General features: G+C 44.0%; 49 protein-coding genes and 1 other RNA gene (2 of these 50 cut by a window edge). 30 read left to right on the top strand and 20 right to left on the bottom strand.

Annotation, left to right across the window (positions count from 1 at the left end; all coding sequences use genetic code 11):
- Positions 1-1,794, top strand: partial view of a signal peptide peptidase SppA gene (gene sppA, locus WA381_RS04360; RefSeq protein ID WP_156086372.1) — the 3' portion only. The gene continues 72 nt to the left of window position 1, outside the view; 1,794 of the gene's 1,866 nt are visible here — the last part of the coding sequence; the start codon falls outside the window, past its left edge; its stop codon occupies positions 1,792-1,794.
- A gap of 86 nt (positions 1,795-1,880) precedes the next feature.
- On the top strand, positions 1,881-2,357 hold the full coding sequence (locus WA381_RS04365; protein ID WP_156086371.1) for a SprT family zinc-dependent metalloprotease: 477 nt from the start codon (positions 1,881-1,883) through the stop codon (positions 2,355-2,357).
- A 44-nt stretch (positions 2,358-2,401) separates the two neighbouring features.
- On the opposite strand, the gene yfbV is transcribed toward WA381_RS04365, so the two are convergent.
- A complete protein-coding gene (yfbV, locus tag WA381_RS04370; protein WP_014979203.1) occupies positions 2,402-2,851 on the bottom strand; it encodes a terminus macrodomain insulation protein YfbV in 450 nt (149 codons plus the stop codon).
- A 538-nt stretch (positions 2,852-3,389) separates the two neighbouring features.
- Here yfbV and trxB point away from each other — a divergent pair.
- The 4 genes from trxB (at position 3,390) to infA (ending at position 6,165) form a co-directional block, all read left to right on the top strand.
- Positions 3,390-4,355 (top strand): thioredoxin-disulfide reductase, encoded by a 966-nt coding sequence (trxB, locus tag WA381_RS04375; protein WP_014949336.1) that lies wholly within the window; start codon positions 3,390-3,392, stop codon positions 4,353-4,355.
- 50 nt (positions 4,356-4,405) lie between these two features.
- A complete protein-coding gene (gene aat, locus WA381_RS04380) occupies positions 4,406-5,152 on the top strand; it encodes a leucyl/phenylalanyl-tRNA--protein transferase (protein WP_039229718.1) in 747 nt (248 codons plus the stop codon).
- Complete coding sequence (locus WA381_RS04385; protein ID WP_014949334.1) at positions 5,149-5,871, top strand: arginyltransferase; 723 nt, start codon at positions 5,149-5,151, stop codon at positions 5,869-5,871. Before aat ends, WA381_RS04385 begins: the two co-directional genes overlap by 4 nt.
- A 75-nt stretch (positions 5,872-5,946) precedes the next feature.
- Positions 5,947-6,165, top strand: coding sequence for a translation initiation factor IF-1 (gene infA, locus WA381_RS04390; protein ID WP_014949333.1), 219 nt, complete (start codon positions 5,947-5,949; stop codon positions 6,163-6,165).
- A gap of 177 nt (positions 6,166-6,342) precedes the next feature.
- Here infA and clpA read toward each other — a convergent pair whose 3' ends face one another.
- Both clpA and clpS read right to left on the bottom strand, forming a co-directional pair.
- Complete coding sequence (gene clpA / locus WA381_RS04395) at positions 6,343-8,619, bottom strand: ATP-dependent Clp protease ATP-binding subunit ClpA (RefSeq protein WP_014949332.1); 2,277 nt, start codon at positions 8,617-8,619, stop codon at positions 6,343-6,345.
- Positions 8,620-8,643: 24 nt separating this feature from the next.
- The gene (gene clpS / locus WA381_RS04400) at positions 8,644-8,964 is read right to left on the bottom strand and encodes an ATP-dependent Clp protease adapter ClpS (RefSeq protein WP_014949331.1); all 321 of its coding nucleotides are present in this window, start codon (positions 8,962-8,964) and stop codon (positions 8,644-8,646) included.
- A gap of 243 nt (positions 8,965-9,207) precedes the next feature.
- Here clpS and cspD point away from each other — a divergent pair, with 243 nt between their 5' ends.
- Complete coding sequence (gene cspD, locus WA381_RS04405; RefSeq protein WP_014949330.1) at positions 9,208-9,426, top strand: cold shock domain-containing protein CspD; 219 nt, start codon at positions 9,208-9,210, stop codon at positions 9,424-9,426.
- 479 nt (positions 9,427-9,905) lie between these two features.
- Here the strand turns inward: cspD and WA381_RS04410 are convergent, their stop codons facing one another.
- On the bottom strand, positions 9,906-12,125 hold the full coding sequence (locus WA381_RS04410) for an NADP-dependent isocitrate dehydrogenase (RefSeq protein ID WP_061485794.1): 2,220 nt from the start codon (positions 12,123-12,125) through the stop codon (positions 9,906-9,908).
- Positions 12,126-12,639: 514 nt separating this feature from the next.
- On the opposite strand from WA381_RS04410, the gene WA381_RS04415 reads away from it, so the two are divergent.
- From WA381_RS04415 to WA381_RS04445, 7 genes are all read left to right on the top strand, one after another.
- Positions 12,640-13,182 carry an rRNA large subunit pseudouridine synthase E gene (locus WA381_RS04415; protein WP_014976399.1) on the top strand — a complete coding sequence of 181 codons (543 nt, stop codon included), beginning with the start codon at positions 12,640-12,642 and terminating at the stop codon, positions 13,180-13,182.
- 353 nt (positions 13,183-13,535) lie between these two features.
- Positions 13,536-14,663 carry a tRNA 2-thiouridine(34) synthase MnmA gene (gene mnmA / locus WA381_RS04420; RefSeq protein WP_044556785.1) on the top strand — a complete coding sequence of 376 codons (1,128 nt, stop codon included), beginning with the start codon at positions 13,536-13,538 and terminating at the stop codon, positions 14,661-14,663.
- Complete coding sequence (gene hflD / locus WA381_RS04425) at positions 14,663-15,289, top strand: high frequency lysogenization protein HflD (protein WP_061485793.1); 627 nt, start codon at positions 14,663-14,665, stop codon at positions 15,287-15,289. The genes mnmA and hflD overlap by 1 nt, the downstream gene beginning before the upstream one ends.
- 13 nt (positions 15,290-15,302) lie before the next feature.
- Entirely contained in the window at positions 15,303-16,670 is a 1,368-nt protein-coding gene (gene purB, locus WA381_RS04430) for an adenylosuccinate lyase (protein ID WP_039229483.1), read from the top strand.
- 107 nt (positions 16,671-16,777) lie between these two features.
- Positions 16,778-17,611: an adenylate/guanylate cyclase domain-containing protein gene (locus tag WA381_RS04435; RefSeq protein ID WP_061485791.1), complete on the top strand. Its 834-nt coding sequence runs from the start codon at positions 16,778-16,780 to the stop codon at positions 17,609-17,611.
- Between the two features lie 355 nt (positions 17,612-17,966).
- Positions 17,967-19,133, top strand: coding sequence for a JmjC domain-containing protein (locus tag WA381_RS04440; RefSeq protein WP_039229486.1), 1,167 nt, complete (start codon positions 17,967-17,969; stop codon positions 19,131-19,133).
- 9 nt (positions 19,134-19,142) lie between these two features.
- Entirely contained in the window at positions 19,143-19,601 is a 459-nt protein-coding gene (locus tag WA381_RS04445) for a GNAT family N-acetyltransferase (protein ID WP_014949322.1), read from the top strand.
- Positions 19,602-19,648: 47 nt separating this feature from the next.
- Here the strand turns inward: WA381_RS04445 and WA381_RS04450 are convergent, their stop codons facing one another.
- The gene (locus WA381_RS04450) at positions 19,649-20,065 is read right to left on the bottom strand and encodes a DUF4826 family protein (RefSeq protein ID WP_014949321.1); all 417 of its coding nucleotides are present in this window, start codon (positions 20,063-20,065) and stop codon (positions 19,649-19,651) included.
- A gap of 327 nt (positions 20,066-20,392) precedes the next feature.
- Between WA381_RS04450 and WA381_RS04455 the strand changes: the two genes are divergently transcribed.
- From WA381_RS04455 to WA381_RS04465, 3 genes are all read left to right on the top strand, one after another.
- Positions 20,393-20,608, top strand: coding sequence for a PGPGW domain-containing protein (locus tag WA381_RS04455; protein WP_061485790.1), 216 nt, complete (start codon positions 20,393-20,395; stop codon positions 20,606-20,608).
- Between the two features lie 367 nt (positions 20,609-20,975).
- A complete protein-coding gene (locus WA381_RS04460) occupies positions 20,976-21,482 on the top strand; it encodes a (2Fe-2S)-binding protein (protein ID WP_014976393.1) in 507 nt (168 codons plus the stop codon).
- Positions 21,479-23,740 (top strand): molybdopterin cofactor-binding domain-containing protein, encoded by a 2,262-nt coding sequence (locus WA381_RS04465; protein WP_061485789.1) that lies wholly within the window; start codon positions 21,479-21,481, stop codon positions 23,738-23,740. Before WA381_RS04460 ends, WA381_RS04465 begins: the two co-directional genes overlap by 4 nt.
- A gap of 722 nt (positions 23,741-24,462) precedes the next feature.
- Here the strand turns inward: WA381_RS04465 and WA381_RS04470 are convergent.
- The gene (locus tag WA381_RS04470; protein ID WP_155279892.1) at positions 24,463-24,612 is read right to left on the bottom strand and encodes a hypothetical protein; all 150 of its coding nucleotides are present in this window, start codon (positions 24,610-24,612) and stop codon (positions 24,463-24,465) included.
- Positions 24,613-24,938: 326 nt separating this feature from the next.
- Positions 24,939-27,311, bottom strand: coding sequence for a phosphoenolpyruvate synthase (gene ppsA, locus WA381_RS04475; RefSeq protein WP_014949316.1), 2,373 nt, complete (start codon positions 27,309-27,311; stop codon positions 24,939-24,941).
- A gap of 272 nt (positions 27,312-27,583) precedes the next feature.
- Here ppsA and ppsR point away from each other — a divergent pair, with 272 nt between their 5' ends.
- Entirely contained in the window at positions 27,584-28,396 is an 813-nt protein-coding gene (gene ppsR / locus WA381_RS04480) for a posphoenolpyruvate synthetase regulatory kinase/phosphorylase PpsR (RefSeq protein ID WP_049586695.1), read from the top strand.
- A 214-nt stretch (positions 28,397-28,610) separates the two neighbouring features.
- Here ppsR and WA381_RS04485 read toward each other — a convergent pair whose 3' ends face one another.
- A complete protein-coding gene (locus WA381_RS04485) occupies positions 28,611-29,324 on the bottom strand; it encodes a hypothetical protein (protein WP_049586720.1) in 714 nt (237 codons plus the stop codon).
- 302 nt (positions 29,325-29,626) lie between these two features.
- Here WA381_RS04485 and WA381_RS04490 point away from each other — a divergent pair, with 302 nt between their 5' ends.
- The gene (locus tag WA381_RS04490) at positions 29,627-30,091 is read left to right on the top strand and encodes a hypothetical protein (protein WP_156086370.1); all 465 of its coding nucleotides are present in this window, start codon (positions 29,627-29,629) and stop codon (positions 30,089-30,091) included.
- Positions 30,092-30,171: 80 nt separating this feature from the next.
- On the opposite strand, the gene WA381_RS04495 is transcribed toward WA381_RS04490, so the two are convergent.
- Together WA381_RS04495 and WA381_RS04500 are read right to left on the bottom strand one after the other, a co-directional pair.
- On the bottom strand, positions 30,172-32,151 hold the full coding sequence (locus WA381_RS04495) for a tetratricopeptide repeat-containing sulfotransferase family protein (protein WP_049586691.1): 1,980 nt from the start codon (positions 32,149-32,151) through the stop codon (positions 30,172-30,174).
- Between the two features lie 224 nt (positions 32,152-32,375).
- On the bottom strand, positions 32,376-35,087 hold the full coding sequence (locus WA381_RS04500) for a TonB-dependent receptor (protein ID WP_156086369.1): 2,712 nt from the start codon (positions 35,085-35,087) through the stop codon (positions 32,376-32,378).
- Between the two features lie 320 nt (positions 35,088-35,407).
- On the opposite strand from WA381_RS04500, the gene WA381_RS04505 reads away from it, so the two are divergent.
- Both WA381_RS04505 and WA381_RS04510 read left to right on the top strand, forming a co-directional pair.
- Positions 35,408-37,378, top strand: a complete 1,971-nt coding sequence (locus WA381_RS04505; protein ID WP_156086368.1) for a BCCT family transporter — start codon at positions 35,408-35,410, stop codon at positions 37,376-37,378.
- A 30-nt stretch (positions 37,379-37,408) separates the two neighbouring features.
- Positions 37,409-37,885 carry a MarR family winged helix-turn-helix transcriptional regulator gene (locus WA381_RS04510; protein WP_012518305.1) on the top strand — a complete coding sequence of 159 codons (477 nt, stop codon included), beginning with the start codon at positions 37,409-37,411 and terminating at the stop codon, positions 37,883-37,885.
- An 89-nt stretch (positions 37,886-37,974) separates the two neighbouring features.
- On the opposite strand, the gene WA381_RS04515 is transcribed toward WA381_RS04510, so the two are convergent.
- Positions 37,975-38,322, bottom strand: coding sequence for an RnfH family protein (locus tag WA381_RS04515; RefSeq protein ID WP_156086367.1), 348 nt, complete (start codon positions 38,320-38,322; stop codon positions 37,975-37,977).
- A complete protein-coding gene (locus WA381_RS04520; protein WP_014949308.1) occupies positions 38,319-38,750 on the bottom strand; it encodes a type II toxin-antitoxin system RatA family toxin in 432 nt (143 codons plus the stop codon). Before WA381_RS04520 ends, WA381_RS04515 begins: the two co-directional genes overlap by 4 nt.
- Before the next feature lie 145 nt (positions 38,751-38,895).
- On the opposite strand from WA381_RS04520, the gene smpB reads away from it, so the two are divergent.
- Complete coding sequence (smpB, locus tag WA381_RS04525; RefSeq protein WP_014949307.1) at positions 38,896-39,375, top strand: SsrA-binding protein SmpB; 480 nt, start codon at positions 38,896-38,898, stop codon at positions 39,373-39,375.
- A gap of 44 nt (positions 39,376-39,419) precedes the next feature.
- Here smpB and WA381_RS04530 read toward each other — a convergent pair whose 3' ends face one another.
- Positions 39,420-40,643: an NADH:flavin oxidoreductase/NADH oxidase family protein gene (locus WA381_RS04530; RefSeq protein WP_014976383.1), complete on the bottom strand. Its 1,224-nt coding sequence runs from the start codon at positions 40,641-40,643 to the stop codon at positions 39,420-39,422.
- A 393-nt stretch (positions 40,644-41,036) separates the two neighbouring features.
- On the opposite strand from WA381_RS04530, the gene ssrA reads away from it, so the two are divergent.
- From ssrA to WA381_RS04555, 5 genes are all read left to right on the top strand, one after another.
- Positions 41,037-41,395, top strand: a transfer-messenger RNA (tmRNA) gene (gene ssrA / locus WA381_RS04535).
- A gap of 167 nt (positions 41,396-41,562) precedes the next feature.
- Positions 41,563-42,285, top strand: coding sequence for an ABC transporter ATP-binding protein (locus tag WA381_RS04540; protein WP_069944200.1), 723 nt, complete (start codon positions 41,563-41,565; stop codon positions 42,283-42,285).
- Entirely contained in the window at positions 42,282-43,724 is a 1,443-nt protein-coding gene (locus WA381_RS04545) for an ABC transporter permease (protein ID WP_156086366.1), read from the top strand. Before WA381_RS04540 ends, WA381_RS04545 begins: the two co-directional genes overlap by 4 nt.
- Positions 43,721-45,031: a DUF3526 domain-containing protein gene (locus WA381_RS04550; RefSeq protein WP_156086365.1), complete on the top strand. Its 1,311-nt coding sequence runs from the start codon at positions 43,721-43,723 to the stop codon at positions 45,029-45,031. The genes WA381_RS04545 and WA381_RS04550 overlap by 4 nt, the downstream gene beginning before the upstream one ends.
- On the top strand, positions 45,021-47,216 hold the full coding sequence (locus WA381_RS04555) for a TonB-dependent siderophore receptor (protein ID WP_156086364.1): 2,196 nt from the start codon (positions 45,021-45,023) through the stop codon (positions 47,214-47,216). The genes WA381_RS04550 and WA381_RS04555 overlap by 11 nt, the downstream gene beginning before the upstream one ends.
- Positions 47,217-47,298: 82 nt before the next feature.
- On the opposite strand, the gene WA381_RS04560 is transcribed toward WA381_RS04555, so the two are convergent.
- Together WA381_RS04560 and WA381_RS04565 are read right to left on the bottom strand one after the other, a co-directional pair.
- Entirely contained in the window at positions 47,299-48,525 is a 1,227-nt protein-coding gene (locus tag WA381_RS04560) for a hypothetical protein (RefSeq protein ID WP_156086363.1), read from the bottom strand.
- A gap of 244 nt (positions 48,526-48,769) precedes the next feature.
- Positions 48,770-49,729, bottom strand: coding sequence for a LysR family transcriptional regulator (locus WA381_RS04565; protein ID WP_156086362.1), 960 nt, complete (start codon positions 49,727-49,729; stop codon positions 48,770-48,772).
- 188 nt (positions 49,730-49,917) lie between these two features.
- Here WA381_RS04565 and WA381_RS04570 point away from each other — a divergent pair, with 188 nt between their 5' ends.
- Positions 49,918-50,748, top strand: a complete 831-nt coding sequence (locus WA381_RS04570; protein WP_156086361.1) for a DUF4437 domain-containing protein — start codon at positions 49,918-49,920, stop codon at positions 50,746-50,748.
- A 15-nt stretch (positions 50,749-50,763) separates the two neighbouring features.
- Here the strand turns inward: WA381_RS04570 and WA381_RS04575 are convergent, their stop codons facing one another.
- Both WA381_RS04575 and WA381_RS04580 read right to left on the bottom strand, forming a co-directional pair.
- Positions 50,764-51,900 carry an ankyrin repeat domain-containing protein gene (locus tag WA381_RS04575; RefSeq protein ID WP_156086360.1) on the bottom strand — a complete coding sequence of 379 codons (1,137 nt, stop codon included), beginning with the start codon at positions 51,898-51,900 and terminating at the stop codon, positions 50,764-50,766.
- 77 nt (positions 51,901-51,977) lie between these two features.
- Positions 51,978-52,949, bottom strand: coding sequence for an NAD(P)H-dependent oxidoreductase (locus WA381_RS04580; protein ID WP_156086359.1), 972 nt, complete (start codon positions 52,947-52,949; stop codon positions 51,978-51,980).
- A 198-nt stretch (positions 52,950-53,147) separates the two neighbouring features.
- On the opposite strand from WA381_RS04580, the gene WA381_RS04585 reads away from it, so the two are divergent.
- Complete coding sequence (locus WA381_RS04585; RefSeq protein WP_156086358.1) at positions 53,148-54,047, top strand: LysR family transcriptional regulator; 900 nt, start codon at positions 53,148-53,150, stop codon at positions 54,045-54,047.
- A 61-nt stretch (positions 54,048-54,108) separates the two neighbouring features.
- Here WA381_RS04585 and WA381_RS04590 read toward each other — a convergent pair whose 3' ends face one another.
- Together WA381_RS04590 and WA381_RS04595 are read right to left on the bottom strand one after the other, a co-directional pair.
- A complete protein-coding gene (locus WA381_RS04590; protein WP_156086357.1) occupies positions 54,109-54,678 on the bottom strand; it encodes a nuclear transport factor 2 family protein in 570 nt (189 codons plus the stop codon).
- A gap of 30 nt (positions 54,679-54,708) precedes the next feature.
- Positions 54,709-55,815: an alpha/beta hydrolase gene (locus WA381_RS04595; RefSeq protein WP_231506464.1), complete on the bottom strand. Its 1,107-nt coding sequence runs from the start codon at positions 55,813-55,815 to the stop codon at positions 54,709-54,711.
- A gap of 115 nt (positions 55,816-55,930) precedes the next feature.
- Between WA381_RS04595 and WA381_RS04600 the strand changes: the two genes are divergently transcribed.
- Complete coding sequence (locus WA381_RS04600) at positions 55,931-56,836, top strand: helix-turn-helix transcriptional regulator (RefSeq protein ID WP_156086355.1); 906 nt, start codon at positions 55,931-55,933, stop codon at positions 56,834-56,836.
- 41 nt (positions 56,837-56,877) lie between these two features.
- Here the strand turns inward: WA381_RS04600 and WA381_RS04605 are convergent, their stop codons facing one another.
- On the bottom strand, positions 56,878-57,671 hold the 3' portion of the coding sequence (locus tag WA381_RS04605; protein WP_156086354.1) for a DUF3307 domain-containing protein. Its footprint extends 13 nt past the window's final position; only the last 794 of its 807 coding nucleotides appear in the window; its start codon lies beyond the right edge, outside the window; the stop codon is at positions 56,878-56,880.

Raw genomic sequence — 57,671 nt, forward strand, 5'->3', positions numbered from 1 at the left:
CTTTTCTTTAATTTGATATTCATTGTTATTTTTGTTGGATTGATAATCGCAATAACTGGTCAGGACGATGAACAGTTTACCGTAAACAAAGACAGTGCTTTGTTTCTTACGCTTAACGGAAAGCTAGTTATAGAAAAAGAAAGCATTGATCCTTTCGAACAGTTCTTACAAGAATCGCTAGGCAGTGAACCTGAAAACCCAGAAGTACTGGTACGCGATGTAGTGAAAGTGCTTGAAAATGCGCAAAAGGATCGCCGTATTAAAGCTTTGGTTCTTGACCTTCAAGGTCTTACTGGCGGTGGTTTAGACAAGTTGCGCACCGTAGCTAATGCTATTGACGCATTTAAAGAATCTGAAAAGCCCGTTTATGCCATTGGCGATTACTTTTCCCAAGACCAATATTACTTGGCAGCACACGCTGATAGCATCTATCTGAACCCAATGGGCGGGTTAATGTTTGAAGGCTACGGCCGTTATGGCATGTACTTCAAAGACATGCTAGAAAAGTTAAAAGTAACCACGCATATCTTCCGGGTTGGTACTTATAAATCTGCTGTTGAGCCTATCATGCGAAATGATATGTCTGAAGAAGCAAAAGAAGCGGAGAAACAGTGGTTAGATGGTTACTGGGCGCAATACAAAGCGGATGTAGCAGCAGCTCGCGGTATCGATGAAGCAAACTTTGACGAGACCCTTGAAGGTTTATTAGCAAAGTTTGAAGCGGCAGGCGGCGATTTCGCACAGTATGCGCTAGAGAATAATTGGGTAGACGCATTGAAGACCCGCGAAGAAGTAAGATTGGAGCTTACTGAGTTAGTCGGTGAAGATGAAAACAATCACGGCGTTAACCTCACTTCGTTCAATACCTATCTTAAAGTTGTTAACCCGCCTATGCCGGTTATCGAGTCAGATATAGATAAAGTGGCGATTGTAGTTGCCAAGGGCACCATCTTAGACGGTAATCAAAAAGCCGGTACTATAGGTGGAGACAGCACCGCTCGTCTTTTAAGAAAGGCACGTCTAGACGACAACGTAAAAGCAGTGGTTCTTCAGATTGATTCTCCTGGAGGCAGCGCATTCGCCTCTGAAATTATCCGTCAGGAAGTGTTGCAGCTACAACAAGCAGGTAAGCCCGTTATTGCTTCTATGAGCACCTATGCAGCTTCAGGCGGTTATTGGATTGCAGCAAGTACCGATAGAATAATTGCAAGCCCTAGCACAATTACAGGCTCGATTGGCGTGTTTGGTATGTTTATGACCTACGAGAATTCACTGGATTATTTAGGTATTCACAGTGATGGTGTGGGCTCTACAGAGCTTGCAGGCTTCTCTACTGTGCGTCCACTAGCACCAGAATTCGGTCAAATTCTTCAGCGCAACGTTGAAAACACTTACGGAAACTTCTTGTCGTTGGTTTCAAATGCTCGTGGTATGTCGGTAGAAGAAGTGGATAGGGTTGCCCAAGGACGCGTGTGGATTGGCGAAGATGCAATTGAACTTGGCTTGGTAGACCAGCTTGGTACGGTTGACGATGCTGTAGTTGCTGCGGCCGAGCTCGCCGAGCTAGAAAATTATGATACGTTCTACGTACAACGCACGCTGAGTGCCCAGGAAATTTTCTGGAAGGAATTCTTTGGCCAGGCAATGACGTTTGTGGGCAAATGGCAATTTGCCCATGCCGACTCTGCACTGGTAAATGAATTTAAGCGCGTACTTAAAGAGTTCAGTTTAGTAAACCAACTAAACGACCCTAAGGGTACCTACGTGCTATGTTTACCTTGTGACGTTAAATAATACGCGCAGCAAATAAGTAGAAACAGTAAAAAGACAGAGGCAGCAACATCGCTTCAAATGACTTAACTCAAGAACAGCGTCGCGTTATTACCGACGCTGTTTTTTATTGCTATGAGCAAGCAGAGCAATACTTCAAGCAAACGTTCAAGCGCCCTACCATCACTTTTAGACGGTCGGGGAAAAATGCGGGCACTGCGTTTTTACAGCAAAACCGCGTGAATTTTCACCCACTTCTGTTTAAAGATAATATCGATGCCTTTTTAAGTGACGTGGTACCACACGAAGTCAGCCATTTGTTGGTATGGGTTCTGTTTGGCAGAGTTCAGCCCCACGGCAAAGAATGGCAGTCGATAATGCGCAGCGTATTTAACTGCACGCCTAATGCTACCCATCAATTTGACGTGAAACGGGTAGCCCGCACTTTTCATTATGTGTGTGACTGTGACACTTATGCGCTAAGTACACGCAGACACAATAATATTTTAAAAGGGGCACAATACAAATGTAGGAAGTGTCAGGCCTTGCTTCGCGCACCAGACGTTGGCAGCCTAAAAGCCTATTGACCCAAGACGCTGTCTGGCGAGCGGTATTTACAGGATACGTGCTGTTAATTAAACCAGTGTTTAGTAAATGCGTTGTCTAAATCGTTAAACGCTGTCTTAAGAAGTTGCGCTAGCTCTTTATATTTTGGTTTTGATTTAGCATTGGTCATAGCCACACCTTGCGAGCGCATTTTTGAGTGGATTTCTTGGTACCAGCTTTTCAGTTGTGGTGGAAGGTATTGGTCAGAGCGATGTCCTAGCCAAAGCAAACCTTGCATAGGCAGACTTAAGAAGAAAGCACCTATGGTGATGGTTTGAGGTAGATAATCGGCGCCTAAACTCTGATAGAGCAGCGCGCATGAAACCATTGCCACTGGCGGCATGGTTTTAATTGCAAACTTAGTCGCTGCTACAACTCTACACTCTGGGAAAAAAGCATAGAGTTCTTTTCTCACAGGCCATGTCTTCATGTACTGCTGACCGTTTTTCAACATTGTCATTATTGATTGAGACATGCCTCACCTCTTTGATAAACCTTACTATCAGCATTAATGCTGATATCACTCACGTCATTATTCGATAGTTATAACTAAATTGTAATCCGCTTTTTGGCTAATACAAACTGGTTCTTCTAAATCAGTACGTAATTACAGCGATAAACTATCAGCATCGATCTTATCAAATACGATTGCACTGTAGTAAATTAAGTTTCGTTGATGTGGCGGCTGCCTTTTGGTCTGCTGTGAAGATCGGCGTTGTGTAACTAATACACCCTACGTTAATAATTAAAAGGTATAAGTTCAATCTATCTTTAAGTGACATTTTTCTCGCTTAAAGGCATCATATAGCGCTTAAGCCTAAACATTGTGCTGCATGGCTTTGTTGTTACTTTTGTTAAAGCAAGTGAATAACGACCTGCAGATGTTGCGCTGGCAAATTACTATAATAAAAGTAACTAGGTGTTGAGCTTGATTTACAGATTTTCGCCCCTACCTAGCTTTCTAAGAGAAATTTTATAAGTAACCCTATTGGGTGAATTATTTGGAGAGGAAAATGGCAGAAAGCAGACACGTCCGTCTACTTATCTTGGGTTCAGGCCCTGCAGGTTATTCAGCAGCGGTTTATGCTGCACGTGCAAACCTTAAACCTGTACTGTTAACTGGTATTCAACAAGGCGGGCAGCTTACTACCACGACAGAAGTAGAAAACTGGCCGGGCGATCCTGAAGGCCTTACTGGTCCTGATCTAATGGTTCGTATGCAAAAGCATGCTGAAAAGTTCGATACTGAAATTATTTTCGATCACATCAATAAGACTGACTTTTCGAAGCGCCCTTTCACGCTTTACGGAGATAGCGGTACTTATACGTGTGACGCACTAATCATTGCTACAGGTGCTTCAGCTAAATACCTTGGTCTTGAATCAGAGCAAGCGTTTATGGGTAAAGGTGTATCTGCTTGTGCAACCTGTGACGGTTTCTTCTACCGCAATCAAAAAGTAGCGGTAATTGGTGGTGGTAACACCGCTGTTGAAGAGGCGCTTTACCTTTCAAACATTGCATCAGAAGTACATGTTATTCACAGAAGAGATAGCTTTAGAAGTGAAAAAATTCTTGAGCAACGCCTTCGTGATAAAGCAGAAAACGGTAACGTGGTATTACACTTAAACCGTACACTAGATGAAGTGCTCGGTGACGAAATGGGTGTAACCAAAGTCCGTATTAAAGATACGAACAGTGATGCCACTGAAGAGCTTGATGTTATGGGTCTATTCGTTGCTATCGGTCACAAACCGAATACCGATATCTTTGATGGGCAGCTTGAAATGAAAGATGGCTATATCGTTGTAAACAGCGGTACAAACGGCAATGCGACGCAAACAAGCGTTGAAGGTGTGTTTGCTGCAGGTGACGTGAGCGATCATATTTATCGTCAGGCCATTACATCAGCAGGTACAGGATGTATGGCGGCGCTAGATGCTGAAAAATACTTAGATGGTACGATGCCTGAACAAGGTTAATACTGTTTCCCAAGCCCTGCTGTTCAGTGGGGCTTTTTTCTGGCCCGATTATGATAGCGTTACATTACATCGAAGAAGGCGCGCCCTTCCCTCCAGTCGACACTGCATTAGACGAACCTAACGGCCTGCTAGCATTTGGTGGCGACCTCAGTCCTGCACGTTTATTTTCTGCCTACTCACAGGGCATTTTCCCTTGGTTCAGTGATGACGAACCGCTGTTGTGGTGGTCACCCGACCCCAGAGCCATTATTGAACTCGACAATTTTGTCGCATCGAAAAGCCTTAAGAAGCTTGCTCGAAAACAAAAATACACGGTAACGTTAAATTATGCGTTCGACCGAGTAATTGAAGCCTGTTCATCAACCCCTCGTAAAAACCCAAACACAGGTGAACTCAATAGCGAAACATGGATTACCGATGACATGATTGGGGCTTACCGGCAGCTCAATGGTTTGGGTTTAGCACACTCTGTGGAAGTTTGGGACGGCGAAACATTGGTGGGTGGACTATATGGCGTTGGAATTGGCAAGGTATATTGCGGTGAATCGATGTTTCACCGGGAAAGTAATACCTCAAAACTTGCTATGATGGCGTTGGTTGAGCACATGAAGTCTCACGATATGGCCTTTATTGATTGCCAGCTTCCTACCGATCATTTGTCATCCCTTGGTGCGAATGTGTTATCCCGTGAAAACTTTATTGAAAAACTGGAAAACAACAACCACACTTTAACTGAAGACGGTAGGCTGTCAGAAGACTACCTTAATCGTTGGAAGCCAAGAGTGATTACTCCGTGAAGTTTGGTATAACCCAATCATTTTCATGTAGCTATTTGCCCGATGAGCAAGAGCAATTATTAGTATACGCCGAAAATAATGATTTTCAGGCGTGGCGATACTCGCAACTTATTCAAGTGGGATTTCGACGAAGCGGTGAACAAATTTACCGTCCACACTGCCCAGCCTGCAAGGCGTGTAAGTCGGTGCGAATTCCGGTGAATGCTTATACCCCCTCTCGCAGTCAAAAAAGGCTGTTAAAGGCCAACCAAGGGTTTCGCGTTCAGCTAGTTAGTGAAACTAAAAGCACATACTACCCGTTGTATGAACGCTACATTACGGAGCGACATGCCGACGGTAGTATGTATCCGCCGTCACGAACCCAGTTCGACAATTTCGTTTTATGTGATTGGATGACAACCCATTACCTAGAGGCCTATGATGGCGACAAGCTCATTGCAGTGGCTGTCACTGACGTCGTCGATGCTAACGAACATATGGGTGCCCTCTCTGCGCTCTATACGTTTTTCGACCCTGACTATAGCTCTGCGTCTTTAGGTACATGGATGATACTCATGCAAATTGAGGAAGCGAGGCGTTTAGGCCACCACTATGTTTATTTGGGCTATTACGTAGAGGGTTGTCAAAAAATGTCTTATAAGCACAAATTTTTGCCATTTGAGCAGTTTAGTGACAATGAATGGCATCTATTTAGCAAAAATAGTAAAATACCCACTTAATTGCTTTACACCGAACCCAAGATTGGGTAAGGTCTGCGCGGCAAAAATTTTGAATTACTGAGGTAACTGCTTTACATGGCAAAAGAAGATTGTATTGAAATGGAAGGTACTGTGTTAGACACGCTACCTAACACTATGTTCCGCGTTGAACTAGAAAACGGTCACGTAGTGACTGCACACATCTCTGGTAAAATGCGTAAGAACTATATCCGTATTCTTACTGGCGATAAGGTCACCGTTGAGATGACTCCTTACGATTTGACCAAAGGTCGTATCGTTTATCGCGCAAGATAATGAGCCATTTAAGCGGTAACGCATAAAAAAAGCCCGATTAAGATCGGGCTTTTTCGTATCTGGGTTTTACCTATTTCATCCTCGAAGCACTATCGCTAAAAACAAAGTTACTAACGAAGATACAGCGCTTGATAGACGACATTAGCCTTTCTACCTAGCGCTACATGCTTTATTACATTAGGTTGGCTCTGCTTCTTCAGACGTTGCACCTACACCTGTGTACTCAAAGGTAAGTTTGTCATCAACGCAGTCTACTTTAACGTTTCCGCCTTTAGATAACTCGCCAAACAATAGCTCGTTCGCCAACTCTTTCTTCAGGTCATCTTTAATGACGCGCGCCATAGGACGTGCACCCATTGCCTTATCATAGCCTTTCTCAGCCATGTAAGCGCGGGCTGCACTGGTGACCTCTAGCGACACGCCTTTAACGTCAAGCTGTGCCTGAAGCTCAATAATAAACTTATCTACCACCTGCAAGATGATTTCAGGATCAAGATGATTAAACCAAATAATACCATCTAGGCGGTTTCTGAATTCAGGTGTAAACACCTTATTGATTTCAGACATCGCATCGTGACTATGATCTTGCTGCTTAAAGCCAATAGATTTACGTACCGTTTCTTGAACACCTGCGTTGGTGGTCATCACTAACACTACGTTTCTAAAGTCAACCTTACGTCCATTGTTATCAGTCAGCGTACCGTGGTCCATAACCTGAAGAAGAATATTGTAGATATCGCTATGCGCTTTCTCAATTTCATCTAACAGCACTACTGAGTACGGGTTTTTGATTACCGCATCTGTTAACAGACCGCCTTGGTCAAAACCAACGTAACCAGGAGGCGCACCAATGAGGCGGCTAACTGCATGACGTTCCATGTACTCAGACATATCAAAACGTACAAGCTCAACACCCATGATTTTAGCCAGCTGTTGGGTTACTTCTGTTTTACCAACACCAGTTGGACCGGCAAATAAGAAGCTACCAATTGGTTTTGCTTCAGCTCCAAGTCCAGAACGTGATAGCAATATAGCGTCATTAAGCGTCTCTATAGCCTTATCCTGACCAAACACAACCATTTTAAGGTTGCGGCCAAGGTTCTTAAGCACCTCTTTGTCAGAAGCTGATACAGACTTCTCAGGGATACGCGCCATTTTTGCAATAATTTGCTCAATGTCGCCCACACCTATCGTTTTTTTGCGCTTAGAAGGCGGCAACAAGCGCTGGCTTGCGCCTGCCTCATCCATTACATCAATGGCTTTATCTGGAAGATGACGCTCGTTGATGTATTTAGCCGACAATTCCGCCGCAGCTTGAATCGCCTTTTGAGTGAAACGCACATTGTGGTGCTCTTCGTAGCGACTCTTAAGGCCAAGCAATATCTTTGTGGTATCGCTGACGCTAGGCTCAGTAACGTCAACTTTCTGGAAACGACGTGCAAGGGCGCGGTCTTTCTCAAAAATACCTTGATATTCTTGATATGTAGTTGAGCCGATACAGCGTAGTTCACCGCTTGATAGCTTAGGCTTAAGTAAATTTGACGCATCCATTACACCGCCCGACGCAGCGCCAGCACCAATAATGGTATGGATTTCATCAATAAACAAAATGGCGTTCTTGTCTTTGCCAAGCTCTTTCAGAATTGCTTTCAAACGCTTCTCAAAGTCACCACGGTATTTAGTACCAGCAAGAAGGCCACCTAAATCCAGTGAATAAACGGTACTTTCAGCAATAACATCAGGCACGTCTTCGTTAACGATTCTGTATGCAAGACCTTCTGCGATCGCCGTTTTACCTACGCCCGCTTCACCTACTAGCAGAGGGTTGTTTTTGCGACGACGACATAGAATTTGAATAGTGCGCTCTACTTCCGAATCGCGGCCAATCAACGGGTCTATTTTGCCGTCTTTCGCGTGACGATTTAGATCAGTTGCGTATTTGCTCAATGCTGAGCCACCTTCTTCGCCTGCTTCAGCCTCTTCCGACGCTTCAGGGTTTACGGGCTCATCATCATCCGCTTTGCTTACGCCATGGCTAATGAAATTCACCACATCCAAGCGCGTTACATCCGCCTTCTTGAGAATATAAACGGCCTGAGACTCTTGCTCGCTGAATATAGCAACAAGTACGTTGGCGCCAGTAACTTCGTCCTTACCAGACGACTGAACGTGGAATACCGCACGCTGCAGCACGCGCTGGAAACCGAGCGTGGGCTGAGTTTCGCGTTCGTTTAACTGGTCATCTAAAATGAGAGGCGTAGTATCTTTAACAAAAGCTAACAGTTCGCTTTTAATTGCCTCAATATCGGCACCACATGCTTTGAGCGCATCGCGAGCAGCTGAGTTATCAAGCAATGCCAACAACAAGTGCTCAACCGTCATAAACTCATGACGATGCTCTCTGGCAAATACAAACGCGTTATTTAACGTTTGTTCTAATTCTTTATTTAACATATTGCTCGCCCTCTACAAAAAACCTTATGCCTGCTCCATCGTGCACATCAACGGGTGCTGATGTTTGCGTGCGTACTGATTAACCTGCATCACTTTTGTCTCTGCTATCTCAGCAGTAAAAATGCCACACACGGCTTTTCCTTGATAATGAACGGTCAGCATAAGTTGGTTGGCTTTCTCAGCGTCCATATTGAAAAACTGCATGAGTACCTCAATGACAAAATCCATCGGTGTATAGTCGTCATTGTTCAACAACACTTTATACATGGGAGGCGGCTGCGGCTTCTGTCGCTGCGCGTCTTTCTGTTTTTCCTTTTCGATACTAATAGCGTTGTCTTTACTCATAACTTAATAATAGTGGTTTAATGGCACATATGTGTACAAACTTTTGGATAAATTTATTCACATTTGCCCTTGACATAATATGGTTAAAAAATCTACATTTTGTATAGTGGTTTTGAGTATTGCACGTTAGCTACGACATAACTTACTGCGTAGCAGCTACAATCAATACTCTTTCCACCGTGTCTCCGGATCTATAATGGGGGCATATACTCGTGAGTTCAAGGATTAAGAGGAAGTCGAAGTATGGCGGTTGGCAAAGTTAAATGGTTTAACAACGCAAAGGGTTTTGGATTTATCGTTCCTGAGGACGGCGGCGAAGATATTTTCGCGCATTACTCTACGATTCAAATGGAAGGCTACCGTTCGCTAAAAGCGGGTCAAGAAGTAACGTTCGAAGTTCAGCAAGGGCCTAAAGGTCTTCACGCTGAGAACATTGGCTTCAAAGAAGAACCAGAGCGTTAAGAAAAGAATTTTTAAAGCCTGACCTTTTACGTCGGGCTTTTGCTTTTCTTGCCATTCAAAATGTGTAGGTGCAGTAAAGCGCCTGTGCGGATAAGTGCGTTTAAATTTTCCCCACAAAAATAAGCATTACGTTATCTTAACGTTGTGTATTAAAGTTGCGTACTAGCTCAAATTAGACAATCAACGAGCTTTTTTCCTGTTCCTTTTATCTCCCGCTTATACATTCGTTTCCAAAACATAAGGTATATCGCCCTACCCCTTATTACCCCTTATACCAGTCCGCGTAGACCATTGCCTACTCAGCTAGGTTTAAAATGTTCGTAATCGCGGCGTGTTAGCGCAGGTATAGTGGTTCTACATAAAAAAAGCCCTCTCGTTTGAAGAGAGGGCTTTTAAACCTTGTTTTGAAATAGCTTCTCAGGTTTGAGAGTACTATTCTATGCGCTAGACCTATAAGCCTAACGCATATACACAAAATACTATGCGCCTAAGATAGCTTTTAATGTCTTACTTGGAGACATGGTTGCGAAAAGCTTGTCTTCGTCAGGGTAGTAGTAACCACCAATTTCTTGCGCGCTACCTTGCGTTGCATCAATCTCAGCCAAGATGTCGTCAATTTTCGCAGACAACTCTTCATACACTGGCTTAAATTGCGCAGCTAGATCTGCGTCTTCCGTTTGGTTCGCTACTTCTTCAGCCCAGTATAGACCTAGGTAAACATGGCTACCACGGTTGTCCAACTGACCTGCTTTACGAAGCGGAGACTTACCATTGTTTAGTAGTTTTTCCGTTGCTTTATCAAGTGCAGTAGCAATAACTTTTGCTTTAGTGTTGCTGTGCTTAATAGCAACATCTTCTAGCGATACAGCAAGTGCCAGGAATTCACCGAGTGAGTCCCAACGCAAGTGACCTTCTTCAACGAACTGTTGCACGTGCTTAGGTGCACTACCGCCCGCGCCCGTTTCATAAAGGCCACCACCAGCCATCAACGGAACAATTGATAGCATTTTAGCACTGGTACCAAGCTCTAGGATTGGGAACAAATCAGTAAGGTAATCACGAAGTACGTTACCCGTTACTGAAATGGTATCCAGACCGCGAATTGCACGTTCCATGCTGTAGCGAATAGCGCGTACAGGAGACATAATTTGAATGTCTAGACCGTTGGTATCATGGTCTTGTAGGTACTTTTCAACTTTCTTGATAAGTTGCGCATCGTGAGCACGTTCGTCATCTAGCCAGAATACCGCAGGCATACCAGATTGACGTGAACGCGTTACTGCTAGCTTAACCCAATCTTGAATAGGTGCGTCTTTCACCTGACACATACGCCAGATATCACCTTCTTCAACATCGTGAGAGATAAGAACATTGCCGTCTTGGTCAATAATCGACACAGTACCGTCTGCTTCTAGTTCAAACGTTTTGTCGTGTGAACCGTACTCTTCTGCTTTTTGCGCCATTAGACCAACGTTAGGCACTGTACCCATCGTTGTCGGGTCGAATGCACCATGCGTTTTACAGAAGTTAATAACTTCCTGGTAAATGGTTGCATAAGTACTTTCTGGAATTACCGCTTTCGTGTCGTGCGCCTTTCCATCTGGTCCCCACATTTGACCAGAGTTACGAATCATGGCTGGCATAGAAGCATCAACAATTACGTCACTTGGTACGTGAAGGTTCGAGATACCCTTGTCAGAGTTCACCATCGCCATTGGTGGGCGGTCGGCATAACATGCGTTGATATCTTTTTGAATTTCTGAGCGCTGGCTTTCAGGTAAGCTCGCAATTTTGTCGTAAACGCTACCAAGACCATTGTTAGGGTTAACACCTAGCTCTTCAAACAGGTCGCCCCACTTGTTGAATAGATCTTTGTAAAATACTTTTACACAGTGACCGAACACGATTGGGTGAGACACCTTCATCATGGTCGCTTTTACGTGTAGTGAGAAAAGAATGCCTGTGTTTTTCGCATCTTCAATTTGCTCTTCGAAGAATTCACACAGCGCTTTTTTGCTCATAAACATGCCGTCGATAACTTCGCCAGCTAGCAAGTCCACACGCGGTTTAAGGGTTTTCTTACTACCATCTTTACCCGTAAATTCAATGCTTACATAACCATCTTTTTCCACGGTTACAGACTTCTCACCCGAGTAGAAGTCGCCGCCGCGCATGTGAGCTACGTGAGAACGTGATGCTTGAGACCACTCACCCATTGAATGCGGGTGCTTGCGTGCATAATTTTTAACTGCGGTTGGGGCACGGCGATCTGAGTTACCTTCACGTAATACAGGGTTTACTGCACTACCTAGCACCTTACCGTAACGTTCGCGAATGTCTTCTTCTTCAGCAGTTTTTGGTGAATCAGGGAACGCTGGTACGTTAAAGCCTTTTGCGTTTAATTCTTTGATAGTTGCACGAAGCTGTGGAATTGAGGCACTGATGTTTGGAAGCTTGATGATGTTAGCGTTCGGGTCTTGGGTCATCTCACCCAGTTCAGCTAGCGCGTCTGGCACTCTTTGCTCTTCAGAAAGATACTCAGGGAAATTTGCCAAAACACGTGCAGCAAGTGAAATATCGCTTAGCTCAACGTCGATATCTGCAGCCGCAGCAAACTTCTGGATGATAGGAAGAAGTGAGTAAGTCGCCAGCATTGGCGCTTCATCAGTCTTCGTGTAGATGATCTTAGACTTGGTCATTATATACCTCAATTTTCTCGACAGGGTACTGTCGTCTTTAGTCCATTAGGTCGCAACAACCCGCAACATGTTCATGTCACGCCCACAGTCATTGCGAAACGTATTTGATGTTTTCCACCTTTTGCTTTTATTAAGCACTAGGTCACTTGCTGTTTTCTTCCCTACATATTATTCAATTCCCTATGTTAGCAATATGCATCTCATGGCTTTGCACTCGACTACCTAGTCGTACGCAATTTCGAGATACGATGTATAAGCAAGCCCGCTTATCACTGCTAAAACTGTCTAATAATTATGCAGATGCGCTCTCTTATAAAAATGGGAGCGACCATTAGTATAGGGTCGAAAGTTTGAGTTACAAGTCATACCATTGTCTTAACTCATAAGATCACCGAATTTATCGACAAACTTCATTGAGCAAACCACTATTTGCGGTTGATTTTCCCATGCGAAGCATCGTCATTTGTCGTAAAATCCCCCCCCGAAATTTTGAATTTAAACAAGCGGAAGTAATATGTCTTCAAACGCAAAAGTGGTGCTTTTTAATAAGCCCTTTCAAGTTCTTTCTCAATTTACTGATGCAGACGGTAGAGAAACCCTAAAGGACTATATTGATGTTCCCGGTGTGTATGCCGCAGGACGACTCGACAGAGATTCGGAAGGTCTTCTCGTACTCACCAATGACGGAAAGCTTCAGCATAAACTTGCTAACCCAAAAGCTAAAACCAGCAAAACCTATTGGGTGCAAGTTGAAGGTATTATGGACGAAAAAGCAATGCAGGCGCTGCGTGACGGCGTGGAATTAAAAGATGGAATGACTCGCCCCGCTAAAGTAAAGGCCATGGAAGCACCTAGCGTGTGGCCGCGGAATCCGCCCGTACGCTTTAGACAGTCGATCCCTACTAGCTGGGTAGAAATTACCATTACAGAAGGCAGAAACAGACAAGTGCGACGTATGACAGCGCACGTCGGCTACCCCACCCTTCGGCTCATCAGATATCGCGTGGGTAATTGGACCATTGATGGTATTGATAATGGCAGCTACGTTCACTTTTAAAGGCAATTCAATTTCTAATACTTGAAATCACCTTCCTTGGCCACACTAAAAGAGGCACCGAAACGTTACGGATTTTTAGCGCTGTTAAAGGTTGCTGTTCATCTTTGCATATAGACAATTTTTTACAGCAAAGGCCAACCGCCGCTTGGCACATATTTAATTACTTAATCAGATAAGGATTAAATGTGAATTAGCTATCGGAATCTGATAAAATCCGCGACCTCGAAAACGGGCCGATTTGTAAGTGGCTGATTAGTGGTATAGCCCACTGAGTGGGTAAGCGCCTTAGCATATTTATCAACATGTTAATTGGTGACTGATTTAACAAATACGGTTTCTTTTTTATTAATCAAATGAGTGTGCAATCCATAGTGAGTGATATTGAATCTAACGCCAGCAAAAAAGTGATCGTCGGAATGTCCGGCGGTGTCGATTCGTCTGTTTCAGCCTACCTACTCCAACAACAGGGTTATCAGGTTGAAGGTCTTTTCATGAAAAACTGGGAAGAAGACGACAACGATGAATACTGTGCCGCTGCAGAAGATTTAAAAGATGCTCAAGCGGTTGCTGACAAACTTGGCATTGAACTGCACACCATTAACTTTGCAGCAGAGTACTGGGATAACGTGTTTGAGTATTTCTTAGAGGAATACAAAGCGGGCCGTACGCCAAACCCAGATATTATGTGCAACAAAGAAATTAAGTTTAAAGCGTTTCTTGAATTTGCAGCAGAAGACCTTGGCGCTGACTACATTGCAACTGGTCACTATGTTCGTCGCCGAGAAGTTGACGGTAAATGGCAAATGCTACGCGGTCTTGATAACAATAAAGACCAGAGCTACTTTCTTTACACATTGGGCGAAGAGCACGTTGCTAAAACGCTCTTCCCTGTGGGTGACATCGAAAAGCCATTAGTTCGCAAAATTGCCGAGGAGCAAGGTCTTATCACTCACGATAAGAAAGACTCTACCGGGATTTGCTTTATTGGTGAACGCAAATTTAAAGACTTCCTTGCTCGTTACCTTCCAGCTCAGCCTGGCGTTATTGAAACAGCAGAAGGCGAAGAAATTGGCCAACACGAAGGCTTGATGTACCACACGCTAGGTCAACGTAAAGGCTTACACATTGGTGGATTAGCCAAATACGGTGACGACCCTTGGTATGTGGTAGATAAAGATGTTGCACGCAACGTACTTATTGTGGGCCAAGGTGCCGACCATCCTCGCCTATACTCGAAAGGCTTGGTAGCAAAGCAGCTACACTGGGTGGATAGAAAAACAATTACAGAACCTGTGCGCGCGGTAGTTAAAACCCGTTATCGTCAGGCCGATATCCCATGTACAATAACGCCAACTCAAGACGACACCATTGAAGTGATGTTTGATGAGCCGCAGAAGGCGGTAACGCCGGGGCAGTCAGCGGTGTTCTATAGTGACGAAGTTTGCCTTGGCGGCGGTATTATTGAGAGTTATATTCGCTGATGTTAGATACCGACATAGAAAATAACCTAGCACTTGCAGGTGTATGTCAAGCTGCTGCGCTGGTTCAACAGCTTGCCAGACGAGGTTCTGCCGATAACGAGGCTATAGAGGCCAGCTTATCGAGCATACTGGTTACTGACCCAGAAACACCTCAACAGGTTTTCGGCCAGCTCGCTAACTTAAAAACCGGTTACACCACACTCGCAGCACAGCTATCTGACAAACAAGCAACAAAAGATACGGAATTAACCCGCTATATAGCTAGTATTCTAGGCCTTGAAAGAAAGCTAGCGAGAAAGTCTAAAGCAATGCAGGAACTGGGCGAACGTATTTCCCATGTTCAGCGCCAGCTTGCTCACATCGATTTCCAAAACCCACAAATAGTCTCCTCTTTAGCGAGCATTTACAGCGATATCATCAGTCCGCTAGCACCGCGTATTCAGGTAGCTGGTAACCCAGATTATTTAAGCCAACCTGCTACTCAGCATAAAGTGCGTGCGCTTTTGCTTGCAGGTGTTAGGGCTGCAGTAATGTGGCGTCAGATGGGTGGAAAACGAAGAAACATTTTATTTAAACGCAAACACATTCTTAACAGTGCTGTTAAAGCACTACGATTAATAAACTAGTGAGGAGCTTAAGGTGGAACTGAGTCAGTTAACTGCAATTTCCCCTGTCGATGGTCGATATGCTGGCAAAAGCGTAGAATTACGCAGTATTTTCAGTGAGTACGGCTTATTAAAATACCGTGTAGAAGTAGAAGTACGTTGGTTACAAATGCTGTCTACTAACCCACAAATTGAAGAAGTTCCTGCTTTTACAGACACGTCAAATGCACTACTAGACAAAATAGTAGCTGAATTTAGTGTTGAAGATGCCATGCGCATCAAAGAAATCGAGCGCACAACAAACCACGATGTGAAAGCGGTTGAATACTTTCTTAAAGAGAAGGTTGCCGACAATAGTGAGCTTTCAGCAGTAAATGAGTTTATCCACTTTGCGTGTACGTCTGAAGACATCAACAACCTTTCACATGGCTTAATGCTTCGCGAAGCCCGCGAGACCGTTATTCTTCCTTACTGTGACAAATTAATTGAAGCGCTAGTAGAGCTTGCTAAGCGCTACCAGAACGTACCTATGATGGCACGTACTCACGGTCAGCCTGCTTCACCTACCACCATGGGTAAAGAAATGGCAAACGTGGCTATTCGCCTAAAGCGTCAGCGTAGCCAAATCGCAGGTGTTGAGTTACTTGGTAAGATTAACGGTGCAGTGGGTAACTACAATGCACACTTGTCAGCGTATAAAGATGTAGATTGGCACGAAGTTTCAGAGAAGTTTGTTACCTCACTAGGTCTAACCTGGAACCCGTTCACTACGCAAATAGAGCCGCATGACTATATTGCAGAAATGTTTGATGCCATTGCGCGCTTTAACACCATTCTTATCGATTTCGACCGTGACGTTTGGGGTTACATTGCACTGGGTCACTTCAAGCAAAAAACGGTAGCTGGCGAAATCGGCTCTTCTACCATGCCACACAAAGTTAACCCTATCGATTTCGAAAATTCAGAAGGTAACTTAGGTCTGGCGAACGCTATTTTTGACCATTTAGCAGCTAAGCTTCCTATCTCTCGCTGGCAACGTGACCTTACTGACTCAACCGTACTACGTAACCTTGGCGTCGGTGTAGGTTATGCGGTTATTGCGTATCAGGCTACTTTGAAAGGTATCAGCAAGTTAGAAGTTAATGAGCAAAGCTTACTTAACGAGCTAAACAACAATTGGGAACTGCTTGCAGAGCCTATTCAAACTGTTATGCGTCGTTACGGTATTGAAAAGCCATACGAGAAGCTAAAAGAACTGACCCGTGGTAAGAAAGTAAACGCTGAGGTCATTGCTGAATTTATTGATAACCTAGATATGCCAGAAGCGGCCAAAGCAGAGCTTAAGGCATTAACGCCTGCTACATACATTGGCGATGCAATCAGGCTTGTAGATCAGTTATAAGCCCTTACGCTTTCCACTACACTGAAAAACGCGGTCATTAGTACCGCGTTTTTTTTATTCCTAAATTTCTCTACATTGAATTTTCACATACCCGTGGGAGCAAGCAAATGGATTTACGCAACACGAACCACACTCCTTTCTCATTGCAGGAAAAACACTGTGTTGTGCTTTCCCCCACGGTTTCGAAGGTGTTAAGTACAACGCTGGAAACCAAAAGTAGTGCCGCGAATTTAAAAAGCTGTATAAAAAATGCCGTCGTCATTTTTTGTGACCTATCAGGCTTCCAACAACTCTCAGTTAAATATGGCGACATTACATGCGCCAGACTTGTAGATAGCCTGTTTTCTGAATTCGATGTGCTTGCCGCTGATTTACACCTTTCGCCATTAAAAACAAACGGCGATCAATATATTGCGGTTGGTTTTAACGGCGAACACAGTAGTACAACACACTCGCTTTTGAACGCTCTGGTGAACGCCATCGAATTCGCATTTCGCGCTCGCGAGCTTGTAAATAGCAACGACCTTTTAGCTTCATCTTCAAGCCAACTGCGAGTTGGCATTGCGACAGGCTCTTTACTTGCCGGCCAATCTTCTCGCCCGCTTGCAGGCTTTGATATTTGGGGGACTACGGTAAATAGGGCTGCAATGTTAGAGCAATACACAGCACCTAATACAATTGCTATTTGTGAGAAGTCTTACAGCCTGGTTAAACGACAGATTATTCATCGCTCTAGCGCGAGTGCGAATAACCCTTGTTCCTTTAATACGTACTTCACTTGTGGTTCAAATATAAACGCTAACACTGAGCTTTCAACGCGTGAACACGACAAGCGGAAACTCAGTGAGTCAAAAATGTGTGGCGAAAATCGCAAAGAAACCACATTCCTACCAAAACAGCTGCACACGAAAACAATGCTAATGAGCGCATACGTTTGCTAACTCCTGTCTAGCGCATCTGATAACCACCCATGTCATGTAAACATTGAGCTAAAAAGCACGTGATTTCTAAGTTAGATGAATTACACCTGCAGTAACTCGCCGCGAGTACGAACATGTTAAGTTTCGCTGAGTGGGTAATTATCTATGCGAACCGTTATGAATTCGGCTCTCCCTACTGAATCAGGTGAAGCAAATGCAAGGTAGCAATAAACGTTTCAATAATCGATAATGCCGCGCATAAGCTTCAACCTCGCTTTTGACAAAGTGCTAACGCTTACCGCATATTTGTAACGCCACGCACAATACTTAAATCAACAGATTAAACCCATTTAATTGGCTTACTATAAGAGACACTATGCCCACTAACGACAATTCGTACATTATTGATGCACAATCTGGAAACGGCTTTAATGCAGAAACCTTTCTAAAAAACTACTGGCAGCAAAAGCCGGTAGTCATCAAACACTTCTTTGACAACTTTGTAGATCCTATCGATGAGAACGATCTTGCCGGTCTAGCACAAGAGTCGGAAGTGGATGCACGTATTATTAGCAACGTGAAAGGCAGCTGGCATGTTGAACAAGGGCCAATTACCGATTTTGACAAAGCATGTCAGGGCAAATGGACATTACTAGTTCAAGGCGTAGATAAATATGTGCCCGACGTAACCCCTCTACTAGATCCCTTTTCTTTTATCCCTAATTGGCGATTGGACGACCTGATGGTGAGCTTCGCCACCAATGGTGCAGGCGTTGGTGCTCACATCGACCAATATGATGTATTTTTAGTTCAAGGTAAGGGCCGAAGACGCTGGCGTGTGGGCAAGCCGGCGGACTATAAAGAAGTTTTTCCACATCCAAAATTAAGACAAATTGAAGGCTTCGACCCTGTTATAGATGTTGTGGTTGAGCCTGGCGATGTGGTGTACGTACCACCGGGCTGGCCTCATGATGGAGCGACAATTGAAGATAGCCTCACCTACTCTGTGGGTTATCGTGCTCCGGACAATCTGCAACTAGCGGAAAGCCTGGCGATGATGTTGGATAAAGGCGCACATAATTATCGCTTTACCGATGCAAGCCGCTCTATGCAAGGCAATCGTGCTTGGGTAAATCCAAGCGATGTTGCCATTCTTAAGCAGCAGCTCATAGATGCGATAAACGGTGAAGACTTTACTTTGGCACTTCTAGAAGCCATGAGTGAACAAGGCATTCCTGAATATCCGCTAGAAGACGAAGTATCGCTAGAGCAAATTTCAAATGAGTTTGCCGCAGGCATTAGCTTTGTTCCTGCACCGGGTGTGCGTGCATTACTATGTGACGGTAAGCGTGGTCTTCCTCGCGCACTCTTTGTAAATGGCAGTCAGTTCGAATTTGGCAAAAGTGACCAAGAATGGTTTGAAGTGCTGGCATCAGGAGGCGTTTTGAACGCAACGTGTTGCCAAGACGCGCCTTCTTTTACATTTTTAGAAACCTTAACTACACTTATCAATAATGGTTACTGGGAATGGTTCGAAGGTTAACAGGTAAGTATGGCGTTTACGATACAAAACGTCGATTGGGAAAAGGATAAACATCGACTGAAAGCACTAAGGGAACATGTATTTGTTTTAGAGTGGCGCGTCCCCGAGGCAAGCGAGTTCGACGAACACGACAGTTCGGCGTGCCATGTGCTTATCGTCAATGATGAAAACGAACCCATTGCCACTGGGCGCTTAACCAAACGAGGCGAACTAGGCCGAATTGCTGTTAAGCGCTGCCACAGAACATTGCCTGTTTATCGCGCTTTGTTTGAAGCGCTGATTAACACGGCAAAGCAAAACAACGTCCCCATTATCAAAGTAGTCTGCAATTTAGAAAGCGTGTCCTATCACCAATCCATTGGTTTTATTCCCGACGGGCAAGTATTTATGGACGCAGGCGTTCCAAGACAGCGCCTAAAATGTCCGGCAGAGCGATTTCCTCTTCCGGACGTGACTCAACTTCATTAAGCTATGTATTTACAAAACGTCTCACTAATACAGGCTATTGCCTGGAATTAGTTCCAAAGATCTGGCGCGTTCTGCATGGCAAACAAGCTTTCAGCACGATTAATTAGTAAAGCACCAAACGCCTTTTGAGTATCGTCTGCGCCCTCTGCATTAATGAGATTTTCTGCTTTCAACTGCCAATGCATAGCAAAGTGACGCAGTACGTCCTTGGCGTCTTTGGCGTTATCGACTGATGTGTAATCAGAAGGTAAATCACCACTAATAACCCAATAGCGTTTACTGTCCATTGCTCTAATTTTCCAAACTGCAAGGTACGGCATTAAATAACGACTTTCTTCGGTAATAACAGAATCAAACAACACACCATTTTCCGCTAAAAATTTGTTTGCCTTTTGAAACTGTTCTCGTACCCACGTTGCGCGTTCTTCATCACTGATTGGTTGGTTTTCTGGTTGTTCTGCCATTTTTACTCTCATTATTATCGTTATCTGTTCTTACTAGTACTGCTACTTGATACCCATGTCTCAGTTACCTTCTAGGCAGTTTTGCCACTAGTTCGTAGCGTACGCCTTTTTTATCTTTGTACTTTATTTCATCCCTGCTTTCCACCGCAATTAGGGCATTGTGCCCACCGAAGGTGTTAACCGCTTACTTATTCGACAATCTTTAAGAATACCCAACACCCAGTTATTCAAAGATCGGGCACAAACATTTACATTTTTCATATTGGCAAATGTGCATCTTTGGGCGAAACTGTGAGATGAAAACTTCACCAAGCCGAGTGTTTATACATGCGAATAGTAAGAATTACCCTTGGAGCAATCTTGTTTATCGGCGGTATTGTTCTAACATTACTTCCGGGCTCTATCTTGTTAGTGATAGGCGGTTTAGTGCTCTTAAGTTACGACTGGCCAAAAGCGCGAAGCTGGCTCAAATACAGCCAAAAAACAATGACGAGTGGTGCCCGTAGAATTGATCGTTTTCTTCTTATGCGAAAGCTGCGTTAATTGTTTTTGTTCTAACAGGTGTGCTTTTAGAAAGTTGAGCACGCCATAACGCATAGTGCGTTTCGCCCCCCTCTTCATCTCTCACCACTTTGTCGCAAAGTGTTAGCAATTAAACTTATGTAAATGCGTAATGATGCAATGCGTGTTAACGTAAACTAAAGTATAAATTGCGAAGCCTTTAACAATAATAATAGTGGCAATTATCTGAGCATGCTCAGCATCTTAGATAGTTCGTATCATCAGGCAATGTAACCGTATCGATATGATTTTGTGCAATGCGTTGACCCCGCATTGCGCTGCTTGGGTAGGCCAGATTTAAACAATCTGGTCCAAGTCATATCTTTCGCTTACCTATGGAGACAAGACCATGATCACGTTTACCGTTAATGGTAACAAACACGAATTTTCTGGTGACCCATCAACACCAGTGTTGTGGTACCTTCGTGACGAATTAAATCTTACAGGACCTAAGTTTGGCTGTGGTATGGCGCAATGTGGCGCTTGTACTGTTCACATTGATGGCATGGCACAACGCTCTTGCGTATTGCCTGTATCAGCCGTTCAAGGCAGAAAAATTACCACTATTGAAGGGCTAAGCGAAAATGGCGATCACCCTGTCCAAAAAGCGTGGGTAGAACACAAAGTACCACAATGTGGTTTCTGTCAATGTGGGCAAATCATGCAAGCTGCCAGTCTATTATCAACCAACCCAACGCCAAGTGACGAAGAAATTGTTCAGAATATGTCGGGCAACATCTGTCGTTGCGGCACGTACCCTCGCATTCACAAGGCCATTAAGTCTGCGTCGAAATCAATAAGCAGCAACGCTGGCGTTAGCTACTTTGACCCAACCCAAGCGGGAGAAGAAGCATGAGTGAGAATACCTATTTTGATATGAATCGCCGCAGTTTCTTAAAATCGACAGCAGCGGCGGGTGCACTGGTTCTTGGTACCTATTTTATGGGTGGTGCACCTCGCGCCATGGCTGGCGTATTAGCAAAGCCAGCGGAAAACGCAAAGCGCGCAAACTTGTTCATTGCACTTCGCCCTGACGGCATGGTTGAAGTAACGTGTCACCGCAGCGAAATGGGTCAACAGATCCGAACCGCCATTGCGCAAATTGTAGCTGACGAGATGGAAGCTGCGTGGGACAAAGTCATTGTTATTCAAGGCAAAGGCGACCCCAAATACGGTGACCAAAACACCGATGGCTCGCGTAGTATCCGCTTCAATATGCAGCGTCTTCGAGAAATGGGCGCAAGCGTGCGTTATATGATGCAACATGCAGCAGCTAAGCGTTGGGGTGTTGAGCCAAGTACCTGTGTTGCCGAGCAGCATGTGGTAACACACACTTCAGGTAAAACGCTTGCTTATAAAGACTTAGTAGACGATGCATTAACCATTACGCCGCCAGAAGCAGATAAGCTTAAGCTTAAAGAAAGGAAAGAATGGCGTTACATCAATACCGGTATGGCGCATATCGACCTTCAAGATATCGTTACCGGTAAAGCAACCTTCGCCGCCGACGTGCGCGAGCCAAAAGCACTTGTTGCTATAATCGAACGCCCACCTGTAGTGGGCGGTAAGATGAAAAGCTTCAATGCAGATAAAGCAAAAGCGGTTAATGGCGTTGTTGATGTAATTGAAATTCCAGCGCCAAAAGGTGCGCCTCAGTTCCAACCAAAAGGTGGGCTAGCCATTATAGCTAACAACACATGGGCAGCATGGCAAGGCCGCAAAGCATTAGACGTCACCTGGGACGATGGCGCAAATGGCGACTATAACTCAGCGAACTTTAAAGAGCAGTTGCTTAACACAGTAAATGCACCTCAAGCGCTTGTTAGAGAAAAAGGCGATGCGTTGAGCGTTTTAGAAAAAGCCAGCGACAAACTGGTTGCTGACTATTACGTGCCGCATTTAGCACAAGCCCCAATGGAGCCACCATGTGCTACTGCCATGTACTATAAAGATCGCGTTGACGTATGGGCAGCAACACAAAATCCGCAGGCTGATATGGAAACCGTGGGCGCTATGGTTGGCATGGACAAAGAAAAAATCAATGTTCACGTTACCATGCTAGGTGGTGCTTTCGGGCGTAAGTCTAAGCCTGACTTTTCAGCGGAAGCAGCATTCCTATCAATGAAAACGGGCAAACCAATTCGCGTTCAATGGACACGTGAAGATGATATTCAGCACGGTTTCTATCACGCGGTTTCCGCTCAACATGTTGAAGCTGCACTTGATGAAAACGGTAAAATTGACGCTTATCTTCACAGAACCGCGTTTTCACCTATTGCCTCTACGTTCCAAGAGGGCGCGAACGCACCCTTTAGCTTTGAGTTAGATTTGGGCTTTACGGATAACCCTATTCTTACGCCCAACATGAAGTTAGAGCGCGGTGAAGCGCCAGCCAAAGCCCGTATTGGATGGATGCGTTCAGTATCGAACATCTTTCACGCGTTTGCTGTACAGTCGTTTATTAATGAAGCAGCCCACAAAGCAGGCAAAGACGCTAAAGATTACCTATTGGAAGTAATTGGTCCTGATAGAATTATTGATGTGACGGATCAAAAAGCCGAATATCAAAACTATTGGGGTGATAAGTCGGTTTATCCTTTGGATACAGGTCGTCTTCGCAATGTAATTGAGAAAGTATCTGACATGGCAGGCTGGGGCCGCAACATGCCTAAAGGCCGCGGACTGGGTATTGCTGCGCACCGTAGCTTTTTAACTTACGTTGCTACTGTGGTTGAAGTTGAGGTGTCTGACGCTGGCGATCTTAGCGTGATTAAATCATGGGTAGCGATTGATGCAGGTACTGTAGTTAACACCGATACGGTTAAAAACCAAACCCAAGGCGGCTCGGTTTACGGTACCACAACAGCAATCAGTGACGGTATAACGTTTGATAAAGGGCGTGTACAGCAGAGTAACTTCCACAACTACCGTGTACCGCGCATGAGCGATTCACCACTAGAGGTAGAAGTTGAAGTAATTGAAAGCGATGCGCCGCCAGCAGGTGTAGGTGAACCTGCAACCCCCGTGTATGCGCCAGCGCTGTGCAATGCCATTTTTGCTGCATGCGGTAAGCGTATTCGCCAGCTACCTATTGGTAACCAGCTTAAAGCGTAAGCATTCTATAGATTCGGCTTAATCGCTGGTTTGATGAATAAATACTAACGCTATTTAAGACAAGCAATCATATCAAAAAGGGTTAACACACACTGTGTTAACCCTTTTTTATGGATGTATGCTGTATTCGAGTGTGTCTCAATAGTAGCGAAAAAACGAATTGCTTTATGAATAATAGAAAAGACTATATAAGTTATAGATACTTAGGCAAAAACACGCTATCGAGATAACAACGCAAGCAACAAAAAGGTGAATAAAAACACCATAACTTGCATAGGCGAAAACTGCACATATCAGACCAATAGTGAATTCAACCAGCGCAGCTTCACAGAACGTTCTGATGTTACTGATTACAGGTTGTGCAAAAAACTTAAATTTATAAGCCATCTTAGTTTCCCTCCCTGCCTCATGCATACTGTTAGCCAAACGTTATTTACAATAGCACACTAATCCAACCGGACATAATTTAACCAAGTAATATAAGAAGGTCTTGAGTTTTGTTGCACATCAAAAAGGCGAAAAAACCTAGTCATTAGCATATTCGCCATTTCCAACTAACTAAGCCATTGCTTAAGAGCAGCAAACAACCATTAGAGACAAAAAAGGAGGCCAACATGACCTCCTTTCATTCAAACTGTAAATCAACCTGTAACCTTACAATTAGAAGGAAAACACTTTCAGTGTTTGACGGTTAATTCCCGCCTTATTCTAACAGGTTATTCTTACTCGTAGTTGCGTTCCATCCACATTAACTGCATTTTAAGCTCGTTAATTTCTTTTTGCGCTTCCGCCAACTGCTCTACCACAGAGCGTGATTGCATAACGTTTTCTTCGGAAGTATTTACTGAAACTGCGCTGTCATTATGTGCCATGAGAATTCAACCAAGTTAATTATTAATCAAAGATTCAAAGTGAAAGTCACTTTGTAATATTACATTTTTAATTACACAAAGTCATGTTTTCAACACGCAAAAATGCATAGTTTTGCTAAATAACCACAGTTTTTTTAAGGAATGAAACACGAGCAAAGATTTGCTTCTAGATGAGTGGCCATCACTTTAAGTTGCCTAACAAAAAAAGAGACCTTATGGTCTCTTTTTCAATAATATCAAAGCGATAACGTCGTGAAATAACACGACGTTAGATGGAAAACTAGATAATTCTGACCCTATCTCGCCTTCACATCCGAGCTACGTAATTAGCCGTGCTTTTCAGCCAGGTAAAGCCAGGTTTCAACCACGGTATCAGGGTTAAGTGATACCGAATCAATCCCTTCTTGTACCAGCCACGCGGCGAAGTCTTCGTGATCTGATGGACCTTGACCACAAATGCCCACGTATTTTCCACGCTTCTTCGCTGCCTGAATTGCCATTGACAACAGTGCTTTGACCGCTTCATCACGTTCATCAAACAAGTGCGCGATAAGACCACTGTCGCGATCTAGACCTAGGGTTAACTGCGTTAAGTCGTTAGACCCAATAGAGAAACCGTCGAAAATGTCTAGGAACTTATCAGCAAGCAAAGCGTTTGATGGCAGTTCACACATCATGATAACGCGAAGGCCATTTTCACCTTTCTTAAGTCCCTGCTCTTCAAGAAGCTCGATAACTTGACGACCTTCTTCTAATGTACGAACAAACGGGATCATGATCTCAACATTGGTCAAGCCCATTTTGTTGCGAACGCGCTTTATGGCTTCACATTCAAGGGCAAAACAATCGCGGAAATCTTCAGAGATGTAGCGGCTTGCACCACGGAAACCCAACATTGGGTTTTCTTCGTCTGGCTCGTATTGATAACCGCCCACTAAGTTGAAGTATTCGTTCGATTTGAAATCTGACATACGAACAATAACTTTCTCTGGCGAGAATGCAGCGCCAATGGTTGAAATACCTTCCACCAATTTCTCGATGTAGTATTCCGTAGGCGACTCGTAGCCTGCAATCATATCGCTAATTTCTTCTTTCAACTCTTCAGGCTGGCTGTCGAAATTAAGTAGTGCTTTAGGGTGCACACCAATCATGCGGTTGATAATAAACTCAAGACGCGCAAGACCAACACCTGCGTTTGGCAAGCGAGCAAAATCAAATGCGCGGTCGGGGTTACCCACGTTCATCATGACTTTCAGCGGTAGGTCAGGCATTGCGTCAATGCGTGACGTCACTACATCGAACTCTAGTTCGTCACCGTAGATAAAACCGGTGTCACCTTCAGCACAAGACACAGTAATTTTGTCGCCATTCTTGATACTGTCAGTCGCGTTACCACAACCAACCACAGCTGGAATGCCCAACTCACGCGCGATGATTGCCGCGTGACACGTACGGCCACCGCGGTTGGTAACAATAGCAGAAGCCTTCTTCATGATAGGTTCCCAGTCAGGGTCTGTCATGTCAGTTACCAGAACATCACCAGCCTGGATTTTGTCCATCTCTTCAATTGAATCAAGCACTTTCGCTACACCAGCACCGATTTTGTGACCAATTGCACGGCCTTCACAAACAATGTTGCTTTGACCTTTCAACTGGAATCGCTCGATGCTCTGTGAGTCTTCACGGCTGCGTACCGTTTCAGGGCGAGCCTGAACAATGTATAGTTTACCGTCTGCGCCATCTTTTGCCCACTCGATGTCCATAGGACGCTTGTAGTGGTTTTCAATGATCTGCGCCTGTTTAGCAAGCTCCATTACTTCGTCATCAGTTAACGAGAAGGTTTTGCTGTCAGCTGCATCAATATCGACAATAGACACTTGCTTACCGTGTGCTTCATCATCTGAGTACACCATTTTAGTCAGCTTACTACCAAGGTTACGACGAACGATAGCAGGCAAGCCTTTATCAAGTGTTGGTTTGTGAACATAGAATTCATCAGGGTTAACCGCACCCTGCACCACCATTTCACCTAAACCAAATGAGCTGGTAATAAATACAACGTCTTCAAAGCCAGACTCTGTATCGATAGTAAACATAACGCCCGATGATGCGATATCACTACGCACCATGCGTTGAATGCCTGCAGATAGCGCCACGCCTTTGTGGTCGTACCCTTGGTGAACGCGATATGAAATAGCGCGGTCGTTAAATAGCGATGCGAACACGTGCTTAATTGCCACAAGCACGGCTTCATAGCCTTTAACGTTTAGGAAAGTCTCTTGTTGACCTGCGAAAGACGCATCAGGCATATCTTCAGCCGTGGCTGATGAACGCACTGCAAATGACGCTTCTTCACCTGCATCACCCTGTAATGTGACAAACGCAGTTTTGATTTCTTCTTCTAACTTTCCTTGGAAAGGTGTGTCGATGATCCACTGGCGGATATTCTTACCCGCTTCGGTCAGTGCGTTTACGTCATCTACGTCTAACGAGTCTAAGACTTCGTGGATACGCGCTTCTAGGCCACTTTGCTCTAGAAACTCATTAAATGCCTCGGCGGTGGTAGCAAAACCTCCCGGCACCTGCACACCGGCGTTCGCCAGGTTTGAAATCATCTCGCCTAATGATGCATTTTTGCCGCCTACGCGACCCACATCATGCATGCCCAGTTCTTGATACCAAAGTACGTATTCTTGCACAGCCCAAGCCTCCAGCTTTTTTATGTGTAGGGTATGAGGTTAATTTCAGGTTTGTGCTTTTTGTCACCTGAAACTCATCAAATTGTAGTCGATATGTGGTGAAAACCACTGTTAACGCTGTCCATTACGTTTGACAGCAAACCTATTGATATTTGCCATCATTCACAAGAACCGTGTAGCTTTTCGACGAAATCATCTTAGAATGGGGAAATTCAGAATGTAAACCCTTTATTACTTTTGTAATAAAATTACACCAATGTTAAGGATATGTTGTGCGCACAGCTTTTTATATTTCAGATGGTACAGCCATCACTGCAGAGGTCTTCGGCCACGCCCTGCTTTCCCTGTTTCCCGTTTCTTTCAATCACAACACCATTCCTTTCGTTGAAACTGAGGAACAAGCTCACAAAGTTTTACAGCAAATTTCTGAAAGTTTTCAAGACACCGGAGAAAGGCCGCTCGTTTTTTATACAATTGTGAATGTAGATATTCGCAAAATAATCTCGAAATCTGTGGGCATTAACTATAATTTTCTCGATCAATTCGTAGCGCCACTGGAAAAAGTATTGGGTGTTCCTTCAAAACCAGAAAAACATCGTACACACAGTATCCACGAAACCACCTACGATATTAGAATTGAGGCCGTAAACTACGCACTGGCTAATGACGATGGCTCTAATCTAAAAGATTACGATGAAGCAGACATCATTCTTACTGGTGTTTCACGTTCGGGTAAAACGCCAACAAGTCTTTACTTAGCCCTTCAATACGGAATAAAAGCAGCGAACTACCCTTTTACAGAAGAAGACATGGGCGACATGCTTAAGCTTCCCCCTGCCCTACGCAGGTTCAAACATAAGCTTTTTGGGCTAACGATTGCAGCGGATAGACTCCATCAAATACGTTCAGAGCGCCGTGCAAACAGCAAATATGCATCGCTGCCACAATGTCGAATGGAACTGCGTGAAGTAGAAAACTTGTATAGAAAGGAAAAAATCCCGTTTTTAAATAGCACTAAGTACTCGATTGAAGAGATCTCAGCAAAAATATTGGCAGAGACGGGGCTCAAACGTCGTAAGTACTAAGCGGGCTTTTAAGTATTCAGTAACTTTGTACGAAGCTGCCATATTTACCCGCTGTATTTTATACAACACTTTTTATGTCGCGGTGGTGCCTTTAACTATGTAAAGCGACAAGGCACCACATTACCTAGATTCTGGTCAAGTTTAGGCTAACTAGGCGATAGTAGCTCTAGTATTTGCGGTCTCGCTTGCCCTTTTATTATTTACTATTGAAGCGTCACTTCTTGTTGCTTTCTACCAATTCTTCAAGCGCTACACCTGGGTCTTCTTCACCTGCAACAGATGATGCATAAGGGCTCGCAGCTTCTGCATCCTGATGTGAAACGTCCGCTTTACTATTGGATTGTTTTTCTTCATCTGAAGACAACGTCGTTTTTTCTTGTGAACTTTTTTCTTTTGCTTTCATACCTCTAATCAACTCCTCTACATAAGGTAAAAATTCTAGCACGGTAGCAACGGCGATAACTGATAGTAAATACCATGTTGGAAGGGGCTCTTGCTTAAACCGCAGACCAAAATCAGCAGGACTTTCGCCCAGTCCGAATAACGCTATAAAATGAGACCAATGTCTGGCAATTACCAAAATTAATGCGAGCAGCGGTATCATTTCCAAAAAGCTGTGCACATGCTGCTCAATAGGCCCCACTCTTCTTTTCGATACCGCATAGCTAACGTCCCACAGTGCTGTTAATTCATGTAAGAAGAAAAACAGAATACCTGCAGCAATAATTAAACTATTCACCTCAAAGAGGAGAACCATAAAAAGAGGAATTCCTACCTCTATAAACATCAGTAGATGAATTAAGGACTCCTTCGGCCCCGCGGTAGCAGCAATATTACTGCTGCGGTGGCAAAACCAGTCGACTATCCCTGCTGTGAACCACAGCGGTATGATGAAATACATCAATATTAGCTGTGTAACGTCATTCATGACTAAACCTTCTACATTAAGTCTAAGCATTACAGATGTAATAGCTTGTAAACTCGACATCAGATAACGTTGTAACGTTGAAAACAGAAGATTAGATTAAGAATGATTAACATTTTTTAATGTCTAATAGGTAACAGGTTTTCTTATTGAAAAAATTGAAGTTATGCAATCGACAGGTCTTAGCGCTTGCTGATAGAAAATGACTATCACGGATAAACAGTTACAATTCATTAATTTATCGATATTGTAAACAAATCATAATGATACAATATAACATTGCACATTATCTTGGGAGAAATAACATGTTCACAGAAGAAATGGTTCATACCGCACTACAAACTTGGTGCGACAATGTAGTAGCGGTAGGTAAAGTGCACGCTGAAGGTGGCGATGTAAAAGCATTCGCTTCACAAGTGCTGTCAGATAACTACGACTACGATAATGGAAAAGTACTCTTTAAACCTACGCTTACTTTTGGCTCTCAAACATTTCGCCCAACAAAAGAAGGCGCTTTATCTTATTTCGTAGGCGGTAATAGCGACTATCCAAACGACAATGGCTTTAAATTAAAGCCATGGGTGAAGGTTTGGTATAGCAAAGAAGACTTTATCTTAAACGGTGAGCTTGCCATTGTTCAGTGTAACGTACACTTTATCGGCGAAGACGACAGCCATATTTTTGTAAACAAGAGCTTTGTTTTCAAACAATGTGAAGACGGAAAAATTCGCATTATCCTTCATCAATCTTCGCTTCCGTATCAGCCTTAAAAGGTAGTTGATACGTTTTAACTAATTAAAAAAGAGTCATGACTTAAAGACAGCCATGACTCTTCATTTTTGACTATCCATTAATTATCTGGCTTTGAGGTGTCTCTGCCTAGTGCTTGTTTAAGCTCAGCTAAATAGTTTTCGAAAGGCTTCCACTGCCCCATCCCTGTTTTGTATATAGGTTGGCGAACCTGTTCAGAGCTTGGCGTCTTTATCACCCGTTTGGTTTGGTGAAACGCTAAGCATGCTTCTTCAAAATCTAACCCACAAAAATCTAGAATGCGTTTAACTTGCCCTTCCAAATCATCCAGAACATCTTCGTGCTGTACAGTAAGAATTTCCCCAGGCAACACACTATGCCAATGATCCATAAGCTGTTCATAAGCATTATAGTAACGGCCAATATCGTCAAGCGAATAGCTGAACTCTTGCCCCTCACCGAATAACTGTTTAAAGCCACTAAAACAGCAGTCCATTGGGTTTCTGCGTGCATCAATAATTTTGGCGTTAGGCAGTATCTTTTTAATTAAGCCTATGTGAATGAAGTTATTGGGCATTTTATCAATGAAAAATGCCGCGCCTTGTCGGTAAGCTTTAGTCTGCTCAATATAACGGGCACCAAGCTTTTCGAGGGTTGCACTATCTAGTTCGCTCACGTTAAACGGATAAGGTGTTTTTTGATGACTTAATGATGAAGCAATACCTAATATATCGTGTAGCTCCATGGTGCCGTCTACCTGCGAATGTGACGCGAGGATTTGCTCTAATAATGTCGAACCAGCGCGAGGCAAGCCCACAATAAAAATAGGATCGGGAGCTTGGCAGCCCTGTTTTGAACTGAAAGAATCCGCCGTGAAAGCCTGCTGCTGAGCGTCTAAGGCCTTCTCTGTTCTACTAATATCAAATTGAAGCGTACTGTGTTTAAGTTTATTGCCTTGGTCATAGTAGGCAAACGCTTTATCTGCCTGGCCTTTGTCTTCAAACCCTTTACCTAACGCAAAACAAATGTGAATTTTATCGTCTAACTTTATCGAGCTAGCTTCAACTTGCTTGCACATTTGCGACAGCATGTTGTCGCTAAATTTGTAGGTTTTTGTATTCGCTAAACTCCAATAAGCGTCGCCGTAATCATTCGCGTATTCAACCGCTTTTTCATAGGCGTTAACGGCATCCGTAGTATCGCCTTTTGCTTTTAACGCATGGCCCAATGCAACCCACACTTTAGGTCTATCAGCATTTTGTGACAACACTTCTTTGTATAGGCTTATTGCTTCATCTAACTGACCGACGCCAACAAGTGCATGGGCCAAGCTGGTTTTAATAGCAAAGCTTTCTGGGTTCAGCGCTAATCGCGCCTTCGCTACCTTCACCGCATCTGGGAATTTGCCTAGTTTAGATAAAACATTTTGATAGGCTAATGCGGCACGCTCATTGTCAGGATAAAGCTCAACGCAGCTTTCTAAAAGAAATTCAGCATCGCTATATACCTTAAGCTGCATGCCTATTTCAGCAAGTAACATCATTGCTTCTGGATGATGTTTTTGCTTAGTTAAAAACTGTCGGCATACTTGCTCTGCTGCTGAAAACTGCTTTTCATACATTAAATCGTAAGCACCGAGTACCGGTGCAGGAAGTGACTGCAAATGTTCGATTTGCTGGGTCGCCATTGATACTGCAGGTACGTCGTCATGGCTTTTATAAATGGTAAGGAGCTTTTTCCAACTGCTAATTAGCGCGGGGTTAAAATGCGTAGCTTTAAAAAATGCGTTAGCCGCTGCTTGATGGTTGCCGGTGGCTTCATGGCAATAAGCTAACTCTTGATATCCTCTACCATAATCTGGCTTAAGACCAAGTAGCGCATCAATATGTTTAAACGCTTCGTTATATTGTTTAGACAGCCTTTGAATAACCGCTGTTAAATAGTGTGTTTCCGCCTTCTGTTGATCGCTCAACGATGCAGAAAAAAGCGTTTGCATGCTTTCCATTGCAATTGAGAACTGTCCACGCTGCAGTGCCTGCTTTACAGCGCGTACTTGTTGTTGAAATTCTTCTGGTGTCATAGCCTACTTTATTATTCTATTTGCGAAATATAGCGCGCTTTTATGAGCCTAATTAAATACATAAATACGAGCGTTTCAGCACAGCTGCTATTTTAGTATACGCGTTAGTTACTAAATACAGATACTACCGAAATTTTTAGCTTTAGTAATGAGAACGGCAGACTTATGTCTGCCGTTTGATAACGCTATTGCGTGGTTAACGTTACATCAACCACTGATAACTATTAATAATAGTCGTAAGAGAAGCGAAGACCTATAGTACGAGGGCGATTAGTCACAACCTTAGGCGTATACTGCTGTGTATCAATGTTCAAGATTGCTGATTTGTCGAAAACGTTGTCAACGAATGCTTCAACTTTCCAGTTTTGATACGTCATCCCCACAGATACATTACCAATCACGTAACTTTCCTGAATGTAGCGGCCACCGCGAATTGTTTCACCATCTGCACCTGGGTACGTTGCACCTTTAAACTCGTCACCCTCATCTTTAATTTTCAGACCCGAGCCCGTGCCATAAATCAATCGAGTTGCATCTTCCATGGCATAGGCGTTCATCACCATGCCAGCAAGACGGTCGCCGGTGTAGGTAAGTGATGCATTAACATACCCTTCTTTACCGCCATCTAACTCAAAGAAATAACGTGCGCTAATGTTACCTGAGAAATCAGCAGAGTACGGAAGCTCACTGCCTACGCCAGCCGCAATACCTTCTAGTTCAGGGTTAATACTAACCAGTTCAGTATCCAGTACGCTAAATGCTGCGTTAATGACTAGGTTATCTGTCGCTAACCACGTAATGTCTGCATCAATCCCTTTAACTTCTGCATCACCAACATTATCGGTAAAGACTAAGAAACTAATATTCGCAGGATCGAAACGCGACGTTTGCAAGTCGCTGATTTCTGAATAGTAACCAGTGGCATTAACACGCAAAATACCGTCTAAGAAGTCACCTTTCAGGCCAATTTCGTAGTTATCCAGCGTATCTGTTGTTGAGTAAACCGGAACACGGAAATCCGCAAACGCCCCAGTGTCATTTGCCGCTGCGTCACCGCCTAGTCTGTTTGTTACTGGTGGACGGAAGCCTTCTGAATAGTTCGCGAAAAGCAATACGTTTTCATTTACTTTCCAGTCGAGGCCAAATTTGAAGATGGTATCGTCAACCGTGAGTACTCCGTCACCGTCTAGTAAGCCAATTTCCAATGAACCATCTTGGATAGCATTGACAACACCTTGGCCGTCAAGACCCAAACCATCATAAACGGCGGGATCTAGCACGCCTTGACCATAGGCTTCTAATCGACCTGTTACGTCGCGTGTTGATGTAGCGCCGCGATAAATATCGTCAATTTGATACCAGCGCGCACCAATGGTAGCAGTAAGCGTATCAGTAATTTCATAGCCTAGCTGACCAAATACTGCGATCTGCTCGATAGTATGCGTAACGTCGTTTACAAAGCTAATTTCAGGAGAGAAAGGGCCACCATCGCTGTTAATTCCACGGTCACCCGCCAGCGCATTCCATGAACTTGCAAGGTTCTCAAAGATTTCAGGGCTTGCGATTTTAAACTGGCCTACCGAGCCTACTTCCTGTTCGTCATAAAACACACCCGCCGTCAGCTGCCATGGTGTATCCATCGTTGTGCTGAAACGTAGTTCGTGGGTTAAGCGAGTGCTAGTAGTGTCTTCTTTGTAGTATTTACTTGGATCGAGGCAGCGCGCGTCATCTGGATTATCTGGCGTTTCATAGTGCGTACACACATAGTACGCGGAAAATAAGCCGCCGTTGGTGTAGCCGGTGTAATCGGTAAGCGTGTCTATTTCACGATCAAGGTAACCACCGGTATACACCACATCTAGTTTTTCCAAACGACCATTTAGGGTCCATGTGGTTAAGCCAAATTCGTCAGAGTTTTCATCGCTTTGAAAGCGTATTGCCGAGCTTTCGCCTTCCACTGTTGGGTCGTAGGCAAACACACCTTCAGTATCAAGTGTTTGTTGAGTGTGTTGAACCAGAACATCCCAATCTTCGTTGATAATGTAAGACAACCCGAATCGCGCCCCTGAGTAGACCGCGTCATTAAAGTTATCTTCAACATGTTCGCTGTTTCTTGGCGACACAACAGCGGCTTCACTGCGAGTAAAACCATTAATTTCACGACGTGCATCCATCGCAGCCGGATCGATGCCCTGTTTCTGCAATGCATTTCCAGAAATACGATCAATAACTACTGCACTTCCAATGTAACCACCATTTCCTGGCTCATTTTCAATGTTATCAATCCAACCGCCCTGACTTTCATTGTAGGCAGCCACACGCAGCGCAAGATTGTCAGTTGGAGTAACGTTGAAATACGCCTCCACCGTGTTACTCATATCTCCGCCTTTTGTGGTAGAGATACTGGTATCGAAGCCTGCAGCAAATCCAGAATGATCTGGCTTGTTTGTGATTAGGCGAACTGTACCTGCCTGAGAACTCGCACCAAATAACGTACCTTGCGGCCCAGGTAGAACCTCTACACGCTCAACGTCGGTAGCAAAAATATCTAAGTTTCGGCCAGCCATAGAAACAGGCATTTCATCAAGATAGAAAGCCACTGAGGGCTGAAGTGCTTGAACAGATGACAGGGTAATGCTTGATTGCGTGGTCGCCGCACCACGAATGTATATTTCGTTTTGCCCTGGACCTGTACCTTGGAATACCACATTCGGTAAAAACTCTACGTAGTCTTGGAAGTTATCAATACCGAGGTTTTCTAATGCTTTTCCATCTAACGCAGAGACTGCGACAGGGACATCTTGGATTGATTCACTTCTTTTCGTGGCGGTAACTTCTATGGTTTCAAGTTTAGCGGGCGCTTTAGTTTCTTGCGCAGCCAGAGAGGTGGATGCCAGTGCAGCGATGATTGCACAGCTAAGCTGAGTTTTTCGCATTTGTGTGTGTTTCCTTCAATTGTTTTTTATTCTTCGGACAGTGTTTACTTAAAACACATATCAAAAAGATCATATATTACGATACACAATCTATTAATTATTTCTACTCTAACGATTAATAATTAACCAAAAACACCTAAAACCTAGCAGAAAGTCTAATTTTTATCGTAAAAACAACTACAAAAAAAAGACTGCACTTTGACTCATTGACCAAATACATACAAATCAAATAATTTCATCTGATGTTTATAAAAAATGCTCCATGCGGTATATTTCTGCGTATAAACCGAAATTTATAAAAGGTGAAAGGAATTTACTGCGTGATTGAGAACGAAAATAAATCTCCACTCAACAAGCCGGTGTTTTTTACATCGTCAGCTTTAATCCTATGTTTACTTATCTTCGCTGCTGGTGCTCCTGAAACAGCAGACGCGCTTTTCCAAAAGCTTCAGAGCGCAATTGTGACCAACGGTAGTTGGTTTTATGTATTTACTGTCGCAGTAATTGTGGTGTTTGTTGTTTTCCTCGGCATGTCACGCTACGGCGAAATAAAGTTAGGTCCAGATCACGCAAGCCCCGAATTCAGCTTTGGGACTTGGCTTAGTATGTTGTTTGCAGCAGGAATGGGAATTGGGCTTATGTTCTTTGGCGTTGCCGAGCCCTTAATGCACTTTTTAGCGCCCCCCACTGCACAGGCTGAAAGTATTGATGCTGTTCGCGAAGCAATGAAAACCACATTTTTCCATTGGGGTGTTCATGCTTGGGCAATTTATGCGGTAGTGGCGCTGATTTTGGGCTATTTTGCGTACCGTCAAAACTTACCTCTTACACTGCGTTCTGCTTTATATCCATTAATTGGTGACCGGATTTATGGCTGGCCTGGGCACGTGGTTGATATATTCGCGGTTACATCAACAGTGTTTGGTGTATCGACGTCGCTAGGCTTTGGCGCTTCGCAAGTAAATGCGGGTTTTAACTATCTATTTGGTCTACCGTCAAATACTGGTGTTCAAATAGCTATAATGGCAGGCGTTGTTGGTTTAGCCGTTATTTCTGTAACTACTGGCCTGGAAAAAGGCATACGCCGTCTGTCAGAAACCAATATGGTTTTAGCCTTACTGCTACTTTTAATTGTTCTTGTTTTAGGCCCAACCGTATTTTTACTACAAGCGTTCATGCAGAACACTGGGGCTTATCTGTCTGATTTGGTGCGCAACACATTTAACCTGTTCGCCTATGAGAAAACAGACTGGATTGGCGGCTGGACTATCTTCTACTGGGGTTGGTGGTTAGCATGGGCACCGTTTGTTGGCCTGTTTATCGCGCGTATCTCTTACGGTAGAACCATTCGTGAATTTGTAATGGGCGTACTGCTTATACCATCAGCATTTACACTATTTTGGATGACCGTATTCGGCAACGCCGCTATTGATCAGGTGTTAGTGCAAGGTAAAGACGTACTTGCACAAATGGTAAATGAAGATAGCTCAGTGGCACTGTTTGTATTTTTAGAACAGTTCCCTTTCGCTTCAGTACTAAGCCTTATAGCAGTATTGATGGTCATTGTGTTCTTTGTAACCTCATGTGATTCGGGTGCCATGGTTGTCGATATGCTGTGTTCACACGGTGAAAACAATACGCCGTTGTGGCAACGAGTATACTGGGCCGTTGGCGTTGGTGTGGTGAGTTCAGTGCTGCTTTACGCTGGTGGTCTTGGCGCGCTGCAAACTATGACGATTGCTGCCGCACTCCCATTTGCTATTGTGCTGCTTATCGCCATAGCGGGACTATTGAAAGCCCTTCGTATTGAAGCGTACAAACGTGAAAGTTTACAAGTACTAACGGGTACACCGCAGCATAATGACTCTGATAAAAACTGGAAAGAGCGCCTTGAAAATATTGTGACCTTTCCAGATGAAACTGCCGTTCGTCGTTATATCAACAAAGTGGTGAAGCCTGCGCTAATAGAAGTAAGCGAGGAGTTTAAAGCACAGCAATTTGAAATTAAAATTGAAGATACCGACGAAGCACTCATATTAACCGTTGATATGGGCAATGACCCTGAGTTTATTTATGCTGTGCACCCTGTATCGACAGAACAGCCTGAATTTGGTCCAAGTGACACACCAGTACTGGACGAAAACAAAAAGGCCACGTACTATCGCGCCGAAGTGCACCTTAGTGAAGGTGGTCAGAACTATGATATTATGGGCTGGTCGAAGATTTCGGTCATTAATGACGTCATCGATCACTATCATAAGCACCAACATTTTATTCATTTGCTTAAGTAACCGTTGGGTTACGCATTTGTTGGAAGTAACATGCGAAAAGAAGAAGAACTATTAGTGGCACTACGGCGCGTAATACGCGCTGTAGACCTACGCAGCAAGCAGCTAAGTAAACACGTGGGTTTAACAGGCCCACAGCTATTGGTGATGCAAAATATTGAAGAGCGCCCGGGTATAATGGTGCGCGAAATTGCAGAGAATATTAACTTAAGCCCTGCAACCATCACGAATATTCTAGATAGACTAGAATCACGAGACTTAGCTACGCGCATAAGAAGTACGCAAGATAAACGAAAAGTGGGCGTATTCTTAACCGAACGCGGTAAAGAGGCAGTGGTTGACGCACCTCGCCCTCTTCAAGAACACTTTGTCGAGCGTTTTTCACAGCTTAAAGAGTGGGAGCAAAGCCAAATGGTCGCTACCGTTCAGCGAATTGCTAGCATGATGGATGCTGAAGATATTGATGCCTCCCCTTTCCTGGAGTTAGGCAGTATTTCAGAAAAAAGCTAATAGCCTTTGTCTTTAAAAAAAATGGCCTTCACTTGAAGGCCATTTTTGTATCTATCTTTGACGCTGGCGTAGAAGCGCTCAGCTGACTGCTATGACTTCGCCTTAAGTGGATTTACCTTTCCACCTGTGATTTTGTCAGCGCGCCCTTCCTCTTTCGCTCTCTCAGCACGGCGCTTGCGGATTTCTTTAGGGTCAGCAATAAGCGGGCGGTAAATTTCAATACGGTCGCCATCGGTAAGCGTGTCGCGAAGCTTAACCACGCGGCTCCAAATACCCACTTTCGTTGCTTTCAAATCAATCTCGGGAAACTGCTCAAGCACGTTAGACGCGTTTATCCCTTCTTCTACCGTCGCATTTTCATGAATAGCAACATCAATGATAGTTTGCTTGGTGGGTAACGCGTAGGCAACCTCAATATTGATGAGCTTCTTACTCATGCGTACACGCTCCGCGCTCGGTCTGTAAACGCTGCAACCATACTGCTGGCTAAACTGTTAAACACTTTACCAAAAGCCATTTCAGCTAGCTTATTGCTGAATTCAAACTCTAGGTTTAATTCAATTTTACAGGCTTCTTCTGATAACGCTGAAAATGTCCAGCCACCGGTAAGCGAGCGAAACGGACCGTCGACCAGTTGCATTTGAATACTTTTACCTGGCTCTAACACGTTGTGCGTTGTAAACCATTGCTTGATACCAGCTTTTGCCACTAACAATGACGCTTTCATGCTTTGCGCTGACGTGTCGAGGATCTTGCTATCGGTACAGCCTGGCAAAAACTCTGGGTAGGAAGCTACATCGTTGACTAAGTTAAACATGGCTTCTGCGCTATGAGCTACCAGCGCGCTTCTATGAATACTTGGCATTGATTCCACTACAATTAAAACTCTTGGCCGCATTGTATCACAGAAAATTTGGTTCGCTCGTATTCGGTTTTGAACCAAATGCCCCAATATAAGATAACAATGACAACTAAAGACATTCCTTTGAACAATCAGTATAATAGCCAGCATGAAAAAGAATAAAGCCAACAAAAACACCACAGGAAATATCGCGCAGAATAAAAAAGCGCGTCACGACTATTTCCTAGAAGACAAGTTCGAAGCCGGACTTGAGCTTCAAGGGTGGGAAATTAAAAGTATTCGTGCCGGTAAAGTGAACATTACCGATGCGTACATTATTATCCAGAATGCCGAAGCGTATTTGGTAGGGTGTAGAATTAGTCCGCTGAATCAAGCCTCTACCCACGTTATCGCTGCTCCAGAGCGTGCTCGCAAATTGTTGCTGAACAAACGAGAAATTGACCGCTTAATGGGTGCACGAGACCGCCAAGGTTATTCAATCGTTGCCACGTCTATGTATTGGAAAAAGTGTTGGGTGAAACTAGAAATTCACCTAGCAAAAGGTAAGCACGCCCATGACAAGCGTGACACCATTAAAGACAAAGATTGGCAACGTCAAAAAGAACGAATGATGAAACACAGCGTTTAACGCTGTGTTTTTATTTGGGCTGCCAAAAAAGAAGTGTAATAGGTTTAACCTACGTCTCGTTTCGTCATTTTCTTGCGATGTAGCATATCAAGAATCAGACTCCACAGCGGTGACGGGTTTCTTAAAGTGGTTAGGTTGTTCCCAAGGCGTCTAAGTTGTCTTCGCACCATGGCCATATTCGCAAGGCTTGCAAGCGATTTATCTTTCCAAGAGCAGTGTGGAATTATGCCCGAATACGCCCATTCTTGTTGCCACTTTTTAGCTAAGTCGGGCGTAATAGCAAGGGCGCTGGCTAATCCAACAAGAGCACAGCCCTGCTCAATCACTTCCTCTGCTACCTCGGCCCTTTTTATACCGCCTGTTGTCATAAGCGGAATATCAGTTTTACTCACCAGTGCCTGCGCAAATTCCAAAAAGTACGCTTCTCTGGCCAGTGTGGTGTCGTCACGGGTTTGCCCTTGCATGGCAGGCGCTTCATAACTGCCGCCAGACAACTCTACAACATCAACACCCAAGGCTTCCAAGCGATTTACCACCTCACAGGCATCATCAAAAGAAAAACCATTTTTCTGAAAATCTGCAGAGTTAAGCTTTACCATAACAATAAAGTCTTTAGCGCAAACCGCTCGAACCTGACTGACTATGTTTATCAGCAAGCGGGCGCGATTAATAATAGAACCGCCCCACTCGTCTTGACGCTGATTAGTAAGCGGAGACAAAAACTGCGTAAGCAAGTAACCGTGAGCGGCGTGAATTTCAACGCCATCAAACCCGGCTTTTTCAGCTTGCTTAGCAGTTTGAACGAAACGTTTGCACACATCGTGAATGTCTTGGCAGGTCATTTCTCGTGGTTGAGCAAACAGCTTGGAGTGTTTACCCATATCAAGCGGTACAGCAGAAGGCGCAATAGCTTTGCCTTTCATCGCTTTAAATACCTGTCGTCCAGGGTGATTAATCTGCATTATGGCTAAAGCGCCATTAGACTTAATGATTTTTGCCCACTTTTGAAACGGTGCGATGTCGGTATCTTTTTCGAGTGCAACGCCACCTGGCCCTGTCATGGCGCCTTTATCGACCATAACGTTGCCTGTGATCACCATGCCTAAATTGCCGTGGGCCCAATATCGATAGAGTGAGTACAAAGACTCTCCGGGAATATTTCCCATACTCGACATATTTTCTTCCATAGCAGCTTTAACAAGACGGTTTCGCGCTGTTACGCCACATGGCAAGGTATACGGAGAATACAATATGGAATCTGAAGACATTTACACTACAAGCCTTTTAATTATGCTCACGTACTTTAATGGTTCTTGCTACTAATTGCATCATTACATCAGCACTATTTCCTTAAAAATTCGCTAAAGTAATCAAATAAAAAGCGCTATTTTAGTTTATAAATTGCGTTTCTTGTACAGCCCTTGTGCGCTCGGCACTTGAATTTTACTCAAGCATCCACATATCTATGGTAGTTCAATAATACTCAATGTTTGTGTGTTGCTGTTTAAGCAAAGCTTCAAATGAAAGCCACACAGGTAAGCTTTTGAAAAACTAGATGTTATTTTTGGTTGATTTATAGCCAAACCCTTAAAATTTATAGTAATTTTCAAAAGAATGTATTTCACCATGTAACAATTGTGCTATTATTGAAAATCACACTCGGGGCTGATTAGGATTCGACAGGATCTAGGAAGCCGGAGGTGCATGCAGAGGAGCGGTTTGCCTCTTAAAAAGCCGCATTTAAATAGTCGCAAACGACGAAACATACGCACTAGCCGCTTAATAACCGGCATAGGCCCTTCCACCCTAGTCTTTTCCTGCTAGCGGGGATTCGGAAGGTCATCCAAGTAGGATAGCGAGGGAACCTTGTCTAAGGGTGAACCGCGAAACAGTATTAGGCCAGCTGCAAGGAAATCCTGTTTGTCGGAGTTCCAAGCAGTTAAATAAATGACAAACTAAGCATGTAGTACCAAAGGTAGACATTTTCTGGACGCGGGTTCAAATCCCGCCAGCTCCACCACTTTCAAAGGCTTGCCACTCGGCAGGCCTTTTTCGTTTCAGCTTCCGAAATTTGTAAATTGTTTCTAATTAAAACAAAACACACACTACCTAAATAAAAGCTATTCCCATCTAGATGGTTATATTATAACATTGCAGCACGATTCTAATGTATAGCTTCTCCAAACAATGCAAACAAATTCAGTGATATGCGCGGATGCGCTTACCGTGTGTGTTGACGATCGCACGCTTCTAGACAATCTCAATTTTAATGTAGGAAAAGGCGAAGTATTTGCACTTTTAGGTGGAAATGGCGCAGGTAAATCCACCACCCTTAAAACTTTTTTAGGGCTTATGAAGGCAAGTAGCGGTAGCGCCACTGTATTAGGGCATAATGCCTCTACCCAGCCAAACCAAGTTCAAAAGTCTGTTGCCTACTTACCCGAATCTGTCACCTTATATGGCCATCTTTCTGGCGTAGAAAACATTCGTTATTTCTTGTCAGTGGCTGGAGTCGATAAGTCTGACGACGATATGTTCGCCGCACTTCGCAAGGTCGCACTTCAAGAAGATTCGTGGAATAAGGCGCTATCTAATTATTCAAAAGGCATGCGTCAGAAGACCGCAATTGCCCTGGCGCTACTGCGCAATGCGCCTGTTCTTTTTTTAGATGAACCTACATCTGGGCTAGATCCAGCAGCCATCGACGAATTTAATGCGCTAGTGTCAGAGCTGGCAGCGGGTGGCGCTACTATTTTTATGGTTACCCACGACGTTTATGGTGCCTGCCAAGTTGCCCATCGAATTGTGCTTTTAAGTAATGGCAAATTAACCGGTTCCTTCGAGCGCGCTGGCGATACGCCAATAGATACTGAAGCCGTTCACGCAGCATTTGCAGGGCGTAATGTATGATACTGAATGTTGCTAAAATCATTTGTGCAGAACAGTGGCGCTATTGGATGCGAACAAAAGTAGCAGCGACCGTTTTATTGCTAGGCGCTATGCTTACCATAGCTGCACTGGTAGTTAACGCCTTTCACGTCGATGAGGCTGCCCACACCAGAGACCACCTTCAAACAGAAGCTGAACAACGCTTTGAGGCACAGCCTGATAAGCACCCTCATCGCATGGTGCATTATGGTCATTATGTATTTCGTGCCCCCACTCCACTGAGCGTAATTGAACCGGGTGTCGATACCTACACGGGGAACGCTATATTTTTAGAAGGGCACCGCCAAAATAGTGCGATGTTCGCCGAGCAGCGCCAATCCGCAGGACTTACACGCTTTAGTAGTTTAACACCCAGCTTTTTAGCTTTGGTTCTTGCACCTTTATTTATTATTCTAATTGGCTACGGCAGCGTGTCACGTGAACGCGAAGCCGGCACGCTAACCCTACTGCTTTCTCAAGGCACCACCCGTTGGCAATTGCTCTTAGGGAAGCTTCTGGCGCTTATAACCGCTAGCAGCCTATTTTTACTCCCGCTACTGCTTGCCTGTCTTTATGTCGCGTTTTCAAACGAAAGTGCACTTGTTGTAATACTCTTTTGCTTTAGTTATGTGGTTTACTTTTTACTGTGGGCCACGGTAGTTACTGCGTGCTCGGCAATATTTGAGAAAAGCAGCGTTAGCTTCACTGTACTTGTTGTCATTTGGATGAGCGCTTGTGTGTTACTTCCTCGTTTAGGGAGCAGCGTTGCCACAAACGTTGCCCCTTCAATGGGAAAACTTGAAGCCGATTTCAAAGTGGAAAAAAAACTTAGAAGTTTAGGTGACGGTCATGACGTTAACGATCCTGCATTCAAAAAGCTAAAAGAAGATTTGCTCGCTAAATACAATGTAGATTCAGTTGACGACTTACCCGTTAATTTCAGGGGCATTGTTGCCCAGTACTCCGAAGGTCGACAAGCCAAAGTGCTTAATGAGTTTGCTGAAACGCGAATGTCCGAAGAGTTGGAACAAGCCCAAATAGCACGGCAGTTTGGCTGGCTTTCGCCTACGGTTGCGGTGCGCTCTATTTCTACGATCCTTGCGGGAACTAGCCTCGAGACACACCACCGCTTTTTAAGGGAAGCGGAAACGCTAAGACTTGAGTTTGTTCAGGCTTTGAACAAGGTTCACGCTGAAAAACTCGATTACAAGTTAGATATGAACCGCAACGCCAGTGAAGAAGCAGCAGACAAAGCTGTGGTTGGCGCAGATAACTGGGCGATCTTAGCAGAGTTTGATTTTAAACCAGAAGCAGGAAGCACACGCATTAGTAACGCGTTGATTTATTTTATTCAGCTGTTGCTTTGGATGGGACTTACCGCACTACTTCTTCAAGCTGCAGTTAGGAATTTAAATCCATGATGCGTTATAGCGATATTAAACGAGAAGCGGGTTTCGTATTTGGCCATCGTCAGATAAAACTAACGCTTTTGGTCGTCTTTCTTTTAAGCTCGGTGTCGTTGTGGTCTGGCTATTCGGAAATGCAAGAGCAGCAAGCCACTATAGAGCGCTTGTTAGAGAAAGATGAAACAGAACGTAACGCTGTCCTTGCTCACCAATCTAATTATGGCATGGTAGCCTATTACGCCTTTCATTTGACCTATGCCCCGCCCTCGCCGTTGGCGTTTGCTGCCGTAGGAGAGCGCGATGTGTTTCCGTGGAAGCACCGTATTAGAATGCTAGCGCTAGAAGGTCAGATTTATGAAAGCGATACAGACAATCCGGAGCTTGCTTTCTTAGGGCGTTTTGACTTTGCTTTCGTTACCAGTGTGCTGTTGCCTCTGTTTATCATTTTGCTCCTTTACGACTTAAAAGCGAAGGAACGCGAAGCCCGCCGTTTTGACTTACTTAATGTAACCGCACGCAATTCGCATGCTATTTGGTCATCACGCGTATTGGTAACCCTGGTGCCCTTGGCACTAGTTACACTTATTCCGTTTATTGCCTTTAGTGTAGTGAATGGCGCGTCTGTGTTTCAAACAGTAACGGTTTGTACCATCGTCATTGGCAGCATAATTGTTTGGAGCGCTATTGTGCTTGCTATAGGTGCTGCTAAGCGTTTTGCCAATTTCAGCGCCACGCACCTAGCTTCAATCATGTTAGGCGTATGGCTTGTCACAACGGTTATTGTGCCAGTTACCGGGCACACCATAATTAATGCGTCGGTCGATACACCTGAGGGCGGCGACATTGTGCTCACGCAGCGAGAAGCCGTTAACAGTGCATGGGACAAACCTGTTGAACAAACATGGGATGCGTTTATTGAAACTCACCCACAGTGGGCGGATAAAACCGACTTTGATCCACAACGAGACAGTTCATTTAATTGGAAGTGGTATTACGCATTTCAACAAGTTGGCGACCAAACGGCAAAGGAACTTTCAGAGGCTTATCAAGCCGCCACCTTACGCAAAGATAAAATTGCAAGCTATGTTGCTCTGCTATCCCCGTCTTTGTTAACGCAACGCTTATTAACGAGTGCGGCTGATACCGATGTTAAAGCCATGGTTAACTACGAAAATAATGTTCGCGAGTTTCATGCGTCGTTGCGCAAATTCTACTATCATCACTTGTTTGAAGCCCCGGAGTTTTCATCGGCCAGTTTTAAACAGCTACCTCAATTTTCACCAAAAATAAGAAAGACACAGGAAAACACTAATGAAGACTAGTTGGGTAAAATCTACCCTCGCCCTTTCTATCGCAACGCTTTTGAATGCGCCTGCAAATGCGCAAAATACTGATATTCAATCGGAAGCGGATGTAGAGAAAATTACGGTGCATGGTATGCACCGTGCGTATCAAGGGGCATTTGAATATAAAGAAGTGCCGGCAGCAGCGCAGGATATCGACCTTGGTCTCATCAATGATGCAGGCGCTATAAACCTTAACGACGCTTTAGACCTGTCCGCTTCGGTAGCAAGGCAAAATAACTTTGGTGGCCTTTGGAACAGCTTTGCTATTCGTGGTTTTTCAGGTGACGAAAACTTACCTAGCGGGTTTCTGGTAAACGGTTTTAACGCAGGACGCGGATTTGGCGGACCTCGTGATCTCTCTGGCATTGATCATGTTGAAGTCTTAAAAGGTCCTAAAGCTGCGCTGTTTGGTCGCGGTGAACCAGGTGGAGCGGTAAACCTTGTTACAAAGCGCCCCCAGTTTCGTCAAGGTGGTGAAATTAAAGCAACTTACGGAAGCTGGTCGCAGAAGCGCATTGAGGCTGATGTACAATCGGTTGCAGGCAGTACTGAAAATGTAGGTGTACGCTTAGTAGGCTTTTATGAAGATGCTGAAAGTTTCCGCGATACAGTAGAAACAGAGCGTTTTGGCTTTTATCCATCGGTTACGTGGGAAGCATCAGCAGACACCACGGTTACGTACGAACTCGAATACACCGAGCAAAAAATTCCTTTCGACCGTGGCGTAGTGGCCATCGATGGTAAGTTGGGCCATCAGCCAATTGAAACCTTTACTGGCGATCCTAATGGCGACACCATCGATACGGAAGTGGTTGGTCATCAAATTGAGATTTCTCATAAACTTGCTGACGAATGGAACCTGCTTTTGGGTGCTGGCTTACGCGATACCACTTTCGAGGGTAATGCATTAGAAAACAACTTTGATGGTCGCCAAACATTGTTTATCGATCCTAATCAAGCTTTGTTGTCTCGTTTTAAGCGCTACCGTAATTTCCAAACCGATTACTACGTTTTACGCGGCGAAATCGCGGGACAATTCGATACTGGGTCGCTATCACATCGCGTGATTATTGGTGCTGACTACGATAAGTTTGAAAATGACCAGATTATTCTGCGCTATCGCCCGCCATTCTTTTCAAGCGATACTGACATTAACGACTTGGACTTAGAACAGTACTTAGTGGTCGATATTTTTAATCCGGATTACTCACCACTTCCAGATGTGGAATTGTCTGACAACTTGGACCGTTTTGAAGTTCAGGAAGCGTGGGGGATCTATTTCCAAGACCAAATCAACATCACTAATAATTTCCAAGTTAGGCTGGGGGGTCGCTTCGATAAGTTCGAACAGGAAATTGATAATCGCTTAGCGTCACCTGTAAGTACCACATCACAAGACGACACACGCTTTTCGCCACAAGTGGGCGCTGTTTACTTGTTTGATGACACCACAAGTGTGTACGCAACCTACGGTGAAGGTTTCCGTCAGCTGACGGGGTCGGATTTCGCCGGAAATCCGTTTGAACCTAACGAATCTAAATCTGCGGAAATTGGCGTTAAAGCTGATCTTACATCGATGTTTAATAATATACGGGGTGATATCACCTTCGCCGTGTTTAATATCGAGCAAAGTAACATCCTTGTTTATGATGATAGCCCTGAGGCGTCTGACGGCTTCTTCTTAACCCCCGCTGGCGAAGCGCGTAGCCGTGGTGTTGAGTTAGACATTAACGCTGAATTTGAAAATGATATTTCGCTTTGGGTGTCGTACACCTTCGTAGATGCTGAAAGTACAAACGATGCGGCGGATGCTAACTTTGTTGCAGCCATTGAATCTGGCGATCCTTTAATTAACGTTCCAGAAAACCAATTAAGCATTCAGTTGAGCAAGGGACTTATATTTGCTGATATGCCAGTACGTATCGGTTCAGGACTGTTGTATGTTGATGAGCGTTTAGGTCAAACCGCTACCGACTTCTACTTACCAAGCTACACCACGGTTCGTGCGTTTGCTGAAATAGAACCTGTAGAAAACTTGTCAGTTAAAGTTGCAGTAGATAACCTGTTTGATGAAGAGTTTTATACTAACTCTTTCGCAGATGTGTGGGTTGAACCTGGCGCGCCTCAACGCTTTAGGCTTACCGCCGCCTATCGCTTTTAAGGTCTAGAATTTAACGTAAAAGGAAGCGGGACTTATTACCGCTTCCTTACTACGACTTTTGAATGTTTAATTTTTGTGTAAATTAAGAGTTTTGTAAAGTCTGAATCGGCTCGATGTCAGACGTATTATTCTTGATAAATGACTCTATATCGTTAATTTTCTCTTTAGAAAATCCGAGTCTTGCTTCTATACCAGTAGTTCCGTCAGCGTTTTCAATGATATCAAACTCGTTTACACCTAAGGTGCGCGAAAATGCAGTGTGAACCTGATTATTGTTGATATCGACAATTTTAATTTTCGTCGATGTTCTATATATAGCCAGTGGGCCTGACTGCGTTTGTACCCAATTGATTGACCAGAAATAGTGACTGTAATTAGGTAAGCCAAGTTTTGTGTACAGCGACTCTTTGAAATCCACGTTTTCGCACTTGTTCATCACAGCATTTTGACGTTCGCAGTTTGAGTATTCTGCAACATCCTTACCTCCTAATCCAACATCCATTGGAACGATGGTCTTTCCGTCTAGACTAACTAAAACATAGTCATCAAACTTGTTAAGTCCAAACGTATTACCTATTTCTTTAAAGGAGTCTAGCAATCCGCCCACACTGTCGCCTTTGTCTCGAGGATCTTTCTCTAACAAAATAAAACCTGTAGATGCAGCATCGCCCTTCTGATGTTTAGCGATGTGGTAGTTATCTAAGAGTGTTATATTTTTTACGTTATCATTGTCTATAATATAGCGAAAAGCAGACCCCGGACGGCCAATAATAAAACCGTCTGAAGTAGGAATTACACTGCTACCTGTTGCAGTTTTTCCGGTAACTGTTTTTACTTCATACCGGTCACCACGCTTCCACACCGTTGCAATTTTTATAGGTGCTTCAGTTGATTTGGCTTTGTGATATTTGAGTGTAAATGAGCCATCGAAATTTTCTACCGCATAGGTAAACTCACCAGTAAACCTATTACCTCCGAAGTTGGCAACTTGTCCTTCGAAGTCATGAAACATCTCCCCATCTATCATGATGCCATCTTTCTTACGATAAAAAATCGCTGCTCCGCCGGTTTCGTCAATTTTCTGTTTTTGTGCTGTAAGTTCAGTCGCACTGATAACGATTTCTGGCTGGGGTGCAGCTTGCTGTTGCTGTTGGGCAGCAACAGGTAAGGACATGCCTTGAATTTTCGCAAGAAACGCTTGCTTCATTTGGTTCGCCATTGCCTGCTCTTCTGGCGAGGGTGGTGTACTACCACACGCAGTAAGAAGTGAAACTGCTAATAAAGATGGAACTAATAGTTTTGCATTCATGTGTTTTCTCTGTTTTTCGCTTTAGCTAAAATATTTAGAACTGAAGCTTTTTTATGAAAACAAAGGATTGCACATGACGAGACTTCACCATGCCGTCCTGCATAGTTGAGTGTACTATTGAAATGTCGCAATCCCTTGCGAGCACTATTAAAGGATATTCCAGTCTTTTTTTCAATTATAAGATTCTGTTTTTAGTTTATTTTTTATTCACTTAGCATAAAAAAATGAGTATCTAAAAACGAGCTCAAATTTCATTGGAGACAGGCCACTCTCGCTCCGTCAAAATATATGTATTGATAAGACGTTGACGCTTATTTTCAATAACCTGTTTTAATTCATCTCTAATTAATCTTACCGCTGGCGTAATAAGATGCCGGCTAGGCAGCATGAGCCACATTTCAGTTAGCGGTACGTGGTAACCAGTCAAAATACGCTGCAGCTTTCCGCTCAGTAAATCCCCCGCAACGTCTATACATGACTTTTTAGCGATCCCCTCTCCATCTACGCACCAGCGCCGAACAATATCACCGTCATTCACAGCGCGATTACTGTTCACTTTCACTTTAACTCTCTCGCCCTCGTTGATAAGTTCCCACGTATTATGGGTTTGGTCGTAGAGCTTATAAAGAAGTGCGTTGTGCTGCGCTAAATCAGTCAAAGTTGTAGGCTCACCGTTTCTTTCTAAATAATCGGGAGACGCGCAAATCACATGCGGAATATTGCACACTTTAAAACCATACATCTGCGATTCTTTAACCGCTTCTTTTGTCATGGCTCTAAGTGCTACATCTACACCATCGCGGTAGAAGTCCACCCGACTGTCGCTCACATGTAATCGCAATGAAAGTTCTGGATTTTCGCGTTGCACTTTATTTAGCAGTTCACGCATTAAGTTGCGACCCATTTCCGAAGACATCGCCATGCGAAGCTCACCATGAATGCTCTGCTTCTGCTCTGTTACTAATGCAAGGCCCTGCTGTAAGGTGTCGAGTGCTTGCTTTGCCATAGGCAAATACTGCTCTCCTTCAGGTGACAATCGAATTTTGCGTGTACTTCGCACAAATAGGGCTACGCCAAGCTGCTCTTCTAAACGTTTAACCGCCATACTTGCAGCAGATGAGCTAATATCAAGTTTTATCGCAGCAGTGGTTATCGAGCTCACTTCAGCCACCTTTACGAACACAGACAGGTCTTCGGTTTTCATACTTCCCTCAACGTTTATTTCACTCTTTTGATTTCAAGGCAAAAAAGACAAAGCAAAATGGAGCACCTCTATTATCCACATTTTCAGGAAAGTCTTTATTGATTTTGGTCGTTTATGAGACTTATTCGAAATAATAGACTGTGCCTGTCTGTTAAATAAAACCTACGACCAACAATTAGGAGGTTTGAATGAAACCAACGAAACGAAACAAACTTACAATAGCATCGCTATTATTGAGCACCTGTTTTCTTCTTGTACCCGGCGCACAAGCACAAGGCAAAGTTATTGCAGCCAAGGATGTAGAGTGGGGTTACTTGAACCCAGCCCGTGGCGACAAAAGCCCCGGGGCAGCAGACTTGTGGGGAGACAGAACAAAAGACACGGCAACGGGGATGTTAGTGCGATTTAACAAAGGCTTTGAATCGCCACCGCACATTCACAACATAACCTATAGAGGTATTGTGATTGAAGGTGAAATGCACAATGACGATCCAAACGCAGCAAAGATGTGGATGCCAACAGGTTCGTTTTGGACTCAACCTGCAGGTGAAGATCACACGACTGCAGCAAACGACAAAACCAACCTGATTTACCTGGAAATTGATGAAGGCCCATACCTTGTAAAGCCATCAAGAGAACATTTTGACAACGGTGAAAGGCCAATCAACGTTCACGCAGACAATATGGTGTGGCTGCAAAAAAGCGACCTTGTAAATATAGCGGCCGACGGTGTTTCTATTGCCTATTTGTGGGGCGACACAAGTAGTGTATACGGCACCCTTATCAAGCTTCCAAAAGGATTTAAAGGTTCAATAAAATCTAATGGTGATGAATTCAAGGCAGTGGTTATCAAGGGTAGTCTCAATTATACCCAAAACAATACCTCCAGACAGATTGAATTAAACGCAGGAAGTTATATTGAATCATCAACTGCCGCACACCATTCTGTTGAAAACGCAAACCAGAGCGAAACCATTGTATACGTAAGAACGTCGTCAAAATTTAGCGTTGCAGATTAGTACGCTTTTTTCAGCTCACTTACGCGGGGCATTTCCACGCTTGCTTCGCGTATTTTCTAGGTATTCAGCAATCATAGAATAACCGTTTTGCCTTGCAAGCTGCTCTGGTGTATTGCCATCGTAACCTTTCAAATCTAACCTAGCTCCTGCTTCCACCAATACTTTCGCTGCCTCTAAATGCCCATGCCACACTGCGTCATGAAGCGGTGTATACCCGTTGTTAGGACCTTGCGCGTTAAGCACATCCTGAAAGCCAGGATATTGACTAAGTAACGTCAGCATGTCTGCACGCCCAAAATATGCGGCTTTGTGTAAAGCAATTGCGGCCATGTAGGCGCCGGTAAGCGTTTGATCTGCGCCGTTATCTAGCAACAGCTTTGCTACTTTCAGGTAGCCTTTCATCGCTGCAAGCAGCAGCGCGCTATGAAAATCACTGCCTTGTTTCAATACGGGCGCAACCGCATTAACGTCATACCCTTTTTCTAGCAGCACTTTTATTTCAGCTACCATTTCTTCTTCAGACAGCGCTTGGTTGGCAACGATCATATAAATGGCTGCTTTTTCTTGCGCTTGCTGCAGCGTTTTCTCTTTATGAGCCGCAAATAGCGCGTTAATAGTGGCAACATCTTCATTTAACGCTTTATCGTTTGCTTTTGCACCGCTTCGATTAAACCCAAGGGCTGTAGCGCCTGCCGCTGAAATAACGGTGGTATCGATGTCGGGCAAACTTAATAAATATTCCACCGCGGGAATATTTCTGTGCCACACGGCCAATAGCAGTGGCGTTCCGCCCAGGCGTACTGACTGCAAGTTTACGAATGCCCCCTCCTTCACAAGCAGTTTAACAAGGTCTAAATTCCTTCCTTGAACAGCCAGATGAAGCGGTGCTACCCCCATTAATCTATCGAGTGCGTTAACATCTGCGCCGCTATCTATAAGGGCCTTAACACGCTGTATATCGTTATCCCACACTGCTTTGTGCAGCGGTGTTAGGTTCTGATTTATGTTGCTTTCAAACTTACTTGAATAGAGCGCCCCTATTGCTTCGTTTGCCACGGCTTCGCTAAACGAGGTGGTAATGCCCATGCCAGAGAGCATAATTAACGCCAGAGACTGACACGCTTTTCTTGTAAACGGGATAGGTTTATTCATTGTCTCGCCTAACTTTTTAAATGCTTTTTGCCTTGGTTTTAAATTCTGGTTTTGAGTTTTTAGCACGTTGTTAATCCCTACAAAGGACTAACAACGTAACTGTCGATGGTTACTTTACCTTCGGTATCAATATGCACATGCCAGCGCTCTTTTACCTGTACCTCAACCGATTCCCCTTTAAAGTCAGACGATTCAAATGTGTCAGCGCGAAGGTTAATTCGAAGGTCTACTATAAACCCATTGGGCTTCGCTGAATCAGCATCGGGTTTGATATCAATTTGATCTACGCGGTGCTCACAGTTAGGTTTAAACGTCTTGCGTGCCCACGCGTACCAGTCGTTGAATCCAGCATGGCCTTGAAATCGTCCCTCTGGCGCTTGCCAGACAACCTCCTCGCTGAGATTCGGTAGAAACGCTTCACTTGACGCCGGTAATTGATCGAACTGCCCAAACCACGTCGTTACAAACTGTTTGATACGCAATTCTGGAGAGTTCATCAAAACATCAATAGCATCGGCTACCCGCTTACCATGTTGATCACCACGGGCCTGAACGTCTGAAAGCGTGTTGTAAACACCTTCAATGTACACCATGCGATGGCTGTAAATTGGCTTGTGGTACTGCATTTTTGCAAGGTAAGCGAGCTGTTCTAGCGGGCGTAAGAATTCTTCCACACTGAAATGGTTATAGCCTAGCGGTCTATAAGACTCTTTTGGGCCACCTACCGAAATGGACAGTAAAAAGTGCTTATTCGCCAGCTTGTCTCCTTCAGGGCCAAACGCAAAATTATAAGTAAATACTTGGTCAATCCAGCGCTTAAGTAAAGCTGGTACAGAATACCAGTAGAAAGGAAACTGCAGCACAATTACCTCAGCTTCAAGCAAGGCTTTTTGCTCTGCCTCTACATCAATTGGGTTGTTAGAATAAAGGGTGTCCAAACGTCTAACTTCAATGTCGTCTATGCGCTTAGTCAGGCTTTGCAAAATAGCGCTATTAGCATTGGACTGGTCTAAATTAGGATGGCCGGAGATAACTAATACTTTACTCATTACTTCTACCTTTGCGTGATAATTTTATGGTTGGTTCAAAGTGAACAGATAGAATTTTATGCTTGAATGACCTTTAGTTTTAGATGATGATTAACTCAAAGATTATTAGTTTAAAACTAACAATTAAATTCTAGATATAATTTGGGGCTTGAAACCCTTCGACCAATTTGTCACTTAGACTTTCAAGAGGCGCTATAAGTGAACGGCACCACATTTCAACAACTTATTGTTTTTCATGCTATTGCCGATGAAGGCAGTATTAGTGGCGCAGCTCGCCAGTTAGAAATGGCACCGCCGTCTGTAAGCCACGCGCTTAAATCTCTAGAAGCAAGTGTGGGCGTTCCTTTGTTCAATCGAACCACGCGTAGAGTTGAATTAACCGATGCGGGAAAGTTACTTAAGCAGCAAACTCATCATGCTATCGACACGTTAGATATTGCATTTGAAGAGGTCAACGCCCTTAGCTATACCCCTAGGGGCACGGTTCGTATTACCACTCCTCGCTTCGCCTTCCAACAGCTTTTGGCGCCTTATTACCAAGAGTTTTGCGAGCGCTATCCAGACTTAAAGCTTGAGGTATCGATAAACGATGCAGCCGTAAATTTGATTACCGATGGGATGGATGTGGGTATTCGCTTTGGTGATAGGATAGAAGAAGGCATGGTGGCAAAGCGATTAACTAATGCCACTAAAGAATGTTTGTTCTGCTCACCTCACTACGCTAAAAAGTATGGCCTTCCCTCGTCTATTGATAGCCTTCAGCAACACAAGCTCATTCAATATCGTTTTATTACCTCTAACAAACTTGCGCCACTTCATCTGTGGCAAAACCAGCAAGCTGTGAGTGTTTCAATGCCGATTGCTATGGTAGTCAACGATACAGATTTGATGATTGATGCTGCCAAAAAAGGGTTAGGTATAGGAAGAATTGTTGAACCTATGGTGGATGAATTATTTGAAACTGGCGAGCTTGTTCCCGTACTTAAAGAGAACTGGTTTCCTTATTCAGGGCTGTTTATGTATTTTCAGCAACATAGTCAAAAGGCCCAAAGAATTAGGGCCTTAATCGACTTTCTTGAAGAAAAACACGCCGTTTGACACTAGCCTGTTGTTCTTTACTGTGCATCAAATCTCAACAGGTGTTGTAACTTGTTTGCTTTCAGTGCACTAGCGTATCGTTTTTAAGCTGCTGCAGATCCGCCAAGCGGTCTTTCGCATTTTCTGGCGCAATCGCTAAAATATCGCGACTGCCCACCTCCTCTCTTTTTTCTAATGTCACTGAAGTAATCAGCCATTGCCCTTCTATCTTTCTAAAAGTGAAGTGGTAGATGCCCGAAACTTGCCAAAAACCATCATGCCCTAGCCAATGACTGGCAGTAAAGGGCACGTTAGCAAACGCTATATCTTCTTTTCGATTAATACTGGGGTTCCCCAAGTAGTGAAATGTTTTATCAAAACCAGGCAAAAAAGCCGCCCAGTTTTGCATCAAGACCTCACGTTTTTGGGTTACCGCTTCGCCCCCAAACAAACTGGTGTAGTCTGTTGTTACATGTGGCGCAAACAGTAAGGTTAAGTATTCATAAGCATTGTTGTCAGCTAATGCTGAAAAGCTATTAAGGTTGCTGTGAATACTTGCAATGTCTTTATCACGGTTCGAATGGGATGTGGCGGCATGGCCCATAGTAAAAACTCCAACTAACATGACACAAATTATGGCTTTAAATTTCATTTCTGAGCCTTTAATAGGTAAATACTCGTCTTACAATGCGCTGTCGAAGTGGGAAACTACGGCGTTAACGGCTTTTTCAACGGCTTCAGGTTGGTCGTAGAAGTCAAATTGATTGATGTTATCTAGCCAAATTGCATTTACCGAATCAGTCGCGGTTTCCAAATACTGATGTGCACCTTGTGGCAGCGCCATCGCTTCTGATGCAACCATTAAAACCGGTATAGTCTGTTTTGATGCACTTAACTGCGCATTATAATTAAGCCAACCGCTCCATGACGTCACGTTGAATTTGTTGTCGTAGGCAGGCAACAAACCTCGTGATTGCTCAGTGTAGTAAGGTGCGTTGTACATCAAGGCGTTTTCATTGGTTAAACTTGCCGCTTCAATAACTAATGGCTCGGATTTGTCTTTCTCTGCCGCTGCTAACGCAAGTAATTGATTGCGATTTTCTTCACCGCCATAAATAGCTGTTGCCATTGCTTCATCGTGTAACCAGGGGGCCACTACTGCCACCGCACCTAACCGAGTATTTTGGCTTGATTGAGTATTTTGAACCGCAGCATCAAGCATATAGCCCGCTGAGGCACAAATGGCCAAGCCAGCAATACGGCTGTTGTCCACCTGCGCGACGTTTGATAGCGCTTTGATAACAGCCTGTATATCTTGCGTTTTACGAACAGGATCTTCAAGGTACGCGGTTTGGTTGTCATCGGTATCTCTTGACGCTCCCCAACCTCTAAAATCAAATGTAACAGCAGCGTAGCCTCGCTCGGCTAGTGCCTTTGCATAAACAGCTGGCATTTGCTCTTTTACTGATGTCCATGCACCTGTAACAACGACCACTGGTGGATTAGCAATACCTTTTGGAAGGTATAAATTTGCAGCCAAGTTGCCCACTTCTGTGTTTAACGTGATATTTTCCATTTGAAATCCTTGCTGGTTGTATTGACGATGACTATTTTTGTTTTCACTGCTTAACTGCGCATGATTAGCGCTTAGTTGTTCAATGCTTGTTCGGGCTTGGTTTAGCGCGTCTGTTTGCGATGGTTGTTGAGCGTGTGATATGCCCGGTTGTAATATGACCAGTGGCGATATCAAAAGTGACTGTGCAATTACTGTTATGGTAGTTTTAAGCATTTGGCTGTGCTCTTTAAGTGGGTAATCAATGAGCACAGGATATGAAATAGTGCGCCTTAGTTATTGCACATTAATGCTAATTATTTGTAGGTTATTGCTAAAGGAAACATAAAGCTTGAAGTCACGTTTAGCCTTTTTTGATCATGCGACACATCAACCTTCATCGTGCAAAGACGTACTAGATATTGCTTTTTCAAACGACGGTCTCGATTGGAAAGGCATCATTTTAGAGAAAGGAAAGTCGCCTCACTTTTACCCTCAAAATGTGTATACCCCTTATTTCTATTTCGCACTCGCTCTTGAAAGCGACCTGAATTGGAACATAGAAGCGAATGGAAGTATGGTTTCTTTAAAAACCAGTCCGGGAAACATTTGGATTAATCCACCTAAAACGCCGTTTACACACGACATATCCGAGCCTTGTTATTTTGTTATTTTAGCGGTTGAAGAGCGTGTATTTTTAGACGCATGTCCGTTTAAGGTAGAACAAGAACAGCTGCAGTTTCTGAACAACTACAATGTGGAAGACGAGACCATAAAGGGGCTAATTGAGCTTCTGTTATTAGAGACACAAGCAAAGGGTCGTAATGGGAAAGCCTATTTAAGTAACTTATTGTCTGCACTTTCTGCTCATTATATCCAAAATTATTCAAATTACCGCGACCTTCAAGATTCCTCAGCAAAGAGTGTCAAAATAGGCAAGTCACAGATAGATAAGATTGAGCAATACATTAAAGAAAATATAGGCAGTACCATTAGCGTAGATGCGCTGGCCGAACTCGTTTTTTGCAGCAAGTTCCACTTTTTAAGAGAGTTTAAAAAGAGTGTTGGGGAAACACCGTACCAATTTATTACCCAATACCGTGTTGAGCAAAGTAAAAAATACTTACTCGCGTATACTCATTCCATGAGCGACATCGCGTTATTACTGGGATTCAATGACCAATCTCACTTCAGTCGTGTTTTCAAAAATCACGAAGGCATTACCCCAAGCCAATTCATTAAACAATACAGCGCGTAGAATAAACTATTTTGGACATTACCTACTCAATAAAGCCCTTGCTAAGACTTTATGGGTAATTGCCCTAATGCCGCTGCGCATGCCAAGCCAATGGCAAACGTCATCGCCACACTGGTGAAGGTGCCCAAAAGTACATATTCAGTTAATTTTCTGTCTTGGTGTTTAGTAAGATCACCGAAGCGAAATATAGATTTCGCCGCAATAAGAAAACCTATGGCAGAAAACTGATTTAACAACACAAACGTTAACATGAGTACACGTTCTAAATAGCCAATTCGTTGACCTGCCAGTGATAAAGTTTGCTGTGCCTCTGTACTTATTGTGGGCGGATCATTGGGGTGAGAAGACGGCATTTTGTTAGCTAATACTTCATCGCTCCAAGGCGACAGCAGCTGTTTAATAATAACTGAACTGGGCTTGAGTACCGCCAAATAGGCCAAGACCACTAATAGATGCGATGTACCTATCTGCTGAAGTAGTCCCACTGCCTCGCGCCACTGATTAGTGGCATACAAAAATACGCCTAAGATCACGACAATGTGCGCTATTTGATCGATAACAAAAGACGTGGTGTTTTGCTTACAATACGATTTAATCACGTCAATTTTGAAGTGAGAAACGGCGACTACAATTGCCCCAATACCTATACTTGCGATACTTATCGTTGATGAAAACAAGAACATTGCTGCTGCCGCGAGTATACCGTGTATGATTGCGTGTAGGTATAAGGGCAAAGCCAGTGCGTGTCGTTCGTTTCTTTGCTGTACCCAGGTAAACGGTTGAAAATAAAAGTCTGCTAATAGATGCGCTAACACAAGTGCCACCAGCAGTTGAG

This window comes from Alteromonas sp. CH_MED4-4 (genome assembly GCF_037029575.1).
Lineage (GTDB): Bacteria > Pseudomonadota > Gammaproteobacteria > Enterobacterales > Alteromonadaceae > Alteromonas > Alteromonas macleodii.

Bases quoted from the DNA above. Each gene is read 5' to 3' on its own strand.
- aat (WP_039229718.1), top strand. From the start codon at position 4,406: ATGATAGCGTTACATTACATCGAAGAAGGCGCGCCCTTCCCTCCAGTC.
- WA381_RS04485 (WP_049586720.1), bottom strand. From the start codon at position 29,324: ATGAATGACGTTACACAGCTAATATTGATGTATTTCATCATACCGCTG.
- cspD (WP_014949330.1), top strand. From the start codon at position 9,208: ATGGCGGTTGGCAAAGTTAAATGGTTTAACAACGCAAAGGGTTTTGGA.
- WA381_RS04410 (WP_061485794.1), bottom strand. From the start codon at position 12,125: ATGACCAAGTCTAAGATCATCTACACGAAGACTGATGAAGCGCCAATG.
- WA381_RS04460 (WP_014976393.1), top strand. From the start codon at position 20,976: ATGATCACGTTTACCGTTAATGGTAACAAACACGAATTTTCTGGTGAC.
- WA381_RS04575 (WP_156086360.1), bottom strand. From the start codon at position 51,900: ATGAATAAACCTATCCCGTTTACAAGAAAAGCGTGTCAGTCTCTGGCG.
- WA381_RS04465 (WP_061485789.1), top strand. From the start codon at position 21,479: ATGAGTGAGAATACCTATTTTGATATGAATCGCCGCAGTTTCTTAAAA.
- clpS (WP_014949331.1), bottom strand. From the start codon at position 8,964: ATGAGTAAAGACAACGCTATTAGTATCGAAAAGGAAAAACAGAAAGAC.
- WA381_RS04510 (WP_012518305.1), top strand. From the start codon at position 37,409: ATGCGAAAAGAAGAAGAACTATTAGTGGCACTACGGCGCGTAATACGC.
- smpB (WP_014949307.1), top strand. From the start codon at position 38,896: ATGAAAAAGAATAAAGCCAACAAAAACACCACAGGAAATATCGCGCAG.
- hflD (WP_061485793.1), top strand. From the start codon at position 14,663: ATGTTAGATACCGACATAGAAAATAACCTAGCACTTGCAGGTGTATGT.
- WA381_RS04455 (WP_061485790.1), top strand. From the start codon at position 20,393: ATGCGAATAGTAAGAATTACCCTTGGAGCAATCTTGTTTATCGGCGGT.
- WA381_RS04520 (WP_014949308.1), bottom strand. From the start codon at position 38,750: ATGCCAAGTATTCATAGAAGCGCGCTGGTAGCTCATAGCGCAGAAGCC.
- WA381_RS04545 (WP_156086366.1), top strand. From the start codon at position 42,282: ATGATACTGAATGTTGCTAAAATCATTTGTGCAGAACAGTGGCGCTAT.
- WA381_RS04440 (WP_039229486.1), top strand. From the start codon at position 17,967: ATGCCCACTAACGACAATTCGTACATTATTGATGCACAATCTGGAAAC.
- WA381_RS04500 (WP_156086369.1), bottom strand. From the start codon at position 35,087: ATGCGAAAAACTCAGCTTAGCTGTGCAATCATCGCTGCACTGGCATCC.
- WA381_RS04540 (WP_069944200.1), top strand. From the start codon at position 41,563: ATGCAAACAAATTCAGTGATATGCGCGGATGCGCTTACCGTGTGTGTT.
- WA381_RS04570 (WP_156086361.1), top strand. From the start codon at position 49,918: ATGAAACCAACGAAACGAAACAAACTTACAATAGCATCGCTATTATTG.
- WA381_RS04550 (WP_156086365.1), top strand. From the start codon at position 43,721: ATGATGCGTTATAGCGATATTAAACGAGAAGCGGGTTTCGTATTTGGC.
- mnmA (WP_044556785.1), top strand. From the start codon at position 13,536: ATGAGTGTGCAATCCATAGTGAGTGATATTGAATCTAACGCCAGCAAA.
- WA381_RS04515 (WP_156086367.1), bottom strand. From the start codon at position 38,322: ATGAGTAAGAAGCTCATCAATATTGAGGTTGCCTACGCGTTACCCACC.
- WA381_RS04560 (WP_156086363.1), bottom strand. From the start codon at position 48,525: ATGAATGCAAAACTATTAGTTCCATCTTTATTAGCAGTTTCACTTCTT.
- WA381_RS04495 (WP_049586691.1), bottom strand. From the start codon at position 32,151: ATGACACCAGAAGAATTTCAACAACAAGTACGCGCTGTAAAGCAGGCA.
- WA381_RS04470 (WP_155279892.1), bottom strand. From the start codon at position 24,612: ATGGCACATAATGACAGCGCAGTTTCAGTAAATACTTCCGAAGAAAAC.
- WA381_RS04595 (WP_231506464.1), bottom strand. From the start codon at position 55,815: ATGCTTAAAACTACCATAACAGTAATTGCACAGTCACTTTTGATATCG.
- WA381_RS04450 (WP_014949321.1), bottom strand. From the start codon at position 20,065: ATGGCAGAACAACCAGAAAACCAACCAATCAGTGATGAAGAACGCGCA.
- WA381_RS04415 (WP_014976399.1), top strand. From the start codon at position 12,640: ATGTCTTCAAACGCAAAAGTGGTGCTTTTTAATAAGCCCTTTCAAGTT.
- yfbV (WP_014979203.1), bottom strand. From the start codon at position 2,851: ATGTCTCAATCAATAATGACAATGTTGAAAAACGGTCAGCAGTACATG.
- WA381_RS04580 (WP_156086359.1), bottom strand. From the start codon at position 52,949: ATGAGTAAAGTATTAGTTATCTCCGGCCATCCTAATTTAGACCAGTCC.
- WA381_RS04435 (WP_061485791.1), top strand. From the start codon at position 16,778: ATGGATTTACGCAACACGAACCACACTCCTTTCTCATTGCAGGAAAAA.
- clpA (WP_014949332.1), bottom strand. From the start codon at position 8,619: ATGTTAAATAAAGAATTAGAACAAACGTTAAATAACGCGTTTGTATTT.
- WA381_RS04565 (WP_156086362.1), bottom strand. From the start codon at position 49,729: ATGAAAACCGAAGACCTGTCTGTGTTCGTAAAGGTGGCTGAAGTGAGC.
- WA381_RS04590 (WP_156086357.1), bottom strand. From the start codon at position 54,678: ATGAAATTTAAAGCCATAATTTGTGTCATGTTAGTTGGAGTTTTTACT.
- WA381_RS04445 (WP_014949322.1), top strand. From the start codon at position 19,143: ATGGCGTTTACGATACAAAACGTCGATTGGGAAAAGGATAAACATCGA.
- WA381_RS04490 (WP_156086370.1), top strand. From the start codon at position 29,627: ATGTTCACAGAAGAAATGGTTCATACCGCACTACAAACTTGGTGCGAC.
- trxB (WP_014949336.1), top strand. From the start codon at position 3,390: ATGGCAGAAAGCAGACACGTCCGTCTACTTATCTTGGGTTCAGGCCCT.
- infA (WP_014949333.1), top strand. From the start codon at position 5,947: ATGGCAAAAGAAGATTGTATTGAAATGGAAGGTACTGTGTTAGACACG.
- WA381_RS04530 (WP_014976383.1), bottom strand. From the start codon at position 40,643: ATGTCTTCAGATTCCATATTGTATTCTCCGTATACCTTGCCATGTGGC.
- WA381_RS04555 (WP_156086364.1), top strand. From the start codon at position 45,021: ATGAAGACTAGTTGGGTAAAATCTACCCTCGCCCTTTCTATCGCAACG.